Genomic DNA, 57,671 nt, shown 5'->3' with positions numbered 1-57,671 from the left:
CCTACGCGTCCTTTAATACCAATAATGGTATCGCCCACATGAATATCACGCCCAATAGCAAAGGCTGAAGCTAGTTCTTCCAGCTTTTGGATATTTGCTGCAGGTTTATCAAACGTTCCGTTTACCCCTTTTAATTCACCTTTTTCAAAATAAAGGGTAACTTTTTCGGGTTCGGTTTTTTGTATTTGAGAAGGATATGCACTATCTGGTAATGGCTGGCCGGAAGTAAGGGTTTCCTTACCACCTACACTGGTACCCCATATCCCTTTATTTATAGAGTATTGTGCTTTTTCCCAACTATACTCCACACCATTTTTTTGCAGGTATTCTACCTCCTGCTGGCGGGTAAGTTTAAGGTCGCGTATCGGGGTAATAATTTTCATCTCAGGCGCTATGGTCTGGAAAACCAAATCAAAACGTATTTGGTCGTTACCGGCCCCAGTACTGCCGTGGGCTATTGCTTCTGCTCCCACTTTCTTGGCATAACGCACGGTTTCCAATGCCTGGAACACACGCTCTGCACTTACTGATAGCGGGTATGTATTGTTTTTAAGCACATTGCCGTATACAAGATATTTTATGGCTTTTTCATAGTACTTATCTATAATATCCAAATTTAAATGGTTAGCGCTGCCCAACTCGTAAGCGCGCTTTTCTATGGCCTGCAACTCTTCTTCGCCAAAGCCACCGGTGTTAATTAGTATGGTATGCACTTCATACCCCAGTTCGTTCTTCAGGTACTTAAGGCAGTAAGAGGTATCTAATCCCCCACTATATGCCAGAACCACTTTTTTTGTCATTGCTTTCTTTTTTTAGGAAAAGCGCCTGCTTTATGCTTTTTAGGCGTGCCAGCACTTTTTTATTGAATTCGTATTTTTCTTCTTTATTCTTTTTTTGCGCCGGGTCATACAACATACCGGTACACAGGCACATTTTATATTCTTTACGTTGCAAAATATCGTAGTTGTTACAGCCGCTGCACCCTTTCCAAAAAGTAGGGTCGTCAGTAAGCTCACTAAACGGAACCGGTTTATAGCCTAATTCAGAGTTTATTTTCATAACGGCAAGCCCCGTGGTTATACCAAATATTTTTGCCCCGGGATATTTTTGCTGAGAATAGTTAAAAACTTTCTCCTTAATTTTTTTTGCCAGCCCCAGATTGCGGAAATCCGGGTGCACAATAAGGCCGGAATTAGCTACAAACTTACCATGGCTCCAGCTTTCTATATAGCAAAAACCTGCAAATTTACCATCAACAATAGCTATAACAGCATCCCTGTTTTCCATCTTTTTCATAATGTATTCAGGGGTACGTTTGGCTATACCTGTGCCGCGTTGTACGGCAGAGTCATACATGGTATCGCAAATTTCCTGTGCAAATTTGTAATGTTCTTCTCCGGCAATTATAATAGATATATTCATTTCAGCAAACAGAAATAAATTATAAAGTTACAGTAAAATAAAATGGGTAAAAAAATCCGAAAGACGAACCGGGCGGACCGGCCCAAAAATAAATACAGACCTTACGGCCTGAAGCGCCCCGGGCTCAGGAATGAATTAAGGTTACTGATGTAGGCAAGGCCTACTAAAACAGTTGATGTAAAAACAGAGGTTGTTTTCAACGTTATTCAGGTTTTATGGTTGCAAATGTATAGCATTTATAGATACAAAATATGTAAGAAATAAAATAATAGTACAGATTGTTTAATTATCAAAATACCTGCCAAATAAAAATAAACAAGGCACTATTTTTTAAAATAATGCCCTGTTTATAAATAATATATTAATTAACTAAACTTGTTTTTTTTAGCTTAACGGGCACTTTTGTACTGATAATATTCCCTTATTGTCATTATATGCCCACTTACAGTTCTTCTCTTTCGTATTATATATACTACCAGGCTAACAATAAAACCGGATATTAAACCTATAAATAAAGAGGTGATTAAAAAACCGCTGAAACTAATATTATCAAAATTGAAGTTATTCCAAATTAGATAACCTGTAAACATCAAAGCCAGAATCGTCAGAAAAAAATATAGTAATTTCATTTTTATATAATATTTGGGTTAACATCTGTTTACATTTCAAATTTCTATAAATAAATCATTGCGTCATAGAACTTTATGAATATATAACTTTTGATTATATAATATTTTACCAGTTTTTACTTACAACAATTAATTGATTATATTTTTATACTTTTTAACGTTAATATTTTATAAAACTGTTATGAAAATAGCCTTGCAAGACTGAAATTTGTAGAAACACTTAAACAATTTATCATGAATCTCAAAAGAATATTTGGTTCTATACTAACACTTTTAGGAATAGCCGGCCTTATTTATGCCGCCTATATTTTTGCAAGCACCTCAACCGGGGAGTACAGCATTAAAACAACTTCTATTTACGGAATTGTAGGCCTGATATTTTTTATAGCGGGAATAGGGCTTATCAAACGTACCCGTGACGACTCTAATGTATAGTTAGCCCTAAACGTATTATAAACATCATTAAAAAAAATATTATGAGCAAAGACTTAGTAGTAAAACACAGCATTAAAATAAACGCACCGGTAACACGAGTATGGGAAATACTTACCAGGCCAGAGTACATAAGGCAATGGGATAAATTACCTGAAAATTTTGGCGATTATGAAATTAGCCCGGCTACGGTTATAGAATGGCCCGGTGAAAGCCGGCTTAGTGTAGTTGAATTTGAGGCCAATCAAACATTGCGTTATGATCTGTACATACCAACATGGGAAGAAGAAGTAAATGATGTTGGATATACTTACAGTCTTTCGGTAGATGATGACGGTTATACGTGGTTAACTATAGAAATAGGCAATTTTTCGATATTGGTAGAGGGTGATGAATATTATGAAAACAGCAGGGTGTTTGGCCACACAGCATCAGAAAAAATAAAACAACTTGCCGAAACAAACGACGTATTGTTGTAACAACAAACCATGCCAAAAATCAACTTACACCTGTTTGTAAGAAACCACGGTATTGTGTAACTTAGCAACCCGCAATACATGCTATATGAACATAACCATTACCAATAACACACTTACTGCTACTATAAATACCCTTGGTGCAGAACTAAATTCTTTACAGGATACCGCCGGGAATGAATATATTTGGGAAGGCGATCCAAAATACTGGGGTAAACACTCTCCGGTACTTTTCCCTATAGTAGGTACCTTAAAAAATAATTCATACCTGTATAATGGTGATGTTTATGCCCTAACCCGGCATGGATTTGCAAGGGATAAAGAATTTACGGTGAGCAATGAAACCGGTAATAGTGCAACTTTTACTGTAGCGGCTACTGATGATACGCTTAGGGTATATCCTTTTGATTTTGAACTTACAATTATCTATACTCTTACCGAAAACAATCTTGAGATAACTTATACCGTTACCAACAAAGGCGATAATAAAATGCTTTTTTCAATAGGCGCCCATCCGGCTTTTGCCCTGACCGGCAATTTTACCGATTACAGCCTGAAATTTGAAAAACATGAAACACTAACTGCTAACCTGCTGGAAAACGGATTGGTATCTGATAAAACCATGCCTCTTCCGCAGGAAAACGCTATCCTGCCCCTTGCTTATTCTTTATTTGAAAATGATGCCCTTATTTTTAAAAAGCTTGAATCAAATCAAATAACCATACAAAAGCAGGGCAATGATATGGTAAAGGTTTCTTTTGATGATTTTCCGCATTTGGGTATATGGACGGTTAAAGATGCGCCGTTTGTTTGCATTGAACCCTGGCAGGGATATGCAGATAATGCAAAAACCGACAGCATTTTTTCAAAAAAAGAAGGGATCAAAACACTTGATCCGGGAGAAGTTTATAAAGCCGGTTTTAGTATAGAAACATTAATAAAATAAATTTATTCACGCAACCAAAACCACGAGCCTGTATCTGTATAGTGTAATAAATATATAAATATGAAGATTGTAAAACTAAAATTTTTAAGTTTTTTATTAGTATTAGGCCTTTTAGCGGCCTGTAGCTTGGATGCTCCCGAGCAAAGCTGCAACTTTACCGCACAAATGTCTACCACAGGTGTAACTGGGCCAGATACTGCCGTTGTAAATGAGCCTATAACATTACAGGTCTCTTTTGTTATAGCTAACAGCTGTGGCGTTTTTTCAAATTTTCATGAAACTAATGGCTATCCAAAGAGTATTGTAGCCCGTGTAAATTATATAGGCTGTGATTGTGGTACAACATCAACTACCGGTACCCAGCCTTATGTATTTAAATCTGAACAACCGGGTGAATATATTTTAAGGTTTTTAACCGAAGATACCTCTGCCCCTATAGAAAAAACTATAACAGTAACAGCAGATTAATATCTTTCACTCTAAAGCAATAAAAATCTTCCTTTTTGAGGAAGATTTTTTAGTTTACAGGATGATTATATTGTTTTGGCGAAAAACGGCCCATGTATAAATATGCAAACCCTTTCTTAACTATATTGCTGTATTAAATTAATGTTAGTACATTTGCCTTCCTTATGCTGAAAACTGTAAACATATTAAACAAACGCGCGCGTTTTGACTACGAAATAATTGACCGCTACACAGCCGGTATTGTATTGGCCGGTAGCGAGATAAAATCTATACGCCTGGGTAAGGCTTCTATAGCCGAAAGTTTTTGTGAATTTCAGAATAATGAGCTGTTTGCCATTAATACTAATATTGAGCAATATACCTACAGTACCAATTTTAATCACGCACCAAAAAGCGAACGCAAATTACTGCTCAATAAAAAAGAATTAAAAAGCCTGGAGAAAAGTGTTCAGAATAAAGGCCTTACTATAATACCACTGCGCCTTTTTACTAACGAAAAAGGGCTTGCAAAACTTGAAATTGGGCTGTGCCGTGGTAAAAAGAACTACGATAAACGCGAAAGCATTAAAGAGCGCGATACTAAACGCGACCTTGACAGGATTAAAAAAGTATATAAATAAAAAAACCGGGACAACAGCCCCGGTTTTTTATTACTGAGATTGATTATTTAAACCCTACTATCTCTTCTTCTGCCGCTATAACCTGCTCTACATATTTTTTATATGCTGCATAATCGGCTATTTGAATATTATCCCATGGTACATTAACATCACGGGTTACTTTAAGCTTGTTTGGCGCCACAAGTTCATAGTTTAGTTTGTATTGATGGCCTTTATAAGTGTAGCTATGATTTTCAGGCAATTCTATAAATTTTTTCCCTTCAGGTATATCCAATATTATTTCTGAAGCATAATGGTTTATATATTCATACGAGGGGTAATTAATATCGTAATTACGGCTGTCTTTAGCTATAATATCACGTGTATAAATTTTATCAATAAAAGGGATTTCCAAAATACTAAGGCTCCCTACCGATTGCAGTTTCTCCGGGATAGAAAATTTTGTTAAAAACTTAATCTCAGGCCTAAAACGATCATTGCTTATAAGTTGGGCATCTTCAAAAGAAATTACTTTAGATAGCCTGCTATTAAAATTTTCTTCAAGCTCTTTCTTCCTTACATCGGCAGTAACAGCGTCTCCAAACAACTCATTAAAATAAGCTTTGAAACTTCCTTTAATAGTATGCTCATTTTCAATTTTTTTGGTAGTATCTTCTACTTTAATTGATGTTTTGGTATACACATCATTAACAATATTGTTTTTAAATGGTATTTTTATAAGGGTAGATTTTTCATTTTCTGCCTTGTCAAAATAAACAACCAGTGCATTGGCATTATAAAGGCTGGTCGGCAGGGCTTTGTAGGGAAGATAATTATCAGTCATCTCTAAAAATGTATCTTTTCCGTCTATTGTAACCCTTACAATACAATGGTTAAAGCTGATAGAAGGCAGTTTAAGCCAGTCGGTTCCGTTGCCATTAGTTTGTACCAAAACCAGGTTGGCTTTTAATTCGGCCTTTTCGGCCATTGCTACAAATAAGGTAGAAAGGTCTTTACAGTCTCCCAATTTAGAGGATATGGTTTTAGAAGGTTTTTGGGGCACATAGCCACTCTGTCTGAAATCTACCGAACTGTATGTGATATTTTCTTCTATATATTTATAAATTTTAAAAGCAATTTCATCTTCTCGCAACCCATCTGTTCCTTTAGGGAATATCTCATTATATACAGCAGTGGACTCTTTATCCAATATAAGGTTTTTCTTTACAAGGTCGGCATACCAGTTTGATATATCAGACCAGGATTTTATAGAGTTGACTGATATTCTGTTAGCTATATCGCTATACGGTTTTGAAAAATCTTCTTCAAGTGGTATAGAAGGTACATCTTTGCGCTCCCAGCTTATAAAATTACGGCCGTTAACCTTTTTAGTTTTAGAAGCTATTTCTCCGTTAAGTATATGATATTTAAATGTAACATCATTAGGGTATATTATACCAAAGTAAGCCTGCCGGGATGGATACACTCCATTAAAATAATAGGCTACATCAAAATCTTTATAAAATCGCCCATAACTGTTTTGAGTAGTTTCATACTGCACATAAACCACATCGCCTACCTTTAGGTTGGTAAATACTATATTACCATAATTTCTGTCTCCGGGAACCAAACTTCCGTCTGGTTTTACAATCTCTGCTTTTAAAATATTAAGCCCACTACCGCTAATTTCATATTCCTTGAGCTCTTCAATACCATTTTCGGCCGTAACTTCATAAATAAGGGTTGATTTTGTTTTTCTTCCTCCTTCGGGTAAAATATTTACTATATACTCATCTAAAAGCATGTTTATACCATAATCACAATACATTTTATCTTTCAAACTGCGGCGTTGCTGTATTAGTTTATAAATATCGCCTGTAGCTACCTGTTCTATCTCATCAGGCATTTTGGTTATATCATACAGGGTTTGCCTTAGTTTTGAATTACCCGAATTATAAATGAGCGACTCCTTAAAATATTTTTCTGCTTCCGAAACATCTCTGAGCGAATTATATCCCATTCCTTTTTTTTCCATAAGGCTAAAAGAGTACGGAAAGTTTTTAAGGCCGGCATCGGCATATTTTATACTGTTTTCATAGGCATTGTCATTATTAGCCAGTAAAATAACATCATCATACACATAATTAAAATACGGGTACCGTAACATACGCTCATTTACAATTTTCTGTACATCTTCTTTGCGGTTAGCCTCATAATAATATTGTAGCAGGCTGGTTTCGGCATCAGGGTACTCATAATTCTTTACAAGGTCTTCAAGTATGGAAATGGTTTTTTCCTTGTCGTTTTTTACACTTGTATACATTGTAGAAAACTGTAAAATATATAACTCATTATGATGTGATGTCCCCATTAATTCATCAATCTTTTTAAAAACAAGATCAATGTCAGAATTTCTGCTGGCTATTATAAAATCAAGTATTAAGCCATATTGCTGGCAAATAAGGTTTTTAGACCTGTCCCTCAATTTTTCAAGCTCATGTATGTTTGCTGTCTTTAAAAAATTCTGGTCGCTACATTTAGTGGCAATACTATAAAAATAATCTTCATCGTTAAGCTGGAGGTTTTTGGTAATTTCATTAGCCTTTTCATAATTTTCGGTATTGTTGTAATACGTAACAAGTTTGTGGTTAATGAGTGAACTGCCAGGGTATTTTTTTACCAGTTTTTCTATAGCCTCATAGGCTTTTTCATTCTTCTGATTATATGAATATGCATCAAAAAGCAATAGGGCAAATAATGGGTTATCAGGTTGCGATTTTACTTTTTCTTGTAAAAACACTTCAAAATCAGGGGCAACCTCTTCAGGGTTAATATCTGCAAGCGCGCTTTTTTGGTAATCTTTATAAGTATCATAATATACCAGATCAGTAAAACTTTTACTACTGATATCTTTAAGCGCTGCGAAAAAATAATCGCTTTTGCCTTTTAATGATGATTTAATCACCAGCCTGTTCATGCCTTTTTTCAGGTTAAATTTCAGTTGATAAGCATTCAGGTCAGTAGATTTTATTTTTTCGTTAGAATAAATTTCTACATCATTTAAAAATATTTTCAGCGGCCCACCTGCACCAAAATGTAAAACAGCCTGCCTGTCAGAAGGGGCTTCTACAAACGTTTGGGCATATATTATACCATTGCCATACTCACTTTCGTTAACATAAAAATGGTAGCCTTCGTTTTGAGTAGTAAGCGGGTTATACCAATTTACAATACCATTACTGTTGGCATTAAATGTTTTATCATTTTTAGCATAGTTTTCGGGGCCGTAATCTGTATACAGTCCACTGCCGTTTATATTTTCAAAAACCCCGCAATACTGCCATTTTGTAATAGCGCCAAGGCGTGCTATATAATTTTTATAGGAGTCAAAATTTCGGCGGCGCCTGTCAAAAATGGCTTTATTATATATAACAAACATATCATCTTTATACAAGTCATTTGCTGCCACAAAATCCATTTTTGCATAAGAATATTCATTGTAGCCATCAGTGCCCACATTACCTATACCAAAATTTTGGTACCATACCGGGTAAAGCAAATTTTTACTCTCAGGAAATTTTGAAAATTTTTCTAAAAACTGTGTGTCAAAAATCAACCGCCCTAATTCCTCATCTATTAAAGCATCAAGAATTAATAATTCTGGAGTTTGGCCTACCTTATTGCTAAAATTTTTATCAAAAAGTACACGGGCCTCACTACGCTTGTTTTCTAAAAGCAGGTTCCATACTTTATCAGGTGTTTTTTGAGAATATGCTGCGTTAATAAGCAACAGGAAAACAACAATAATTTTCTTCATTTACTAAATTTATTTGGTTGATTAGTTTTTATTTTCAAGCATAGGTACAAACCTAAATTCACCTACTTCATGTTTCTCAAAGCGGGTTTCGTCCTTACGTATTAGTATCGTCATAATCTGTACCTGGTTTTCACCACCAACAGGTATTATAAGCCTGCCGCCTATTTTTAACTGCGCCATAAGTGGTTTGGGTATAATAGGCGCCCCGGCCGTTACAATAATACTGTCAAAAGGGGCAAAATTGGGCAATCCCTTATAGCCGTCTCCAAAAGACAGGTGCTTAGCCCTCACACCAAGTTTGGGCAATAATAATGATGTAGCCTTAAAAAGTTCTAACTGGCGCTCTATGCTATATACCTTGGCCCCCATCGCGTGTAGTATAGCGGTTTGGTAACCGCTGCCGGTACCAATTTCTAATACTTTATCATCTTTTTTAACCTGTAACAGCTGAGACTGGTACGCTACAGTATAAGGCTGCGATATGGTTTGCCCTGCCCCAATAGGAAAAGGTTTATCTTGGTAGGCATAATCTTCAAACCCGGAATTAAGAAATAAATGGCGTGGCACTTTTCTCACAGCCTCAAGCACGTTGGTATCAGTAATGCCTTTTTGTTCCAAAAGGTTAGCTAACTGGTTGCGGAGCCCCTGATGTTTGGAAGTATCTTTCAAAACTTTAATAATGGTTATGGGGTAAAAATAGCAAAGTAAAATGTAAAAATCCAATTTGCATTACCATTTAATAGATGAAAATTTTCAACCTATTTAATATCATCATCTTTGGATATTCGGTGTAAATAATGTTACTTTTGTTAAAAAATATCCTTATGCTCAATATTGGCGTTTTAGGCGCAGGCCACTTAGGCAAAATACACCTGCGTTTGTTAAACCAGTCTGACAAATATAATCTTATAGGTTTTTATGACCCTAACAGTAAAAATGCTGATAAAGTTGCGGCTGAATTTGGTTATAAAAAATTTGACTCTATTACACAACTTATAAATGCTGTAGATGTGGTAGACATTGTAACCCCTACCCTTTCGCATCATGATTGTGCTATAGAGGCCATTAAAGCCGGGAAACACATTTTTATAGAAAAACCTATAGCAAATACATTACAGGAAGCACAGGAAATTATAGACCTTGCAAAACAGTATGGCGTAAAAGGGCAAGTAGGGCATGTAGAACGGTTTAACCCTGCATTTTTGGCTACACGCCATAAAATTGAAAACCCTATGTTTATTGAAACACACCGGCTGGCGGAGTTTAATCCCCGCGGCACTGATGTACCTGTGGTGCTGGATTTAATGATACATGATATTGATGTAATATTAAGCGTAGTAAAATCGCCTGTAAAAAATATTAATGCAAGCGGGGTATCTGTAATTAGCGAAACTCCCGATATTGCCAATGCCCGCATTGAGTTTGAAAACGGCTGTGTGGCTAACCTTACTGCCAGCCGCATATCATTAAAAAATATGCGCAAATCGCGCTTCTTTCAAAAAGATGCTTACATATCAGTAGATTTTCTTGAAAAAACCAGCGAAGTAGTTAAAATGAAAGATGCCCCGGAAGAACCAGGAGATTTTGATATGATACTGCAAAATGCAGAAGGTATTAAAAAACAAATTTATTTTGACAATCCTTCTATAACAGCTAATAATGCCATATTAGATGAGCTGGAAACATTTGCAGAAGCCATTAAAAGCAACACAAACCCAATGGTTACGCTTGATGACGGTACTAATGCCCTAAAAGTGGCACACCGTATTATAGATTGTTTTAATAAATAACCAAACTTATATACATGAAAAACGTAGCAGTAATAGGTGCCGGAACTATGGGTAACGGCATTGCACATACATTTGCACAAAACGGCTTTAATGTAAAACTTATAGATCTTTCTGAAAAAAACCTGGACAGGGCCATGAATACCATTGCCGGTAACCTGGACAGGATGATTACCAAAGGGGCTATAACCGAACAGGATAAACACAAAACTATAGGCAACATAATTACTTATACCGATATTAAAGATGGTGTAGTAAATACTGACCTTGTTGTAGAGGCTGCAACTGAAAATATTAACCTGAAACTCAAAATATTTAAACAGCTTGATGAGTTTTGCGATGAAAAAACAATATTAGCTACCAATACCTCATCTATATCTATAACCCAGATTGCTGCGGCTACCAATAGGCCGCAACAGGTAATAGGCATGCACTTTATGAACCCTGTGCCTATTATGAAACTGATAGAGGTTATACGGGGGTATAATACTACTGATGAAGTAACTAAAACCATTATGGAACTCAGTGAAAAACTGGGCAAGGTTCCGGTTGAAGTGAATGATTATCCGGGCTTTGTAGCCAACCGTATACTCATGCCTATGATCAACGAAGCCATTGAGGCATTATATAATGGCGTAGCGGGCGTATATGAAATAGACACCGTAATGAAGCTGGGCATGGCACACCCTATGGGACCTTTGCAATTAGCCGATTTTATTGGGCTTGATGTATGCCTAAGCATACTTAATGTAATGTATGATGGTTTTAAAAACCCTAAATATGCCCCATGCCCATTATTGGTAAATATGGTGCGTGCTGGCAAAAAAGGTGTAAAATCTGGTGAGGGCTTTTATGATTACTCAGAGTCTAAAAAGGCTGAAAAAATAGCGTATAAGAAGTAGCAGTTAGGTTTTGCCTGAAACTTTCAACCTGAAACTAAAATTATTTGGCAACTATAGTCCCTTTTAAAGCTGTACGCCCCACCCGGGATAAAGCAGCATTGGTAACTTCGCGTTCTTATGACGAATACAGCCCCGCAGAGCTGGCTTCGCAGCTGGACTATAACCCATTTTCGTTTCTGCATGTACTCAATCCTGCTTATGTGAACCAGCAAAAGCTTTCAGGGGCAACAAGGTTTACTTCAGTAAACCTTAAATATCAGGAATTTAAAACCGAAGGTATATTAAAAGAAGAAACAGCTCCGGTATTTTTATTATATGAAATACAAAGCCGTAATAACACATTTACTGGTATAATTGCCGCCACTTCTATAGCAGACTACAAAAATAACATCATAAAAAAACACGAGGACACCTTATCTTATCGGGTAGAGTATTTTAAAGATTACCTGCATCAGACAGGCTTTAATACCGAGCCGGTATTAATTACTTATCCTCAAAACAATACGTTGCAACAATGGATTACTGAGCGAAAGCAAAGGCGGCCATTGCATCTTTTTTCATCTTTAAATAAGGATAAACACACCTTATGGCGTATACGCGATGCAGAAGAAATACAATGGCTACAGAAGCAGTTTGATAATATCCCTGCACTGTATATAGCCGATGGGCACCACCGTTCTGCTTCGGCAGAAATGTTGTACGACCAGGATAAAGAAACAGGTAATGAGAACCTCAATTATTTTATGAGTTTCCTTATTTCTGAACATGACCTTAAAATTTATGAATATAACCGCGTTATACATAGCCTGCACGGTTTAAAAAAAGAAAATCTGCTTGAAGCGCTTGCCGTAGACTTTGAAATAGAGAACAAGCACCTTGAACTTTGGAAACCGGAACAAAAGTTTGAATTTGGCATGTATATGGATGGGGAATTTTATGCCCTGCGGTTAAAAAACAGGGTGTTTACTTCAGTCCGTGAGGCATTAGATGCACAAATATTATATGACAACGTATTACATCCGTTATTAGGAATTACTGATCTCCGTAGCGATGTGCGCATAGAATACCTGCCGGGTAGCAGGCCCATAACAATGCTGAAAGAACTTGTAGATAGTTATGAGGATGCAGTAGGTTTTACATTGTTTCCTGCATCAATAGAAGAGATCAAGGCATTAGCCGACAACAACCTTATCATGCCACCAAAAAGCACGTATATTGAACCTAAATTCCGCAGCGGGCTGGTAGTATATGAGTTATAATTTTCTTTTAAAACTGTCAACCGTAAACTACAAATCAAACCATGAGCATAAAAAATAACCTTCAACATATAAAAGCATCCCTCCCACCCCATGTTACTTTAGTAGCGGTAAGCAAAACTAAACCTATAAGTGATTTAATGGAAGCCTATAATGCGGGGCAGCGTATTTTCGGGGAGAATAAAATCCAGGAAATGACGGATAAATGGGAAGAAATGCCTAAAGATATTGAATGGCACATGATAGGCCATGTACAAACCAATAAAGTAAAATATATGGCACCCTATGTTAGCCTGATACATGGGGTAGACAGCCTGAAACTGCTGAAGGAGATAAACAAACAGGCAAAAAAGCATAACAGGGTTATTAATTGCCTGCTGCAAATGCATATTGCCGAAGAAGAAACCAAATTCGGGTTGAACCAGAATGAGCTGAATGAATTATTAGCTTTAGAAGAATTTAAGTCGCTCAAAAACATAAAAGTTACAGGCCTTATGGGCATGGCTACGTTTACCGAAGATGAAAACCGGATAAAAAAAGAATTTACTTATCTCAAATCAATTTTTGATGAATTGAGTATACAACCTCAAACTTTAAACTTTAAACCTGAAACTTTAAGTATGGGAATGAGTGGCGACTATCAGCTTGCCATAGCCTGCGGCAGTAATATGGTGCGTATTGGCAGCAGTATATTTGGCGCACGCAACTATGCTGAGTAAAGAGTTTTCTGCAACATCCAAATATTAAAACATATTGTTATCTTTGTTGTTTAGCCTCATTAATCAGGGATATTTTAGGGAATGTACGCAATACTTGATATAGAAACCACTGGTGGACAATTTAATGAAGAAGGAATAACAGAGATTGCTATTTATAAGTTTGACGGTCATGAAGTAACCGACCGGTTTATAAGCCTAGTTAACCCCGAAAAACCCATCCAGCCTTTTGTAGTAAAGCTAACCGGTATTAGTAATGCCATGCTACGTAGCGCCCCTAAATTTCATGAGGTAGCAAAACGCATTATAGAAATTACTGATGGCTGTATTCTTGTTGCCCATAATGCACAGTTTGATTACAGGGTGCTGCGCACCGAATTTAAAAACCTTGGATATAATTTTGAAAAGCAAACCCTTTGTACGGTAGAGTTAAGCCAAAAATTATTGCCGGAGCAACCATCGCACAGCCTGGGTAAACTGGTACGCTCACTTGGCATACCCATGAGCGACAGGCACCGAGCCACAGGAGATGCAATGGCTACGGTACAGCTTTTTAAATTACTATTAGAAAAAGATACCGAAAAAGAAATTGTAAAGAGCCTTATAAAAACAGAAAACAGGCAAGGGCTTGCCCCCCGCCTGTTAGACCTTTTAGAAAGTATACCTGCCGTTACAGGCCTGTATTACATTTACAAACAAAATGGCGATCTTATTTATATTGGCATGAGCCGTAATATTAAAAAAAGAGTAAATCAACATTTTACAGGCACATCGCGTAAGTCAAAAAAAATACAAAAACAGGCTTTTACCGTTACTTACGAAGAAACCGGCAGCGAACTTATCGCTATGCTTAAAGAGTGCCACGAAATAAAAAAGAACCGCCCACTGCTTAACCGTACACTTAAAAAAAATACATACCCCTTATCGTTATACCCGGTTAAAGATACTAATGGCTATATAGCCCTTAAACTTGAAAAAACAGATGGACGCAAGAAAGAAATTATTTCATTTACCGGAACTGCCGAGGCAAAAAGCGCACAGTATAAAATAACCGAAAGCTATACGTTGTGCCAGAAAATTAACGATATGGATCCTTCTTCTAAAAAAAGCTGTTTTCCTTATACACTGGGCAATTGCAACGGTGCCTGCCTGCAAAAAGAACCTGTTGAAGCGTATAATAACCGTGTGCAGAATTTTATTAATGCCAACAGCTTTTACAAACAAAGCATGGTACTGGTAGATCGTGGCCGTAATGTAAACGAACGCAGTGCCGTACTTATTGAAAATGGTGTATTTTTAGGTTATGCATTCTTCAGCCTTAATCACCAGGTAACCCACCTGGATATACTTAAAAGTATAATGGTACCTATAGCAAGTAATAAAGACAGTAAAAAGATTATCAGCGATTATATCCGCAAAAATAAAGCGCTTAAAATACTACGTTTTTAAGGATGGCCCTTTCAGAAAAATACCTGATAACCGTAATTGGCCCTACTGCTATTGGTAAAACCGCATTGGCTATAGAAATTGCCAAACACTTTAAATGTGATATAATTTCTGCTGACAGCCGGCAGTTTTTTAAAGAAATGACAATAGGTACTGCCGCTCCCTCTAAAGAAGAATTAAAAGCTGCCCCACATCATTTTATACAAAACATCAGTATTTTTGAAGAATACAGCGTGGGTGATTTTGAACGCGATGCTATCGCCATGCTCGATAGGTTATATAAAAAAGATGATGTTGCAGTAATGGTAGGAGGTTCCGGGCTTTATATAGATGCCGTTTTAAAAGGTTTAGACAACTTTCCGGATATTGAACCCGCCATACGGCAGCAGCTTATTAAAGAATATGAAACCAAAGGTATTGCATACCTTCAGGATGAGTTACAGCGGCTTGACCCACAACATTACAATAAAGTAGCTAAAGAAAACCCGCAGCGCCTTATGCGTGCGCTGGAAGTTTGTATTGGCACAGGTAAACCGTATTCTTCGTTTTTAAACAGTAAAAAAAGCAACCGTAATTTTACCTCTATACTAATAGGCCTTAATGCTGAACGGGAACTGATGTACGGGCGTATTAACCAAAGGGTAAACCTAATGGTACAGTCAGGTCTGGTTGAAGAAGCCAGAAACCTACATAAGTATAAAACGCTTAATGCACTGCAAACCGTAGGCTATAGGGAACTTTTTAGTTATTTTGATGGTGAAATTTCGCTTGATTTTGCCATTGAAGAAATTAAAAAGAATACACGCCGTTTTGCTAAAAGGCAAATAACATGGTTTAAACGTGCTGAAAATGCAACATGGTTTGATTTTGAAGCTCCGCCACAGGAAATTATTAATTATATAGAACAGCAAATCCATGCCAATAGCTAAAGATTTTACATCAGTATACAGCCATGAGTGGGAAATTAATTTTCTGCAATGTATGCCTAACGGGCAGCTTAAATATACAGAGCTGTGTAACCTGTTACAAATTACCGCAGGCTACCATGCTGAAAAAGGGGGGCTAAGCTTTACTGATATGCAGGAGCATGACCAGGCATGGGTACTTAGCCGCATGCGGGTAGAAATAGAAGAATTACCACGTTGGCGTGATACTGTTACTATAAAAACATGGATATATGATTTGCAGGGATCACGCTCTGTACGGGCACTGGAAATGTATTGTGGCGATAAAAAAATGGCGGGTTCTGTAACGTTTTGGGCTGTACTAAATACAAAATTGCGCAGGCCAGAGCCTCTTGCACTACCTCATGAGCATTTTATAAAATATCCTGATAGGCAGGCTACAGTGGAAAACTTTAAGCGGATTGAACTTGACCGGGAGGTAATTACTGCGGGGGAATACCAAGTGGCATTTTCTGACCTTGATATTGTTAACCATGCCAATAATGTAAAATACCTGGAGTGGTGCCTTGATACTATAAACCCCAAAAGGCTTTTAAAATCTGAACTGGAAAGTTTTGATATGAATTTTATAAAAGAGCTTCAATTAGGCGATACGGTTCAGATAGAAACATCCACAGAGGAGAAACAGAGTTTTTTTAGTGTAAACAAACAGGAAAATACTTGTTTTGCGCTGGAACTTAACTGGAAAAATAAGGAATAAAAAATCCTCCTATGCAGTTATGGCTGGCCCGCACGGGTAACCTGTACTGTAAAGGAGGAGATTCTATACTATTAATTACCGTACTATTTCTCTTCGGTAACTTTATTTTTTACTACAAGCCTAAAACCTTCACCGTGAATGTTAAGTATTTCAACATCATCATCCGGTTTCAGGTATTTGCGTAGCTTGGCAATATACACATCCATACTTCTTGAAGTAAAGTAATTGTCGTCCCTCCATATTTTGGTCAGGGCAAGCTCCCTTGGCATAAGGTCATTTTCATGCAGGGCAAGCATTTTTAGCAACTCATTTTCTTTTGGAGACAATTTTATAGGCTCCTCATTATCATAAGTAAGAAAACGCAGTTTTGAGTTAAGGTGAAACTTACCAATCTGAAACTCAAACTTAGTGTTGTCTGTTTTAGTTTCAGAAGCCTTCCTATTTATGATAGCTTTAATTTTCATTAAAAGCACCTCAGAGTCAAAAGGCTTGTTCAGGTAATCATCAGCCCCTACCTTATACCCTTTAAGCACATCTTCTTTCATAGATTTAGCTGTAAGAAATATAATAGGCACTTCCTTATTTTTTTCCCTTATTTCCCTGGCAAGGGTATAACCATCTTTATACGGCATCATTACGTCAAGTATACAAAGGTCAAAGTTATCTTTTTTAAACTTCTCAAAACCTTCCATACCGTTCTTAGCCAGAGTAACGTCAAAATCATTAATTAATAGATAATCTTTTAGTACAGCCCCAAAATTTGGGTCATCTTCAACTAAAAGAATCTTTTTGTTTGCTTCTTCCATATTTTTAATTTATTAGTGGCACTTTAATTATAAATGTACTTCCTTTTCCTTTTTCACTTTCCACATAAATGTGGCAATTATGGTCTTCAATTATTCTTTTCACATAAGCAAGGCCAAGGCCATGTCCTTTTACATTATGTATATCTCCGGTATGCTCCCGGTAAAATTTTTCAAAAATCCTTTTTTGGGTGTTTTTAGACATCCCAAGTCCTTTATCACTTATTTTTACTAATACAAAGTCCTTAACGTTTTCAGTATATATATCAATAACGGGGCCATCTGGCGAATATTTGATGGCATTATCTAAAATATTAACTAATACATTAGTAAAATGTACATCATTTAGCAAAGCCGTAGTGCGTGTTGCCTCAAAATAGCGGGTAAGCGTACCATGCTCTGCCTCTATAATAAGGTGCACATGTTCTATGGCATTATCCAGCATTTCATGCAAATCGGCTGGTTCTTTATTTATTTCAAGTTCTCTTTTATCCAGTTTACTAATTTGCAGTACATTTTCTACCTGTGCGTGCATCCTTTTATTTTCATCCCGTATCATTTGCAGGTAACGCTGCCTTCTTTCTGCATCCTCAGATATTTTAGGGTTTTTTATGGCATCTAACGCAAGGTTAATGGTAGCTATAGGCGTTTTAAACTCATGCGTCATATTATTAATAAAATCTGTCTTAATTTCAGAGATATGCTTTTGCTTTATAAGCTGGTTAATAGCACTTAGATAAGCAATTATTATTATCGTAGTAAAAACAAGTGATAATGATGTAATACCCAAAATCAGTGAAAACAGGTATGTTCTCTTTTCCGGGAAACTTACCAGCAACCTGTAACGCCCACCGTTGCCTTCGGCATCAGTAAAAATAGGGTGGTCATACATTTGCCCACTGATATACTTAAGATTGTCAGATTTTATTTTGGTTGCCAGCCCATTATTAAAAATGGCAAATTCAAAGGGCGTGTCCACACCGTTTTCTTTTAATTCAGACGAAAGCAGCTTATTCACGGTTTCTTTTGTAACCCAGCTTTCAAGGTAATTGTACTGCCTGAAATCTTTTATAAAACCTATAAACTTAAATTTTTCTATTTCATCAATTTCTTCATGGCTTTCAATATCTTCTATTGTTGCAGATGTATCACGTACCTGTTTCTTTTTTTCACCTACCAGGTAGTCAATTTTTTCTTTGTCAAAGAGCACATCATCATATTCCCTGATTATTTTATCTGAAAAAATGATGCTTTTTCGGGTGTTCTTGGTAATATTTCTGTCATAAAGCGGCAAAAGATCTGCACGTGTAGGGGCATTACCTGTACTGTCTTTATAACGGTTATAAATTTCCAAAAACTTATAAGCTTCCTGCTGTTCCAGTTTTTTGGCTGCGCGCTCTAAAATCTGCTGTACATGAAATTTAAACTGTTCGTCCTTACTTCTTAAAGATGAGTTCACCCAATATAATTGTACAAGGATAATCCCCAAAAGGGAAAGGCTCATAAAAAATACCAGTAAACGGAACCTGTTTTTATTCATCACTACAAAATTAACATTTTAACATTTACTAATTGAAGATATTAACCTAAGATTAACAGCATTTTGTAGTTTTTACATAATTATTTTATCATTTATTCTAACCACCTGTTTTTTAGAATCTTCTAATGATATATTAGTAATTATAAAATCCGAGAGGCTTATTTTTTTGTCGTCATGCCATTGGTTTTCCATACGTTGCAGCACCTGTTGGCGCGACACATTGTCGCGCGTTATAACACGTTCAATACGTGTTTCAATAGGAGCCGTTACAGTAATAACAAAATCACAGTTTTTATAACTTCCACTTTCAAAAAGTATGGCGGCTTCTTTAATTACATAGGGGTGTTTGGTTTGTTGCTTTACCCAGTCATCAAAATGCTGTGCTACCCCAGGATGAATAATTTTATTAAGCATCTCCAGTTTTACTTTATCATTAAACACCACTTCAGCTATCTTAGCCCTGTCGGGCAAACCACCCCGAGCTATTATAGCCTCACCAAACAGGTCTACTAACTTTGTAACTGTTTCGGGCAGGTTTAATATTTTTTTTGCTTCTTCGTCAGCATAATATACCGGTACGTCCAATGCCTCAAAAAATTTAGCTATAGTGCTTTTACCACTACCTATACCCCCTGTAAGGCCTACTATTTTAGTCATTTTTTTTAAAGAAAAGGGTTGGAAAAACATTTTGGGGTTGCTTTTTAAGCACTACTATTTTTACAAACGCTTCTATATAACCCCGGCCATAACCATAAAATTGTATGGCTGCGGCGGGAACAGACAGCATGCCTATTTTTAGGCTCTTATTTTTTACAGCTGATATTACAAATACCATTATAAAATACAAAATATAAAGATAGAGCGGAAAATATACATGGATTAGCAAAAATAAAACTGAACAAATAAAACCTATAAAAAAGAGTGCCGGAAACAGGTAGGTAATTTTTCTATATTCAGGATGCCATTGATCCAGTATAGGGCGTACTTTGCCAAATTTATTTACCTGCATATAAAATTTATACCAGTCAATACGGCGCTTATGGTACACATAGGCATTTGTGAATAACTTTGTTTTATATCCCATTTTCCATAGCCTCAGTGCAAGGTCAGGATCCTCGCCGGGATGAATATTGCCAAACCCCCCGGTAGCCTCAAATGCCTGCCTGGATAAGCCCATATTAAAACTGCGTGGCTGAAATTTACTTATTTTCTCGGTTTTACCCCTTACCCCACCTGTAGTAATAAATGAGGTCATAGAGAAATTAATAGCCTTTTGTACGTTGCTAAAACTGTCAAGGGCCGCATCAGGGCCGCCAAAACAATGCACAAATTCCGCTTGAAGATTTTGCGCTACTGCTGTTAAGTAACCGGGCGGAATAATACAATCAGAATCAAGTATTATAAAATAATCTCCTTTTGCTTTTTCCATTCCATAATTCCTGGAATCTCCCGGGCCGGTATTTTGTTTATAATAATAAGACAGGAAAAGCTTGCCGGAAAAAGTTTCTACAATTTCACGGCTTGATATGGCAGAACCGTCTTCTACTATAACCACCTCAAATTTTCCGCCATAATCCTGTTGGGAAAGGCTCTCCAGTAACTCACGCACTTCATGAGGCCTGTTATATACCGGAATCACTAAAGAAAAATACATAGTCTATTTTTTAACAAAGTTATATATAAAAACACATCAGCCACCAAAAATGGCGGCTGATGATTATAGATTATATTTTTATTTAGTAGCAATAATTAAACAATACTCCTTAAAATTTATTTTTTGAGGTATTTAAAAATGGCTTTTTTTAATCAATCTTAATTTTATTTTATATACTTTCTATAGCTACCATTTCATTAGCATCAGCATTATAATCTACTCCTGCAATATCAAAACCAAAAAGGTTATAAAAGTCTTTACGGTAACCTTCTAAATCACCTAATTCCGATAAGTTATCTGTTGTAGCCTTTTCCCATAATGTAGCTACCTCTGCCTGTACATCATCACGCATTTCCCAGTCATCTATCCTAATACGTCCTCTATCATCAACAGGCACAGCATTACCGGTATAAAGCCTTTCCCTATACAGGCGGTCTATTTGCTCAATAGTACCCTCATGAATACCTTTTTCTTTCATTATTTTATATAATAATGATATGTATAGTGGTATAACTGGTATAGCAGAACTTGCCTGGGTAACCAGCGCTTTGTTAACCGAAACGTAAGCCCTGCCATTTATTTCTTTAAGGCTGTCGGCTATTTCAAAAGCTGTAGCTTCAAGGTGGTCTTTAGCGCGGCCTATGGTACCTTTACGGTAAACCGGCTCGGTAAGTGATGGCCCAATATAAGAATATGCCACAGTAGTAACACCCTCTGCCAGCACACCTGCACTGTTAAGAGCTTCCATCCACATGGCCCAGTCTTCGCCCCCCATTACTGCTACTGTATTTTCAATATCGCCTTCGCCTGCGGGCTGTATAGACACTTCAGAAACTTTACCTGTATGAAAGTCTACTGTTTTGTTATGATAGGCATCGCCAATAGGCTTAAGCACACTACGGTGCAACACCCCGGTTTCCGGATGCTGGCGCACCGGCGAAGCAAGGCTGTACACAATAAGGTCTACCTGGCCAAGGTCAGCCTTAATCAAATCTATAGTCTGTTGTTTAATTTCTTTGCTAAAGGCATCACCATTAATACTTTTGGCATAAAGGCCTGCGGCGTGGGCTTCTTTTTCAAAAGCGGCAGAATTATACCAGCCTGGTGATGCTGTTTTACCTTCTGTAGGCGCTTTTTCAAAAAAAACACCTATGGTAGCAGCATTATTTCCAAAAGCGGCAGTAATACGAGATGCCAACCCAAAACCGGTAGAAGCACCTATAACCAGCACTTTTTGAGGGCCATTAGCTATTGCTCCTTTAGATTTTACGTATTCTATCTGGTTTTTAACACTTTGAGCGGCACCATCGGGGTGTGCTGTAAGGCATATAAAGCCGCGCATTCTGGGTTCTATTTTCATAACTGTGTTATCAGTATTTTAAATTTAGTTCTTGGCAAATATAAAAAACAAAAAGGGAGTATAATTATGTTTTCTGTATCTTTAGTTTATATTAATTGCTATTTCTTATTTTACAGACATCATTACAATGGATGACCTTATTCATGAAAAAGAATTTATAGAAGCTCCTTATAACCCCTGGAAAAGGTTTTATATTTATTTTGCCATAGGTTTTTGTACTACCCAACTTCTGTTTTGGATAATTAGGCTAAAAAATAAAATTATAAGTAATGAAGATGAATTATTTGTGATTTTTCTGGTAATATTATTTGTTGTACTCCCCACTTCATTAAACCTAATGATGGTATTTTCTAAAAAAGATGTATTGAAGATTAGCAATAAAACTATTATTTCGGGTATAGGGTTAATGAGTTCAAGCTGTTGCTTATCTATTACTATTTGCTTTGCAATATTAAACTACAGGCGCTTTTTATATGACTCTTATAACGTTATTATACCTTTTGCCATATATGCAACAATATTTCTTATTAACCTTGCTATTATAATTCCTATAATAAACTGGAAAAAGAAAGTAAAAAATGGCAGAATAAAACAGCAATTACCCCAATAATGCGCGGGCATGTGTTAATGCAGATTCGCTAATATCTTTACCGCTAAGCATTTCGGCTATTTCCCTGATGCGTTCCTCTGTAGTTAAAAGCTTTAATTCGCTTATTGTAGTATCTCCCTGGGTAGTTTTATATACTTTATAGTGGCTGTCTCCTTTGGCAGCAATCTGCGGCAAATGTGTTATGGCGAGTACCTGCATCTCCCGGCTCATGGCTTTCATAATATCACCCATTTTATTTGCTATTTCTCCTGAAACTCCCGTGTCTATTTCATCAAAAATTATAGAGGGTAATTTAGAATAGTTAGCAAGTACCGCTTTAACTGCCAGCATAATGCGCGACATTTCCCCACCAGAAGCTACTTTTTTAAGCAACCCGAAACTTGTGCCTTTATTTGCCGAAAACAACAGGTTTATACTATCTTTACCACTACTATGGTAGGTATCAGTTGCGTTCAGTTCAAAATTAAACCGGGCATTTGGCATACCAAGCTGTGCAAGTATGGCTATTATTTTTTCGGTAAGAATAGGAATTGCTTTTTGCCTTGCCTCATGTATTTTTGCTGCTGTAGCATCGGTTTCCTGCTTCAGGCGTGCAGCCATATCTTCTTTCTCGGTGATGGCTTCATCAAGGCCTTCTGACAGTATTACCTGCTCTTCCAGATTTTCTTTTATAGCTATAAGCTCTTCAACAGTAGTTACGTTATGCTTTTTTTGCAAAGCATATATCAATTGCAGTTTTTGGTTAACCAGTTCCAGTGCCTGTGGGTCATCAACCAAAATATCATACGATTGTGAAACACTTTCAGTTACATCGTCAAGTTCAATAAGTATGCTTGATATACGCTCAAAATAATTTTCATATTCGGGCGAAAGCCCACTTATTTTTTGCAAGGCATTTTTAATTTCTAAAAGGTTTTGCACTGCCCCTGCCTGCTCTTCATTCGCTACGGCGAGCACCCGGGCCAGCCCTTCTTTTATAAACTCTACATTACTGAGCTTTTCCTGTTCAGTTTCCAGTTGAGCCTGTTCCTCCGATTTAAGGTTAGCAACTATCAGTTCATTAAGCAGATATGTATTATAATCCTGTTCTTTACCCAGGTTACTTTTTTGTTCAACCAGTTTTTTTAGCTCAGATTGCACAGCTTTATAGCTCGCAAGTTGACTACTATACGTTTTGAGTAAAGCAGTGTTACCGGCTACAGCATCCAGTATTTGTAACTGGTACTGCTCATCACTCAGCTCCCTGGTTTGCTGTTGGGAATGTATGTCTATAAGATAGCTGCCCAACTCCTGTAATTCTGATAGTGTTACCGGGCTGTCGTTTATAAAAGCGCGGCTTTTACCCGATGGCAGTATTTCCCTCCGGATAATGGTTACAGACTCATAGTCCAGGTCATTTTCTTTAAAAAAAGGCTGTAGGTTATACCCTTCAATATCAAAATATGCCTCAACAATACACTTGATGCCTTTATCTTTTAAAGAGCCTAAATCAGCACGGTTACCCAGCACCAGTCCAAGAGCACCAAGCAGTATAGATTTACCGGCACCGGTTTCGCCTGTAAGGGTAGAAAAACTGCCTTTAAAGTCAATATCCAGGTGCTCTATAAGAGCAAAATTTTTAATGTGTAGTGTTTGCAGCATATACAATAGTAGTGGCTAAAAAGCAATACAAATATACTATAATAGGCTTCAATTATCAACTTATCCCTATTACAAAAACAAACCCGCCGTATAGGGCGGGTAGTAAAATTTTATTTATAAATACTACTTAATGTATTTTGCTCCACTTGGTTCCGTTTAAGGGTGAAATGCGGTTTAATGTTTCTACAAGTTTAGAGATAGTAACATTAGGCCCCGAAGAAAACATAGCGGTTATTTCATCTGACTTGGCATCAAAAAATATACGGGTTAAAAAAGCGTTTGGCCGCACCCTGTACAACTGCCCAAGAGTTTCTATAGCTGTTATTGTTTTTTGTTTGGCTTCTTTCTGGTTATCCGCCATAAGGTCTAATGCTTCCCTATGATATTGATATAAAGCCTGCCTGAATGGCTCATATGTTGCTGACAAAACGTCATTAACAAGGAAATACCTGCTTTGGTTACCACTCTGCTGATTCCACCCTGCAAAACCGCCACTTTGCGCCACAGTAGCAATACTAAGCGCTGTTTCATAATAAGGTGTTCCCCCTTTCAACTCAAAGGTATCGGCATCAAAAGCAATAATCATATTAGCATAAAAAGATACCAGCGATATTAGGTTAGAGTCAAAAGTATTGGGGTTATACGTTAGGTTCTGGCCTTCATTGTAACTGAAATTGGCATCTTTATCATTAAAATTAAAGATAGGCGATGCGTAGGTTGAGTTGAATACCGGACGTAATGATTGCACCTGAAGGGCGGTATTAAACCCATTATTACTATAAGCTGTTACCGTAAACACCATAGAACATTCAATACGTTCATTACGGGCAAAATTCCGGTTAGTAAAACGGGTATTATTAACAAAATCATTAAGCGAATTTTCAAGTGTTTTAAACACTTGGGGGTTTGCATCAGTAATCATGCTGTAGTTTACCTGTACCGTACAGTTAAGCTCCTGCGCCTGCGTTGCAAAGCCTAACATAAAGAGTACTATTACCGTAAGTTTATACATTGTAATGCTTTTTAATTTTATTAATAATATCCTTTGCTACAGCTTCTTTTGTTTTCAGTTCCATAGGTTCCTCATTAAACTGGCTGTCAATAAAGGTAACTTTATTTGTTGGCTTGCCAAAGCCTGCACCTTCATCATTAAGCGAGTTAAGCACAATCAAATCTAAGTTTTTTTTCTTTATTTTTTGCCTGGCATGCTCAATTTCATTTTCAGTTTCAAGGGCAAAGCCAATTAAAAACTGATTTTTTTTTCTTTCCCCTAAAGATGCCAGTATATCTTTAGTCTTTTCAAGTTCCAGCATTAATCCAGGCTCATTCTTTTTTATCTTTTGTGTGGCGACAACAGCAGGCCGGTAATCGGCTACAGCAGCTGCAGCAATCACAACATCTGCATTATCAAAATGCGCATGGCAGGCTTCATACATCTGTTGGGACGATACCACGTTAACAGCAGTTATATTGCCCGCAGGCAGTTGCAAATGGGTTGGCCCGCTAATCAAAACCACCTCTGCACCCTGGGCAGCAGCTTCTGCCGCAATATCATACCCCATTTTACCGGTGCTATAGTTACCTATAAAACGCACAGGGTCTATAGGTTCGTATGTTGGGCCTGCGGTAATTAGTACTTTTTTTCCGCGCAAGGGTAATTTCCCTTCAATGTCTTTTTCTATAAATGCAATAATATGTTCTGGTTCTGCCATACGCCCTTCCCCATGAAGCCCACTGGCAAGCTCTCCTGATTCAGCAGGAATTATACTATTGCCAAAAGCCTGTAACTTATCAAAACTGTCTGTTGTGGAAGGATGGCGATACATATCAAGATCCATAGCCGGGGCAAAATACACCGGGCATTTAGCCGAAAGATACGTAGCTATAAGGAGGTTATCGGCATTGCCCGAAACCATTTTAGAAAGTGTATTGGCTGTAGCCGGGGCAATTACAAAAAAATCGGCCCAAAGGCCAAGTTCTACATGGTTATTCCATACAGCATTTTCATCCTCTTCATTATAAAAAGAAGAATACACCGGGTTTTTGGAAAGTGTAGATAATGTGAGGGGGGTAATAAAATCTTTAGAGGCAGGCGTCATGACTACACGTACATGCGCACCTGCCTTTATAAAAAGCCTAACCAAAGATGCTGTTTTATATGCGGCAATGCCCCCGGAAATGCCCAGTAGTATTTTTTTACCGCTTAAAACAGACATGCTGCTGGTTATTTAGATGGTTCCCTGTAATAAATTTTATCTTCTAACCACTCCTGCACAGCAAGTGCATGCGGCTTTGGAAGTTTCTCATAAAACTTAGAAACTTCTATCTGCTCTTTATTTTCAAAAACCTCTTCAAGGCTATCGTTATAAGTAGCAAATTCTTCAAGCTTTTCAATAAGCTCTTTTTTTATCTCTGTATTAATCTGGTTCGCCCTTTTAGCTATAATAGTTATAGCTTCGTACACATTACCTGTCGGTTCTTCAATCTTGTTCTTATTGTAGGTAATGGTATTTACGGGCGCCGAGGCCTTCTTTAAATCTATCATAACGTTTATTTAGAAAAATTTTGTAATGCTTTGTCTATATCTGCCAGTTTCTGGTCAACTTCCTGTCTGTATTTTGTATCTGCATTAAACTTAATCAGCGCAGCATAGTGCGTTTTAGCAGCTAAAAGCCTGTCGTACATTTTAGCATATACACTGTTTATAGCCAGTTCATACGCACTGTCAAATTTATAATATAATGCATCTTCCCTGTATTTTGAACCCGGAAAATCTATTAAAAAATTTTCAAAAGCCTTTATAGGAGCGGTATAATCTCCAAAATATTCTGCAGTAGTATGGTATTGTTTTGCAATTTCAAAAGCCTTTTTCTCCAGTTTTTCATTTAGTGTCTGTACAACTTCATTAGCCTCTGGCATGTACTGGGAATTAGGATATTTATTAATAAATGCCTGTAGCCTGTCTAACGCCCTGTATGTATCTTCCTGGTCTAATGAATACCTGGGAGAAAGCATAGAATAAGACTTAGCGCTTAAAAAAGCAGCTTCCTCAGCCTTTAGGCTTGTGGGATACGTAGCCGCAAAACTCTCAAACTGGTATCCTGCTGTATAATACTGTTTTGTATTATATAAAGACATGCTGTACATGTAAAACAGCTTTTCGGCCTGCGGTTTACCCCTGTAAGAGGGTACTATTTTTTCAAAGAGACGTATTGCCTTCGCATACTTTTCCTTTTCATACATTTTTTCCCCAACCTCATACTGCAGTTTAATATCATCTGATTTAACTGCCTTTTGAAATTCGCTGCATGAAGTAAGTATAAGGGCTAAAAAAAGTATATAAAAAATTCTATACATAAGTGGTGGGGCTATTACGCAGCCAATGTTTACAAAACTGCAAAATTATCAATAATCCGGTTAATAAAAAAATAAATTTTACCCGGCATGATTATCTTATAAAAACATGCCTTAAGGCACTTTACTAAACTGTATTTTACCAAAATTATTATAACTGCCTGTAAAAATAAACCTTTTAACGCACCGTGGCAACGCTAAGCAGTTGCTTTGTAAAAGTTTTAAGCCTTGCTTTCAGGGCATCATCTACAGTTACCAATGGCAGCCTTACCACATCATTACCAAGTCCAAGTTCGTTAAGCAAATACTTAATACCCGCAGGATTACCTTGCTCAAATATCATATCTATAGCATCAGCTAACTGATAATGGAGTTGGTAGGCTTCGTCTGTTTTACGTTGAAGCCCAAGTTTTACCATTTGCGAAAACTCTTTAGGAAATGCTGCCCCAATTACAGATATCACCCCTGCTCCTCCAGCAAGTATTACCGGTAAGGCCAGCATATCATCACCAGAAATCACTAAAAACTCTTTTGGTTTATGCTGAAGAAGTTTCATGGCTTGCACTATATCGCCCGCAGCTTCTTTTATAGCTACAATATTTTTAAAGTCACTTGCCAGGCGTATTACCGTTGCAGGTAACACATTACTTGCAGTACGGCCGGGAACATTATATAGTATTACCGGTAGCGGAGATGCTTGCGCAATAGCTTTAAAGTGCTGGTAAATTCCCTCTTGTGTTGGCTTATTATAATAAGGCGAAACAGATAATACCGCACTAAAAGCTGAAAGATCCCTCGTTTTAAGTTCATTCACCACTTCGGCAGTATTGTTACCGCCAACACCCAAAACCAAAGGTATCCGGTTATCATTTGCTTTTATAACCGTATGTATAACCAGTTCTTTTTCTTCTTTGGTTAGTATAGCAGGCTCTCCTGTTGTGCCCAACACCACAAGGTAATCAATACCTCCCTCAATCTGGTAATTCACTATACGCTCTAACGCATTGGTATCCACCGTAAAGTCTTCTTTAAAAGGAGTTACCAGCGCCACGCCTGTACCTGTTAATAACTGCATATCACAATTTATTTAAAGTATTCAAGTATTTAAATAGTTCTGTTATAAATTCATCATAATTACCCGCTACCGAATCAATAATGAGGCTGTTAATACGTATATCTGCCCCCGAAAGCCCCACTTTAAAGCCTGCCTCCGATTGCACTGAAGCTGCAACAAGGGGTAATTCGCCATTATTGTAATAACTTATCAGCAGGTCAAAAGGCTGTTTTATAAAACTGCTTACTTCCTGCCCTGTAAAATCTCCCCCAGCTGTAATATCTGTGTAAGAAAATATGCCTTTGGCATTTTCCTGTTTATTTTTCCTTTTAATGAAACAAAGTGAAGTTATATCTTCTCCCTTTATACCCCTGCCTGTTAATCTTTGTATAAGTTGCCCGTTATGTACTTCGGGGACTATTATACCTACTTTTTTAATTTTTCCTGTAGCGGCAGCGGCTTGATAATTATATAACCTTTTCTTAATATTCTTTTTTAGGCCAAAATCTTTAATAAACCTTAAAAACATAGTACTTTTATTGCCAAATGCAAAAGTATTGAAATAAAGGTCATACACAATATCTATGCGAAAAAAGTATAACACATACTATTACAGGATTGTTTTATTCCTAACAATTATAATATTAGCCTCTTGCAGTAGCAGTAACTACAAAAATACAGCTATAACCGGCAAACAGATTAATATCAACAAAGATATTTCTCCTGAAAAACAAATTGAAAACTTTATTTCGCCCTACCGTGAGCATATAAACCGTGACCTGGACAGCATACTGGCCTATGCACCGGAAACCTTTGATAAGTCCCAACATATTAAAGGCTGGCAAACCACTATTGGAAACCTTATGTCTGATGTGGCGTTTGATAAAGCGGATAAATTACTCATGCAACGCGAAAATAAACATGTAGATGTTTGCCTGCTTAATTATGGCGGCATACGGGCTATTATACCCAAAGGTAATGTTACTGCGCGCACTGCTTACGAAATTATGCCTTTTGAAAATTCACTATTGGTAATTGCCTTAAAAGGTCAGCAAATTACAGATATTGCTAATTATATGGCCGATGGGCGTAAACCACACCCACTTACAGGTATGGAAATTATACTGGATAAAAACGGCAACGTTAAAAAAGTAACCGTGCAGGGCCAGCCTGTGCAAACAGACAAAATATATTATGTAGCCACTTCTGATTATCTGGCTAATGGCGGCGACAACATGGATTTTTTTAAAAAGGCAGTAACGACTTATGATATGGATTATAAGCTACGCAACTTATACATAGATTATTTTAAAGAAGTAGACACGCTGCCTGTTATTACAACAGAGCGTATAATAACAGAATAAAATGAAACGCAGGGATTTTATACAAAAAACCGCCGCCGGCTCTGCCTTAGTTATAGGCGGGCTTTCATTAAGTAGTTTTGATGCGCCCTTACCCGGCAAAGCAAAAAAAATTACCATACTGCATACTAATGATGTGCACAGCCATATTGACCCTTTTGCGGCAGACGACCCAAAATTTCCAAACCTGGGTGGCGCTGCACGCAGGGCTACACTTATAGAACAGGTGCGCCGTGAAGAGCCCAATGTATTGTTGCTTGATGCAGGTGATATTTTTCAGGGAACTCCGTATTTTAATTACTATGGCGGTGAGTTGGAATTTAAAATTATGAGCATGCTTAAATACGACCTTTCTACCATGGGTAACCATGATTTTGATAACGGCATAGAAGGTTTTTATAAACAATTGCCAAATGCAAGTTTTGATTTTGCTGTGGCAAATTATGACTTCTCAAAAACCGTATTAGATGGTATAGTAAAGCCATATAAAACGTTTATTAAAGACGGAATTAAAATAGGTGTTTTTGGGCTTGGTATTGAACTTGCAGGGTTAGTAGACAAAAAAATGTATAAAGAAACCGTATACCTTAACCCGGTTGAAATTGCACAGGACTCGAGTAAAATCCTTAAAGAAGATGAAAAATGCGACCTTATAATATGCCTTTCGCACCTGGGTTATGAATATCGTGGCGATAAAGTATCAGACAAAGTACTGGCCGCTAACACTAAAGATATTGACCTTATTATTGGCGGACATACCCATACTTTTTTAGATAAGCCTGTTATTGAAAAGAATTCAGCCGGAGAAGATGTACTCATTAACCAGGTAGGCTGCTATGGAATTAACCTTGGGCGTATCGATTTTACTTTTGAGAAGGGCTCTAAAAAACATATAGGTAAAGCAATTAGTGTAGCATAGCGGATTATCTTTGATTGAAATTTTATACATTGCTTACTGCTAAATGTACTTTTAATGAAGCACTACTTTAAATATAATGATGGCTACATAAATATTGATGAAGAGAACCTTTATCTAACCAATACTGGTAACTGGCAGGAAACAAAAGAGCTTTTAGAAAAAACATCACAAACGGCAGCAAAAAACCGCAAAAAGATAAATAACAAGAAAAGTTTTTTTATCATTTTTTATATAGCTGTTCTTGCCTTTATTTCTTATTTTGTTGATATAGAGCGTTTTTTATACACTGCCGCTATTTTAGGGGTTGGTCTCTTTTTTCTATTTACATACTTTCGCAAGGATTTTGGTGTGCAATATAAAATCCCACTTTCAAAAATTGAACGTATTGAAGCCTTACAGGATAATGTACTTAAAATAACTTTTAAAAATGCCTTTGACAACTCTGATATCGAAATTTTAAAAGGTATAGATAAAAAAGGAAGTATATTTTTATTAGGGCTAAATGTATTATAGCCGATTTTAAATAAATCTATAACAATATAACCTCATTAACACCTGTTTTTCCACATTCACCTTTCCCGAAAAATTCCCTACCTTAGCTATTATAAAACCACGAGATGATTTCGGACACTCAATTACAGAAAGAACTTGACCTTATTATAGCCAATGCAATACGCGAGGATGTTGGCCCAGGCGATTACTCATCACTTGCCTGCATACCGCCTGACGCTACAGGCCGTGCTAAGCTTTTAGTAAAAGATAAAGGGCTTATTGCCGGAGTAAATTTTGCACAAATGGTATTCAATTTTGTGGATCCGGCGTTAAAGACCGAAGTTTTTGTACAAGACGGAACGCCTGTAAAATATGGCGATGTGGCCTTTCATGTTTCGGGTAGTTCACAAAGCATATTAAAAGCTGAAAGGCTGGTGCTTAATGCCATGCAACGTATGAGCGCCATTGCTACCAAAACCAAAAAATATGTAGATATACTGGCAGGCACAGGCACCAAAGTGCTGGATACCCGCAAAACCACACCCGGAATACGGGCACTTGAAAAATGGGCCGTAAAAATAGGCGGGGGAGAAAATCACCGCTTTGCCCTGTATGATATGGTAATGCTAAAAGATAACCATATAGATTTTGCCGGCGGCATAACACCTGCCATACAAAAAACGCAACAGTACCTTAGCCAAAATAACTTGCCGTTAAAAATTATAGTAGAGGCTCGGGATCTGGATGAAGTAAAAGAAATAATTGCCAACCCGGGTGTACACCGTATTTTGCTTGATAATTTTGATTATGCCCAAACATGCGAGGCTGTAGCGCTAATTGGTAATTACTGCCAGACAGAATCAAGCGGGGGAATAAATGAAAATACTATGCGCCAGTATGCCGAATGTGGTGTAAACTACATATCAAGCGGAGCACTTACACACTCTGTATACAATATGGATCTCAGCCTAAAAGCCTTTTAAATGTCCATAGAACTGGAACATAAACTTGAAAAGATACCTGTTGTAAAATATCTGGTTCGCTTTGGTAAAAGCATTAAGCTACCTTATTCTGAAGGGCTTACACTATACGGCCTGCTGGAACTTTACATTACAGGAATTGTAAAAGGCGATATATCCTACCGTGCCGGGGCTATTGCTTTTAGTTTTTTTATGTCGCTGTTTCCATTTGCCCTTTTTATACTAAACCTTATCCCTTACATCCCTGTAGAAAATTTCCAAGAGGATTTTATGCAGTTTGTAGCCGATAATGTTCCGCCTAATACTTTTGATGCCATACGTATTATACTGGACGATATTTTGCACAACAGTAACAGCGGCCTGTTAAGTACCGGTATATTGCTTGCCATATTGTTAATGAGCAATGGTATGAATGCTATACTCAGCGGTTTTCAGAGTAGCCTTCACATTACCATTAAGCGCACATACTTCCGTCAATATGCCCTGGCTATTGGGCTTTCTCTCTTTTTTGCTGTGTTGCTTATAATTACGGTGGTAGCTATAGTAATACTACAAATTATTATAGCCTCACTCACTAAAAACGGTTTCCTTACCGATGATGTTTACCTTTTAGAGATTGGCCGTTATGGCTTTTTAATACTAATGATACTTATAGTAACCTCTATGCTGTTTAAGTTTGCCGCAAAGGAAACACGCAAAGCGGCCTTTTTTAGTTACGGTTCGGTTTTTAGCACCATCCTGTTTGGCCTTACCTCATTTGGGTTCAGCATTTATGTTACGCGTTTCTCTAAGTATAATGAACTGTATGGTTCTATTGGCACGCTACTTGTATTAATGTTATATATATGGATAAACTGCTTTATACTTTTATTGGGATTTGAACTAAACGCCCTTATTCATAAATTAAAGCGTAAAAATTTGTATATTTAACAAAACATAACAACTTATATTATGAATCGTATAATCCTTACTTTTTTATGCGTAGCCGTAGCAGGTATATTTTCGGCTAAGGCACAAAGTGTTACAGGCAAATGGAAAACCTGGGATGACGAAACGGGTGAAGCCAAATCTATTGTAGAAATTTATGAACAGAATGGCAAAATTTATGGTAAAGTGGTAGAGATACTTAACCCCGCCAAGAAAAACGCCAAATGCCAGGACTGTAAAGGCGCTGATAAAGACAAACCCATCCTGGGGCTTGTAATTATTAAAGGCCTTACCAAAGATGGCAATGAATACACCGATGGTGACATTCTTGACCCTAATAAAGGGAAACTCTACAGCTGTACCATTAAATTAGACGGAAAAGACAAACTTGACGTCAGGGGTTACGTGGGCTTTTCATTTATCGGCCGCAGCCAGACCTGGACAAGGGTTAACTAAAACATTTAATATTATATTACATAAAGCATTCCTTTTATCAGGGAGTGCTTTTTTATTTCAACACTCAAAACAGCGCCTGCTTTGCCCCCACATTCTTTTAAATTATATTTGTAGTAAATTAAGTATATGCCCTATTTTATAGAAGCCATACTCCCTTTGGCGTTGCCCAATACATTTACTTATGCCGTAACCGAAGCCGAATACGGTTTTTTACAGCAGGGTATGCGTGTGGCGGTACCTTTCGGTAAAAATAAGATATATACAGGTTTAGTAGCATCATTACACCAAACACCACCAAGGCTTTATGAAGCTAAAGAAATTCACCATATACTGGATGAAAAACCTATAGTTACCCCTATACAGCTACAACACTGGAAATGGGTGGCAGATTATTATATGTGTACCATTGGCGAAGTGTACAAATCTGCCCTGCCATCCGGGCTGCTGTTAGAAAGTGAAACCATTATTACACCCAAAAAAGATTTTGTAGCAGAAGGTGCTGATTTAAATGACGAAGAGTACCTTGTATATGAAGCCTTGCAGGTACAGTCGGCTTTAAAAATTCAGGAAGTAAGCAATATACTTAATAAAAAAACGGTGTTACCCGTTATCAACCGGCTCATTTCAAAAAATGCAATATCCCTCCAGGAAGAAATTTCAGAAAAGTACAAGCCAAAGGCCATACGCTATATACGCCTTCAGGAACAGTTTTTACAGCAGGAACAATTAAGCCAGCTTTTAGAAGTATTATCAAGGGCAAAAAAGCAGCGCGAAGCTGTAATGCATTATTTTCAGCTGCAGGCATCAGATAAAAAACCTGTTGCGGTAAAAAAACTTACTGATGCAGGGATTACAGCAACGGTCATTAAATCACTTATAGATAAAGAAATTTTTGAGGAATATTATATTGAAGAAGACCGTATACAGTTTGAAGGTTCAAACAACGCTGGATTTAGTCTTAGCGAAAAACAGCAGCTTGCATTTAACAGCATTACCACAAGTTTTGAGCAGCACAATGTCACTCTCCTGCATGGCATTACATCCAGCGGAAAAACAGAAATTTATATAAAACTGATTGAAGGGTATATACAAAGCGGTAAACAGGTGCTTTACCTATTGCCAGAAATTGCCCTTACAGCACAATTAGTTATACGCCTTAGCGCTTACTTTGGCAACAAGGTTGCGGTATACCACAGCAAATACAGTAATAATGAACGTGTAGAATCATGGCTACAGGTATTAGAAGGTTCAGAAAAAGCACAGGTAATAATCGGTGCACGTTCGGCATTGTTTTTACCTTTTAATAATTTAGGACTTATTGTTATAGATGAGGAGCATGAACAAAGTTTTAAACAACAGGATCCTGCGCCGCGTTACCATGCCCGGGATGCTGCCATAGTACTTGCAAACTATCATAATGCCAAAGTACTGTTAGGCTCCGCAACGCCAAGCCTGGAAAGTTATTTTAATGTACAAAGCGGCAAATATGGTTACGCAGAATTAAAAGAACGGTATGGCAATGTTATACCTCCGGAAATAATTCTTATAGACCTTAAAGATAAATATAAGCGTAAACAAATGACAGGGCATTTTAGCGATACCATGACAGATGCTGTTGCCGAAACCCTGGCATTAGGAAAACAGGTAATACTTTTCCAGAATCGCAGGGGTTTTTCCCCGTACATTGAATGTATGACCTGCGGGCATGTACCCCAATGCCCACAATGCGATGTGAGTCTTACGTATTATAAATACAAAAATGCCCTGCGCTGCCATTATTGCGGGTATCATATAGCCAGCCCAACCCAATGCCATAAGTGTCACAGCACCGATATTTCTACCAAAGGCTTTGGTACCGAACAAATTGAACAGGAATTGAAAGTGCTTTTTCCTGAGAAAAATTCCTGGCGTATGGACCAGGACACTACCCGGGGCAGGCATGGCTATGAAAAAATAATAGACTCTTTTAAAAACAGGGAAATTGATATTTTGGTAGGCACACAAATGCTCGCCAAAGGCCTGCATTTTGACAATGTAGGCATGGTAGGTATACTAAATGCTGATAATATGCTGTACCAGCCTGATTTTAGGGCCTTTGAACGGGCTTACCAAATGATGGTACAGGTAGCAGGCCGGGCCGGGAGAAAAAATGACCGTGGCAGGGTATTGGTACAAACCTATAACCCGCTGCATAATGTAATAAGGCAGGTTACCGAAAATGATTATGAAGGCATGTTTGCCGAGCAGGTGTATGAAAGGCATAATTATAAATACCCGCCGTATTACCGGCTGATACGCATAACCCTGCGCCATAAAGACTATGAAAAAGTAAAAAATGCCGCACTTTGGCTATACAATGTACTCTGTAGCCAGTTACAGGTACCTGTACTGGGTCCTGAAGAACCAGCTATAAGCCGTATACGTAATGAATATATAAGGTCCTTAATGGTAAAAATACCACCAGGTACAGGGCTGCAACCTACCAAAAAAGCCATACTGAAAGTATTGCAAAGCCTGGATGCCGTAGCCCAGTACAAAGCCGTAAAAATAACTATAAATGCCGATCCGTATTAAGGCTTGTTAAGCGCATTGGCCAGGTCTTCTTTCTTATTTCGGCTCAAAGGTATTTGTGTATTGCCAATTTCGGCAAACCTGCTGTTAAATTTCTGTACCTTATCTATATTAATAATATATGATTTGTGCACTCTTAAAAACTTATCCATAGGCAACTCACTTTCAAAAGATTTCATTGTAGAAAGTACAAGGTGCGTTTCGTCTTCAGTATTAATTTTTATATAGTCACCAAAGGCTTCAACCCATTTAATTTTATTAATATATACTTTAAAGTTTTTAAGGTTGCTTTTTACAAAAATAAACTCGCCCTCTTCTTCAACACCTTCTTTTTTAAGCTGAAATATATCCATTGCCTTTTGTACCGCTTTATTAAAGCGTTCTTTCGTTATAGGCTTGTGCAGATAATCTACAGCAGCATAATCAAACGCTTTTAAAGCATAATCTGATTTGGAGGATACAAATATAATTTGCGGACGGGATTTTAACCCGTCAAGAAGATCGAAGCCGGTTTGCACAGGCATCTCAATATCCAAAAACAGCAAATCTACATTTTTATTAATAATGCAGCTCCGCGTTTCAGAAGCATTGGAAAAATCACCTACCAGAGCTAAGTCCGGGTGCTCATTTACAAGCTTGGCAATAGTTATCCTATGTATGGTGCTATCATCTACCACTACACAGTTAAGTCTCATTTGTTATTGTTTATTTTAGTAATGTTATTATTTAGTTGGAGTGAGACAAATATAAATAAAAAACATTTTTTTTAACAATAAAAAAACCATTTTTAGCACTTGCAGATTAAATATAATTAACTACATTTGCACCCAATTTATAACAAAATTAAATAAACTGATTATGAACAATTATGAAACTGTTTTCATCTTGAATCCCGTTTTATCTGAAACACAGGTAAAGGAAACAGTAAGTAAGTTTGAGGAGTATCTTACTTCAAAGGGTGCCGAATTTGTAGCAAAAGAAGATTGGGGCCTTAAAAAATTGGCCTACGAGATTCAACACAAAAAAAGCGGATTTTATCACCTGTTTGAATTTAAAGCTCCTGCTGAAGTGCTTATTGGCTTTGAAACCGAGTTCCGCCGTGATGAAAGAGTAATGCGATTTTTAACCGTAACCCTTGATAAGCACGCTATTGCATGGGCAGAAAGAAGAAGAGAAAAACTAAAAGCTAAAGCAAACTAATTATGTCAAGTATAGAACAGTCAGCTAAAGGAAAAAAAGACGGAGATATCAGGTATCTTACGCCTTTGAATATTGAGACAAACAAGACTAAAAAGTATTGCCGTTTCAAAAAATCAGGCATTAAATATGTAGATTATAAAGATCCTGATTTCTTATTGAAATTTGTTAACGAGCAAGGTAAAATACTTCCACGCCGCCTAACAGGTACTTCACTTAAATACCAACGCAAAGTTGCTGTAGCCGTTAAAAGGGCTCGCCATTTAGCATTAATGCCATACGTGGCTGATTTATTAAAATAAAAAGAAGGCAATACCATGGAACTTATACTTAAACAAGACGTACAAAACTTAGGTTTTAAAGACGATGTAGTTACAGTAAAGCCAGGATACGGCCGTAACTATCTTATACCACAAGGGTTTGCTGTTGTAGCTACCCCAACTGCAAGAAAAATATTAGCAGAAAACCTTAAGCAACGTGCTTTTAAAGAGCAAAAGCTTATTGATGATGCTAAACAAACTGCAGAAGTACTTAAAACTTTTGAAATTAAAATTGCTGCCAAAACAGGTGGAGGTGATAAACTTTTTGGTTCTATAACCAATGCTGATATTGCTGAATCACTTGAGAAAAATGGCCAGAGCATTGATAAAAAATATATCAACAGCGGTATTGTTAAGCGTACTGGTAAATATACTGCCAATGTAAGGCTACACCGTGATGTTATTGTTGAGCTTCCATACGAAATTGTAGCGGAGCAAAACTAATTCAGGTTTATAATTAAAAGCCTTCCCTCACCGGAAGGCTTTTTTTATTACTGCTGTTCTGGTTTAAGCAAATTTTAAATTAACAAATTTATTATTAATGAAATATACCCGCCTTACCAAAGAACAATTTGAAGAACTGCACGAAGAGTTTATCCGTTTTCTGGCATCGCAACAAATTGATAAAAATGAATGGCATGCTATAAAAGCAGAAAAACCTGAAGTGGCCGAGCAGGAACTGGATGTGTTTAGCGACCTGATATGGGATGCCGTGCTGGAAAAAGCCCAATGGCTGGAGCACTATAGCAAAAACCATATTTTTTTATTTAAACTCGGAAATGAAAGTATGGAAAGCATCATTATACATGCGCATACACCTGTTGCCGACTTTTTAACCGATGCCGGACTGCAATGGCTTAATGAAAATCTGTTTGGTAAAGAAGTACAATTTTCACGCGGAAAAAAAGATTTTGGTGAAGACCGCAACGCAGAAATTTTTAGCCTGCTGCAACAGGGTGCCGAATTGAGCGACGGTACCTTATACAAACAGTTTGAAGATATGTTTTAATGATATTTCCATTTCAAAGTACTTATAAATAAAGGGCAGCTAAATAGCCGCCCTTTATTTATCTTATCTATATTTTTAAATGATTACCTTGAATAGTTAGGCGCCTCTTTGGTTATGGTAACATCATGCGGATGGCTTTCTGCAATACCACTACCCGTCAGGCGGATAAATTTAGAGGTTTCCTGCAGGGTTTTAATATCTTTAGCGCCACAGTAGCCCATACCAGCACGAAGTCCGCCCACAAACTGCAGCATACTTTCAAACAACTCACCTTTGTAAGGCACACGACCCACAATACCTTCAGGAACCAGTTTTTTAATATCATCTTCCACATCCTGAAAGTAACGGTCTTTACTGCCTTCCTGCATGGCCTCAACAGAACCCATACCGCGGTATGACTTAAATTTACGCCCTTCAAAAATAATGGTTTCACCCGGCGATTCTTTAGTACCTGCTAATAATGAACCCAGCATTACACTATCAGCCCCGGCAGCAAGCGCTTTGGGTATATCACCTGTATAACGTATGCCACCATCAGCAATTACCGGTACATCGGTGCCTTTTAAAGCTTCTGCAACCTCAAGCACAGCGCTAAACTGCGGGAAACCGACACCGGCTACCACGCGGGTAGTACATATAGAGCCAGGCCCTATACCTACTTTAACAGCATCTGCACCATTTTCTGCCAGGTAAAGCGCTGCTTCGGGTGTGGCAATATTACCTACTACCACATCAAGGTCAGGAAATTTAGCTTTTACCTCTTTAAGCACCTTTACAACACCTTGGGTATGCCCGTGTGCCGTATCAATAATAACCGCATCAACACCGGCATTTACAAGCGCTTCGGCACGTTTAATGGCATCAGCAGTAACTCCAAGGGCCGCTGCTACGCGCAGCCTGCCATATTTATCTTTATTAGCCTGTGGCTTCTGGGTTACTTTGGTAATATCTCTAAAGGTAATAAGGCCAACCAGTTTATAGTCCTTATCAACAACCGGTAATTTCTCAATTTTATTATGTTGCAGTATATCTTCTGCCACATTAAGGGTAGTACCTTCTCCTGCTGTTACCAGGTTTTCAGATGTCATCACCTCGGTTATAGCACGCGACATATTTTTTTCAAAACGAAGGTCACGGTTGGTGACAATACCTTTCAAAATGCCATTTTCATCTACCACCGGTATGCCTCCAATGCCATACTCCCGCATGGCGCTTTTAGCATCAGACACAGTAGCTGTAAGCGGTAACGTAACGGGGTCTATAATCATACCGCTCTCTGCCCTTTTTACTTTGCGTACCTGGGCTGCCTGCTGCTCAATAGTCATATTTTTGTGCAGTACACCAATACCGCCCTCGCGCGCCATGGCTATAGCCATTGCACTCTCGGTAACAGTATCCATAGCGGCAGAGACTACAGGAACGTTTAGCGTAATGTTTTTAGAAAATCTTGATTTTATGCTTACTTCACGGGGTAAAACCTCTGAGTAATTTGGTACAAGCAATACATCATCGTAAGTTAAACCCTCGCCAATGATTTTTGTTGTGTGTGCTTTCATGTGCAATTTGTAGTTAAATTGCGTGCAAATATAACGCTTTTTAGGCAATTAAAAAACAAACCTTTTAACCTAATTTTGTGAGAACGTACTAAATCTTTAGAATAACAATTTAAATATTACTAATTATAATTAATGAAACTCTCCAAACACTTTGGTAGCTTCATTATAAGCGCTTTCAAAACTAAGGGAATTAAGGCCACTATCAGCTTTAGCTACCGTAAAGTAAGACAGCATTTTTTCGGTAGGCATATTACCTGTAAGTTTATCTTTTGCCATTGGGCAACCGCCAAAACCCTGTATGGCGCCATCATAACGGCGACATCCGGCTTTATAAGCAGCATCTATCTTTTCATGCCATTTATCAGGTGTAGTATGTAAATGGGCTCCAAACTCAACATCTTGAAATGCAGGGATAAGGTTAGCAAACAAATAGTCAATAACTTCCGGGGTACTGCTCCCTACTGTGTCAGAAAGGGACAAAATCTTCACACCCATAGCTGCGAGTTTGCGCGTCCACTCCCCTACTATATCCACATTCCAGGGGTCACCGTATGGATTTCCAAAACCCATACTAAGGTAAGCTACTACCTGTTTATCAGACTTGTGGGCTATCTCCAGTATTTCCTGTAATGTAATTACCGATTCTGCAATGGTTTTACGCGTATTACGCATCTGGAAATTTTCAGATATAGAGAATGGGTACCCCAGATATTTAATTTCCTTGTGCCCGGCAGCCATTTGTGCACCACGGGTATTGGCTATAATAGCTAACAGTTTACTTTTAGTGGAAGAAAGGTCAAGCCCGGCAAGTACCGCTGCGGTATCCTGCATTTGGGGGATGGCTTTAGGCGATACAAAACTTCCAAAATCAATAGTGTCAAAACCTACCCGTAATAACGACTGTAAGTAGGCTATTTTTCGTTGCGTTGGTATAAAAGGCCTGATACCCTGCATAGCATCGCGCGGACACTCTATGATTTTCACTTTGCTCATATACCTTTCTCCAGGAGACTTTTATTAATATCTTTAATAAGTTTTGGCCCTTCATAAATAAAGCCGGTATACAACTGTATCAGGCTGGCTCCGGCCTGCAATTTTTCAAGGGCGTCTTCGGCACTGTGTATACCCCCAACCCCTATAATAGGGAATGATTTATTACTCTTTTCTGCTAAAAATTTAATCACCTCTGTGGAACGTTTTGAGAGCGGTTTACCACTAAGCCCACCCGCCTCATTTTTATTATCAGAAAGCAGTCCATCGCGGCTAATAGTAGTATTGGTAGCAATAACACCATCGGTTTTGGTTACTTTTATAATATCAATAATATCTAAAAGCTGGTCATCAGTAAGATCCGGTGCTATTTTCAACAATACGGGCTTGCGTTTTGGCATAGCGGCATTTTTATCCTGCAATGCCTGCAAAAGTTTGGTGAGCGGCTCTTTATCCTGTAACTCCCTAAGGTTTGGTGTGTTAGGAGAGCTAACATTCACCACAAAATAATCTACATAATCATAAAGCGACTCAAAACAGAGCAGGTAGTCATTTACTGCTTCATTATTAGGGGTTACTTTATTTTTACCTATGTTGCCCCCTATTAATACATGGTTTTTACCTTTTGGATTTTTCTTTAAGCGCTCAACTGCCCTGGCTACACCACCATTATTAAACCCCATACGGTTAATAAGTGCACTGTCTTCCCGTAGCCTGAAAAGCCTTTTGGCAGGGTTGCCTGGTTGTGGTTTTGGCGTTAATGTACCTATTTCAATAAACCCAAAGCCCATACCAGACAGCTCTCTATATAGCTTTGCATCTTTATCAAGCCCGGCGGCAAGCCCAACCGGATTTTTAAATGTAAGCCCGAAAACTTCCCGTTCTAAACGCGGGTCATTAATATTATAAATCGATTTTAAAACCGTAGAAAAACCGGGTATAGCATTTAAAAACCGGATGCTTCCAAAAGTAAAATGGTGAATTTTCTCGGGGTCAAATTTAAAAAGGAGTGGCCTTATAAGCGATTTATACATTGTTTGCTTGTGTTGTTACTGCAAAAATATGAAAATTAGTATAACTAAAATGTTGTAGTTAACAATAGAAAACCATTAAAACCCAGAAAAAATATAAATTTCCGCAAAAAACCTTTTATAAAGTTATATTTATATTTGATATCCTTAATAAAAGATACTTCAAACACTATGAAATCAACCATGCTTAAAAATGATTTTATTACAGCTTGCTCAAAATACAGTTCTGATACTAATAGTTTTACTTTATGGGAAGATATTACTGTCAAGTATCATGGCAAAAAGCGCTACTACCATACCCTGAATCACCTTGAACATATGTATAGTGAGCTCTGCGCATGTAAGGGTGCTATACAAGATTGGCCCGCTGTTATTTTTGCACTGGTATACCATGATATAATTTATAAAGCTACAGCAAAAGATAATGAGGAACAAAGTGCAGAATATGCCAGAAAAGTATTGAGTAAAATTGGCTACCCAAATGATAAAATTAATCTCTGCGAAGAAATTATTTTAGCAACCAAATCTCATACAATTAGCCGTAATAACAGCATTAATATTTTTACAGATGCAGACTTAGCCATATTGGGCAGTTCATGGGAAAAATACGAAAGCTATTTTAAAAATGTACGTAAAGAATATGCTGTGTATCCGGATATACTTTATAAGCCGGGCAGAAAGAAAGTTTTGCAGCACTTTCTGGATATGGAAAATATTTTTAAAACAGCATTTTTCAGGGATAAGTATGAAACCCCTGCGCGCAATAATATTAAGGCGGAGTTAAACCTCCTTTAGCCTGAAACATAAAATAATTGTAACTTTGTGATTCTTAAAAATCAAACTAAATGCAGCACATAATAGACCGCTTTATCAGCTATGTTACAGTTGATACCGAATCTGACCCAAATTCTGACACAACACCAAGTACACAAAAACAGTGGGACCTTGCCAATAAACTGGCCGTAGAACTGAAAACCATCGGGCTTGAAGATGTCTCCATTGATGAGAATGCGTATATCATGGCTACCCTGCCTTCTAATGTTGAGCATGAGGTACCTGTAATAGGTTTTGTATCGCACTTTGACACCTCACCCGATTTTAGCGGAGCCAATGTGAAGCCGCAAATTATTGAAAATTATGATGGTGGCGATATAGTCCTGAATAAAGAACAAAACATTGTACTTTCTCCCGGATACTTTAAAGATTTATTGCAGTATAAAGGGCAAACCCTTATTACAACTGATGGTACTACCCTTTTAGGCGCTGATGACAAGGCGGGCGTAACTGAAATTGTTACCGCTATGGAATACCTTATTAACCACCCGGAAATTAAACACGGTAAAATTCGCATAGGCTTTACACCTGACGAAGAAATTGGCCGTGGTGCCCATAAGTTTGATGTAGCCAAATTTGGCGCAGAGTGGGCTTATACTATGGACGGCAGCCAGATTGGAGAACTGGAATATGAGAATTTTAATGCCGCCGGCGCAAAAATAACCTTTCAGGGTAAAAGTGTGCACCCCGGCTATGCCAAAGGCAAGATGATAAACTCTATGCTTATTGCTAACGATTTTATTTCTCAGTTACCTAAAAATGAAGTACCGGAGCAAACCACAGGTTATGAAGGTTTCTTTCATGTAACGGGTATAAAAGGCAGCATTGAAGAAACCGTAGTGCAACTTATAATTCGCGACCATGACCGCGAAAAGTTTGAAGCACGCAAAAAGAAAGTACAGGAAATTACCGACAGCATCAACCGGAAATTTGAGCAACAATTTGGTGGGCCTATTGCAACAGCAGATATAAAAGACCAATACTTTAACATGCGCGAAAAAGTAGAGCCTGTTTTCCATATTGTAGAAATTGCCGAACAGGCCATGAAAGACCTTGGTATTACACCGCTTATAAAAGCCATTCGCGGCGGTACCGATGGCAGCCAGCTTTCATACATGGGGTTACCCTGCCCTAATATTTTTGCGGGTGGGCACAATTTTCATGGCAAATATGAGTATGTGCCTGTAGAAAGTATGCAAAAAGCGGTTGATGTAATTGTACGCATTGCCGAGTTGACTGCCGCAAAGTAGGCCGCAGTAACTATTTCAGGAAAAACAGTACAGCTTACTGAAAAACAAATTGTTACAGCAATGTAATTTTATAAAAGTTTTGTTTGCCTGTAAAAAATATTTTCTATATTTGCACCCTGTTTCTAACCAACCTCTGGCGATACCCGTGAATGTTGCTTGGAATTAACACAAAATAAATTAAGAAATCATGTCTGATTTAGTAAAATTTGTTCAGGACGAATTTGTAACAAAAAAAGATTTCCCTGAGTTCAATTCAGGAGACACTATTACAGTGTATTACGAAATTAAAGAGGGTGAAAAAACAAGAACACAGTTCTTTAAAGGTGTAGTTATCCAGAAAAGGGGTGCTGGCATCACACAAACTTTCACAATCCGTAAAATGTCAGGCTCAGTTGGTGTAGAGCGTATCTTCCCATTAAACATGCCTGCATTACAAAAAATTGAACTTAACCAGAGAGGTAAAGTAAGAAGGGCACGTATATTCTACTTCCGTGATCTTACCGGTAAAAAAGCAAAGATCAAAGAAAGAAGAAGATAATCTTTCCCAAAAAAAGTATACAAAAATACCTGCGCAGTGCGCAGGTATTTTTTTTATACCCAATACGTATTTTTAATGTTACGCCAACCTCCTTTTGTTAATGTTTTGCTATATTTGCGAGCCTTTTGCTTTTACTTAAGGACAAATGGTGGATCATTTTAATGTCCTGACAAAAAGCATCAAAAAGACAAATAAACATATTAACCATTTTCTTTATTTCTTTAGAAATCAGGAAAATTAAAATTTCACAAACAAATGTCAGATACATCAAAGATCTATTACACGATAACTGATGAGGCCCCGATGCTGGCCACACATTCGTTCCTGCCTATAGTACAGGCTTTTGCCGCTACAGCAGGGATAGATGTAGAAACCCGCGATATCTCGCTTGCCGGGAGAATTCTTGCTAACTTTCCCGAACATCTTGCCGAAGGGCAAAAAATTGGTGATGCACTGGGCGAATTAGGCCAGCTTGCCACCACACCGGAAGCTAATATTATCAAACTTCCTAATATATCTGCTTCTGTCCCACAGCTTAAAGCAGCCATTAAAGAGTTAAAATCTCAAGGCTATAACATACCGGAATACCCTCAGGAACCTAAAAATGAGGAAGAAAAAGAAATTAAGTCACGTTATGCAAAAGTACTTGGTTCTGCTGTGAACCCGGTATTACGCGAAGGTAACTCAGACCGCCGCGCTCCTAAAGCCGTAAAAAATTATGCTAAGGCACACCCCCACTCCATGGGTGCGTGGAGTGCTGACAGTAAAACCCACGTAGCCAGCATGGCTAAAGGTGATTTTTACGGAAGTGAAAAATCGGTTGTTATGGATAAGGCTACCGATGTGAGGATTGAATTTGTAAGTAAAAACGGTACTGTTACCGTGCTAAAACAAAGCACGCCGCTTAAAGACGGAGAGATTATAGACAGTTCTGCACTTAATATGCAGGCTCTTAAGCAATTCATATCAAAACAGGTAGAAGATGCCAAAGCTAAAGGCGTACTTTTTTCAGTACACCTTAAAGCTACTATGATGAAGGTATCAGATCCTATTATTTTTGGTGCTTTTGTAGAAGTGTATTTTAAAGATGTTTTTGAAAAATATGCCCAATTGTTTGAAGATCTTGGTGTAGATACACGTAACGGCCTTGGTGATGTTTATGCAAAAATAAGCGGCACTCCGCAGGAAGCCGAAGTTAAAGCTGCTATTGACGAAGCATACAAAAACGGTCCTGCCATTGCTATGGTAAATTCTGATCAGGGTATTACTAACCTGCATGTACCAAGCGATGTTATTGTAGATGCTTCTATGCCTGCCATGATACGTACCAGTGGCCAGATGTGGAATGCTGAAGGCAAACAACAGGATACTAAAGCTATTATACCAGACAGGTGCTATAGCGGCGTTTACGAAGCTACTATAGAGTTCTGCAAAAAGAATGGCGCTTTTAACCCTGCCACTATGGGTAGCGTGCCCAATGTAGGCCTTATGGCGCAAAAAGCCGAAGAATATGGCTCTCACGATAAAACATTCCAGTTAAACGAAGAAGGTACTGTAAAAGTTATAGATAATAATAACGGTACTGTATATATGGAACAAAGCGTTGGGGCAGGTGACATTTTCAGGATGTGCCAGACCAAAGACGCACCTATACAGGACTGGGTTAAGCTTGCCGTAACCCGTGCAAGGCTTAGCGATACCCCTGCTGTTTTCTGGCTTGATGAAAACCGTGCGCACGATGCCCAGATTATAAAGAAAGTAAATACATATCTGAAAGACCACGACCTTTCAGGACTTGACATAAGGATTATGAATCCGGTAGATGCTACCAACTTTTCTCTTGAAAGGATAAAAGATGGTAAAGATACCATATCGGTTACCGGTAACGTACTGCGCGATTACCTTACTGACCTGTTCCCAATACTTGAACTGGGTACATCGGCAAAAATGCTTTCTATTGTACCACTTATGAATGGTGGCGGTTTATTTGAAACCGGCGCTGGAGGTTCTGCTCCAAAACACGTTCAGCAATTTGTAGAAGAAGGCTACCTGCGTTGGGACTCGCTTGGCGAGTTTCTTGCCCTTGCCGTTTCATTTGAGCACATGGGCCAGACACAGAAAAATGCCAAGGCCACTGTGTTGAGTGAAACACTTGATGAGGCTAACGAAAAGTTCCTTCAGAATGATAAGTCGCCTGCACGTAAAGTAGGCCAGATTGATAACCGTGGCTCTCACTTTTATCTTGCCTTATACTGGGCAGAAGCACTGGCTAATCAAACCAGTGATGCTGAACTGAAAGCAAAATTTGAGGCTATTGCCGGTGAACTTAAAGCTAATGAAGAAAAAATTAATGCTGAGCTGATTGGCGCACAGGGTAAACCACAGGAAATTGGTGGATATTACCATCCTGATTTTGATAAAACCGATGCAGCAATGAGGCCAAGCGAAACACTTAATAAAATTTTGGCTAAGCTAAATTAGTATACCATAATTTAAACTTTATAAGGCATGGATTTATTTGTAATCCATGCCTTTTTTTATTAATATAATATTAGTCAAGTTTTTATACTATTTTTCTGTAACATCAGGCAATTAAAAACGTCTTAGTTACGTTACTAAACAGTCATCAATCAAAAACCAACATGAAACTAAACACGAGATACAATCTCACGCTTTTCATTTTATTCTTCTGTAGTTTTTTTATCAGCCATTCACAGCAAAAATACAGCCTCAGCGGCACCATAAATGATGCCGGAAGCAATGAAACCCTTATAGGGGCAAACATTTATATCAAAGAAATTGGTACGGGCACTGCTACTAACGAATATGGATATTATTCTATGCTACTGCCTGCAGGTACCTATACCGTAGAAATAAGCTATGTTAGCTTTGGTACGATTACCGAAACAATTACGCTTACCGGTAATGTAAGGAAGAATTTTAACCTTAGTCCGGAGAGTGAACAGTTAGAAGAAGTAGTTATAAATAATGACAGGCGGCGCACCGATATACGCACACCGCAAATGAGTGTGGCCAGCCTTACCCAACAGGAAATTAAAAAAATGCCTGTTGTGTTGGGCGAGGTAGATGTACTTAAGTCTATACTGCAACTGCCGGGTGTTACCAATTCAGGCGAAGGCGCTTCGGGGTTTAATGTAAGGGGTGGCGCTGCCGACCAAAACCTTATACTGCTTGATGAAGCTACTATTTTTAACTCATCGCACCTGTTCGGCTTTTTCTCAGTATTCAATTCTGATGCTATAAAGGATATGAAACTCTATAAAGGGGGCATCCCGGCACGTTTTGGCGGCAGGTTATCTTCGGTTCTGGATATATACCAGAAAGAAGGGAATAAAAAAGAATATCATGCTACCGGGGGTATTGGGTTAATATCAAGCCGTTTACTGGCCGAAGGCCCTATAGTAAAAGAACGCGGTTCTTTTTTAGTTGGAGGCCGCGCCAGTTATGCCCACCTGTTTCTTAAACTGGCCGATAATGATAACTCTGCTTACTTTTATGACCTAAACACCAAACTGAGCTATAAGCTTAATGATAATAATAACGTTTACCTTTCAGGCTATTTTGGCAGGGATGCTTTTGATATAAGTGACAGCTTTAATAACCTTTATGGCAATACATTATTAAACCTGCGTTGGAACCATTTATTTAATGAGCAGCTGTTTAGTAATATGAGTTTAATTTATAGCGACTACTATTATGGACTCAAGCTTAATTTTGTAGGCCTAAATTGGGATAGCGGTATAAAAAACTATAATTTTAAATATGATTTTAAACATTATCTCACTAATAAACTAAAGCTGGATTACGGTGTAAATGCCATTTATTATGATTTTAACCCCGGAGAGATTACCCCTACCGGTGATGATTCGGCAGTAAACCCTGATAAACTCGACCGAAAATATGCATTTGAACCTGCCATATATATTGATGCCGAACAGGAAATTACTGATAAGCTTACTGTAAGTTATGGCATTCGCTATAGTATGTTTTACCGCCTGGGCGCACAAACCCTTAACACCTATGCCAACAACCAACCGGTAGTTTTTAATAATGAACTAAAAATATACGAAAAGGCAGCGCCTACCGGCACTCAATATTATGAAAGTGGGAAATCTATAGCCTATTTTAATAACCTTGAGCCACGGTTAGCTGTTTCTTACCAGTTAGGAGAAGACCAATCGGTAAAAGCAAGTTACAATCGCATGGCACAATACCTGCACCTGATAAGCAATACCTCATCACCCACCCCGCTTGATGTTTGGGCACCAAGCGATAACTGGCTTAAACCACAGTTATTAGACCAGGTGGCAGTTGGCTATTTCCGTAACTTTAAAAATGATGCTTATTCGCTTGAAACCGAAGTGTTTTATAAAAAAATAAAGAACCGCCTGGATTATATTGATGGGGCTAACCTTATAGCAAATGAGGCTATAGAACAAGTAGTGCTTAGCGGAAAGGCAAGAGCTTACGGCCTTGAAATATTATTCAGGAAAAATGAAGGCAGGCTTACCGGATGGGTTGCTTATACACTTTCGCGTACTGAACAACAAACCCCGGGCCGTACCTCACAGGAAACCGGAATTAATAATGGCAACTGGTATAAAGCCGGGTATGACAAGCTGCATGACATTTCCGTAACCGGTTCTTATGAGCTCAATAAAAAATGGTCTTTTGGCGGTATATTCACGCTACAGTCCGGCCGGCCGGTTACTTATCCTAACGGGCAGTACCATTACGGGGATTTAACTGTGCCCAGTTATGGTTTACGAAACCAAAACCGCCTGCCCGCCTACCACCACTTAGATGTATCAGCCACCTATGTACCCAAGCCGGAAAAGAAAAAGGGATGGCAGGGAGAATGGGTATTTAGCATCTATAACCTATATAACAGGCAAAATGCTGCATCAATAACCTTTCGTCAAAACGTGGATAATGGTAATAATGAGGCTGTACGCCTCTCAATCTTCGGTGTAATTCCCAGTGTAACTTATAATTTTAAATTTTAAGGCATTTATGAAAAAGATATATATATTATTTGCTGTACTTACTGCTCTTATACTTACTTCTTGTGAAGAAGTAATAGATGTAGACCTTGATACTGCCAAGCCCCGCCTGGTTGTAGATGCCTCTATAAACTGGTATAAAAATACAGACGGCAGCCAACAGGTAATAAAACTAACTACCACAAACGGCTTTTATGAAAGCGAAGTACCAAAGGTAAACGGGGCAACTGTTTTTGTGACCAATAGCCAGGGTACGTTATTTACATTTACAGAAAATCCAGGAACGGGTGAATATACCTGCAACTATTTTGCACCTGTTATTAATGAAACCTATACCCTTACAGTAGAGTATAATGACCAGATGTATACTGCTACTGAAACCCTGTATGCTGTGCCGGAGATAGGAAATGTTGTGCAGGACAACGAGGGAGGATTTTTAGGAGACGAAATAGAAGTACGCTTTTATTTTCAGGATAACGGTCAGGAAGATAATTTTTATATGGCACGCTTTGATTCAGAAGTGCTGTCTTACCCTGATTACGATATATCAGATGATGAGTTTTTTCAGGGTAATGAAATGTTTAATTTCATATCTAATGAAGACTTTAAACCCGGACAGCATGTGGGCATAAGCCTTTATGGTGTTTCAGAAAGGTTTCACAATTATATGGATATCCTCATTGCCATGGCAGATGGTGATGCGGGAAATGGTCCGTTCCAAACGCCCCCTGTTTCCGTTCGGGGCAATATAATAAACCAGAGTAATGAAGATAACTATGCACTGGGATACTTCCGACTTTCAGAAGTTGATACAGTGGATTATATTATACAGTAGGCATTTAAAAAAAATCCCTGCCGGTTAAAGCAGGAATTTCTGTATCAATTGACCTTAGTTAACAGGTATTCGCCAAAGGGTACTGTATACTGGCTAACTGTTGGCGGCGGACCATCCAAGGGGCCAACACCTTCATGGGTTTTAATAAAATTTAAATGTATCTTTTGTACACCATTTTCATCTGCCCGCTTAAATACCATATGGCATTCTAACCCTATAATATCAATGTTTGGGTCTGAAAAAAATGTCATTACTGTTCTAGGAGGTGTTTGGCCTATCAATATATTTCCAGTTATATTATGCTCAAATGCACTATCATAAATTGTAGAGGCATTGCTTAAAGTATTAACTTTTTCAACCCCGTTTTCCACGTAACGGTATTCCCCAACCAATATATCTTCATAAAAATCATCCACATCATCCTGAAAATGCTTCATTATTCTTTTTTCAAGAATAATGGTTAATGTAGTGGTACCATCACATATTCCCAAGTGCCGACATAATAATTAAGGTCATTATCCAAATCTTTATAATAAGCACCTTCGGTATTTTTCCTATCTTCATATAAAGAAAGTACCGGGCTTTGTGCATATCCTGCCAATGAAGATATAAATAGGGTGTATAATAATATTTTTTTCATTTAGCTGGCATTAATTATAGCCATCAATTTACAAAAAAATCCCTGCCGTTAAAGCAGGGATTTCTGTATCAATTGACCTTAGTTAACAGGTATTTGCCAAAAGGCACTGTATACTGGCTAACTGTTGGTGTCGGACCATCCAAAGGGCCAACACCTTCATGCGTTTTAATAAAATTTGAATGTAGTTTTTCTACGCCGTTTTCATCTGCACGCTTAAATGCCATATGGCATTCTAACCCTATAATATCAATGTTTGGGTCACCAAAAGATGTTAATACTGTTCTTGGAGAGAATTGTCCTACTAAAGCATTCCCACAAATGTAATGCTCATAAGCATTATCATATATTGTTGAAATATTAGCTAACGTATTAACTTTTTCAACCCCGTTTTCTACGTAACGGTATTCACCAACCAATATATCTTCATAATAATCATTATAATTATCCTGAAAATGCTTCATTATTCTTTTTTCAAGGATAATAGTTAATGTGGTGGTACCACTTACATACTCCCAGGTACCTACATAATAATCAAGGTCATTATCCAAATCTTTATAATAGATGCCATCAGTAGTTTTCTTGTGACCATACAAAGAAACTACTGATGTCTGTGCATATCCTGCCATTGAAGACAGTAAGAGGAAATATAATACTATTTTTTTCATAATTATTTACATGGTATTTCAGTTACTTCGTTATTATGATTTAACCTTATTTTACTCCAACCGGAAAAATTTTCATCATCAGCTTTATATAAATCTAACCCGGCTATATTCTTATCACTCATAAATCCTAATAAATCTTTTGCATATGAACTCCACCCACCGCCTGCATCTCTTGTTTCAGTATAAATATCCGCTAAGTTTTTTGCTAAAGTTTCTCTATCACTTCTACTCATTTGGTTAAAACTGAACGCCCATTGATAAAATTGTGTTGAATTAGAAATTTTTATAGCAAAAGTTTCTGTTGAATTACCACTCTTTACGGTAAGTGTAAAAACAAACTTACTTACTGGAATTGTTGTTCCCTGATACCTGTTTTTAATCACTGCAAGTTGGTATATGTCACTAATAGAAAACATCGGGATATACCCTTCATCTGGATTACTATCGTAAGGATGGGTATGGTTACCTCCATAAATTGAACCTCCTGAGGGTAGTTCTAATGTATTATTAGAATAATCTCCCAACTCTAACTCCTCAGGTGGATTATCATTACTAAAGGCATAACCCCACTCCCTTCTATTTGCTGGAGCAGCAGACACTTTATTTTTTAAGGTAGTAAATGTATTTCTGATAGTATGATCTTCCATCATTTTTTTAAGTTCTTCACAATTTTTCACATGAGGATCAGGCGGTATCACTCCCACTTCATCTTCATCACACTCAGCATCATCGGAGAGATTATATGACAATCTAAAATATCTAGGAGAACGGCTTACTTCTATCCATTCAGGAGGAGCATTGTCTAATGCAAAACCCCGCTCGGCAAGTTGTGCTTGTACCATTTCCCAAGATGGATGTGGGTTATAGTTCTCATATACACCTTCATAGGGATTGGCCATATATATGCCACCACCGCCATGGGATATGTGATTACAAGGATCATCTTCATCTTCTGCAACAATTTCTAAAGTAATTTGCCCTGTAAAATTAGTCAAATCATCTGTAACAGCATATTCTTTAGCATAATCAGGATCCATATCATACGTTATCATAGAAGTACGCCTATAACCATTATAGTCTCTCATGACTAAATTATAAAATGTTGTTTTACTCGTATCGGGAATAGCCAACATAAAAGAGTAATTCTTTTTTCTTGCTATTGTATCAATAAGTAAAACAACCCGAGTAGAATCTATATAACGCTCTATATCACTCAAGCTTGTACGCTGGGAACTGTTGTTAATATTTCTTTTTCCTAGTGCACTTGTAATTCTTGATATTCCAATTTGATTGTTATTATTTAATTCACTTAATAATTCCCTTTTCATTTTTAAGGCATCACTCCCGGTAAGTAAAGTAGCTGTAGTGGTAGAATTTTTACTTCGTAAAGTTAACGTGTCATACTCACTTTGGCAGGCATAAAAAATTAACACAAGCAAAGCAAGCCATCTAAGTTTCTTAGTGGTGTTTCTCATTTAGTTGATTGGTTTTAAAATTAATAATCTTCTTCAGAAGAACATATCATTTTTATAAATGTTGTAACCAACATCTGTTTTAACAAAATTTTAACTTTATAAAAATTTAAAATCTAATGTTATATTTGCTTCTAAAACCACAATAATGTCATCTCACCATATAGTACGCGACGATCAGGAACCCGCACTTATTATAGCCAACGGTGCCGAATGCAGTAAAGAGCTTTTAGGGCAGTTGCTGGAATGGTCGCCTTTTGTAATAGTTTTAGACAGCGCCATGAAACGGGTAATGAAACTGGGAATAAAAGTAGATGTGTTGCTGGGTGATTTTGACCGGAATTTTGACCCGGAGCACTACCTCAATTTTCAATATCTGCTGGAAATTATTCATACACCTGATCAGGACAAAACGGATCTTGAAAAAGCGCTTGATTTTTTAATTGAACGTGGTTTTACTGCAGTTAATATAATATGGGCTACAGGTAAACGTGCCGACCACACTATTACCAACATTACCAATATAGTGCGTTATCGTAATAAGCTAAAAATTGTGATACTAGACGACCATAGTAAAATATTTCTGCTCCCTGAAAAGTTTGAAAAATGGTATACGGCAGGCACCCCCATTTCGCTTATACCTATCGGTAAGGTATCCGGCATTACCACTAAAAACCTCAAATATCCGTTAGATAATGGTGAGCTTACTATTGGCTACCGCAGCGGCAGCAGCAATGAAGCTGAAAATGACGGCATAGTATTTATTGAACATAAAGAAGGTGATTTATTGTTGATGGAGTGTTTTGATTAATTTGAAGATATAGTGTTTGTTGTTGCTTATAATGCTATTTTCCCCTCAATTACATCTTTTATATTTTTATTAGCAGGTACAGGCTCCAAGTTCATTACCATCGCAGTATATTTTTTTATTTCGGTATGCCCCACAGCCAGTAACGTGCCCTTACTAACAGCCTGGCATGCTATAAAGCTGACTTTTTCCCCAACGGGTAGTTTATAGGTTGCCTTAAACCCATCACCATCTGTATAAATGGGCAAGCAAAGTTTACGTTCATTAAATATCATATAAACTAAAGCATTACTTGTCTGCTGCCCCTTAAGCTCAATATTTACTATAATTTCTCTGGCATTAGGCTCTTCATAAAACCTGTCGCAGTTTATCCAGCCCAGTTCGTTTATAGGAAATACATAGTCATTCACATACTTTCGGGCTTCAGTTTCTGCATTTAAGCGCCGTTCATACTCAAGGTACGCTTTGCGCTGCCTTTCATATTTCTTATAAGCCTCGTTATAAGCCGCAAGCGCCTTATTATAATCTTTGCCTTCAAAAACGGGTATTACATTATAACTTTTTCTGTCCCTGTTCTTTTCAATAAATGTAAGGGTATATTCACCCTCCTGCTTCCCCCTGTCAAGTATTACCTTTACCCATTCTTTATCGGTATCCCCTTCAGTATAGGCTGATTCATCCGTAAGCTTCCATTTTACATTTTTATACAGGTTAAATTCAGGGTAAAACTCCGGGTTTGGTACGTTTACTTTCAAAAAAGTCCCCCCTTTATATTCAGTAGGCTTCAAAGGTTTTACAGGTAAGGCAATACGGTCAAAACTTCCGGCCAGAGTATCCATAGTGGCAGGGGCAATAATACTGTTTCTGGGGTTAACCCAATTTACTTGTAAGTTTTCCTCATGCTGTATCCCTTTAAATATCTTCATATCCAGGTACTTCTTTTCAGAAGGGATGGCAACTTTTATAATGCTGCCTTCAGCAATGTATACCTGTTCCTTTCCCGATGTTGCATTTATATATACCATCCCCCCGCTTTCTAAGGGCTTTCCGTCAGACAGTGTAACTAACCCGCCGGTTACAATATCAGTTATAGATAGTGCCTCTTTTAATCCAAGTGCTATTACCCCCGTAACCGCTTTGCCATTGGCGTGTGCAAACGTATCAGCCAGTATGGTGAGGGTTACACCATTTTTTCCTGTTATTACAGTATCTTTTGCCGTATTAATGTAGAAATTTTGTAACGGCAGCCTTTCTGTATTAAATACAGGTAATGTAACCTCTGGCGGCAGTGGAATGATGTTTTTGTTAGCTGAAACATTTTTAGTATGTTTTAGTAATGCAGGCGTAGCTGTATCAATAGCGCTAACAGGTGCTGTTTCAGTTTCTTCGCTTGTTTTTGCAACCGTATCTATTGATTTGTTGGTGTTTAAAGGCTTACTTATATCCTGTTGTTTTTTCTCTTTACCACAGCAAAAAAGTAAACAGGCACATAAAAACAGTAATGGTTTATAATTCATGGCTTTAGGTTTACTACTAATAACGCAGAAGTCAGCCAATAAATTATGAAATACCCCCAATAAAAAGGGGCGTTATATACCAACGCCCCGAAAACAAAATAAAAAAAGTGTTTATAGCCCATACTATAAACATTTTTATTTAATGCCCTTCAAACAGGTATTCTTTAAACGTTTCTGTTTTAGGGTCTTCAAATATTACCTCGGGTCGGCCTTTTTCTACAATTTCACCCAAATACATAAAGGCTACATAATCGGCCAGCCTTTTTGCCTGCCGTAGCGTATGCGTAACCAGCACTATAGAAAACTCACGGCTTAACTCCTTAAACTGTTCTTCAATCTTGCGGCTGGAAATAGGGTCAAGCGCCGACGTAGGCTCATCGGCCAATATTACCCTAGGCTGTATGGCAAGCCCTCGCGCCAGGCAAAGCCGCTGTTGCTGCCCGATAGAAAGGCCGCTTGCCGGTTTTTTAAGCCGGTCTTTCACTTCGGCCCAAAGGGCAACCTTATCAAGATAGTATTCAATACGCCCGTCCTGTTCACTTTTATCTTTAACGCCTTTCAGCTTTAGGGCATACCGAATATTATCGGCAATGGTTCCCGGCAGCGGGTGCGGCCTTTGCGAAAGCAGCCCCATCTTTTGGCGAAGGTCATATACATCTATGCTCTTATCCAGTATGTTTTGTCCTTCAAACAAAATAGCCCCTTCCGTTTTTATATCAGGATAAAGGTCTGTAAGCCTGTTAAAAGTTTTTAGCAGGGTGGTTTTTCCGCAACCCGAAGGTCCAAGTAATACCGTTATGCCTTTATCGCGTATGTTAAGCTCAACGTTTTTAAGGGTTTGCTGTTTACCATGCCACAGGCTCAGGTTATCAACATATAATAAATTATGCAGGGCTTTGGATTCATCTTTTTGTATTATTTCCCAATCTATGGGCAGGGCTTTATTATCTGTCATTTTATTCTGTTTTTAGAAAGTTGGTTACTAATAACACGGGAGCCGACACTTATTACTAATATGATCATAATAAGTACAGCTGCGGCTGTATAAGCCCTTGCTTTAACTTCAGGGATTGGTGAACTGAGCTGAAAGAAAATCGCAAGTGGCAGGGTAGCCGCCGGTTCTCCAAGGCTTTCGGGTATATAATCGGTATAGCCCGCCGTAAAAAGCACTGAGGCAGTATCGCCAATACCTTTTCCCAATGCTAACAAAAAAGCCGTGGTTACACCCGGTAGCGATTGTTTCAGCAAAAATCGGAATCCTGTTTCGCCCTTAAAATACCCCAGTGACAAAGCTGATTCGTACAACCCCGTTGAAACGTATTGTATAGATTCGTCCATAGAGCGCATCATTACCGGGCTTATAAGCAGCGCTACTGTAACAATAGCCGCCAGTAACGAACTCTGCCAGCCAAAAAGTAACATGAGGTTAAAACCAAAAGCACCATAAACAATAGCCGGCACACCCAACAGCACATCAAGCCACAACCGCACGCTTTTTTGCCATTTGGGATAAGAAAAAAGATAGGTATGGATAAAAAGTGTTGAAGGGATGCTGATAATCAAAGCCAATACAGATGCCCCTATAGCAAGGTAAACAGAGCCTACAATGGCATTGAGTATGCCGCCTTCTTTACCAAAGTAATATCCGCCATGCGGTACGTCTGTTAACATTTGCCAGCTTAATGCCGGGAGCCCTTTGGCA

58 protein-coding genes (1 of these 58 running past the window's edge) are annotated in these 57,671 nt (G+C 38.0%); 31 read left to right on the top strand and 27 right to left on the bottom strand.

What is annotated here, in order from left to right; translation table 11 throughout:
* Together ABS766_RS05815 and ABS766_RS05810 are read right to left on the bottom strand one after the other, a co-directional pair.
* Nucleotides 1-800, bottom strand: partial view of an argininosuccinate synthase gene (locus ABS766_RS05815; protein WP_408084185.1) — the 5' portion only. It extends 397 nt beyond the left edge of the window; the window shows 800 of its 1,197 coding nt (coding positions 1-800); the start codon lies at nucleotides 798-800; the stop codon falls past the left edge of the window.
* On the bottom strand, nucleotides 772-1,422 hold the full coding sequence (locus ABS766_RS05810; RefSeq protein ID WP_408084184.1) for a GNAT family N-acetyltransferase: 651 nt from the start codon (nucleotides 1,420-1,422) through the stop codon (nucleotides 772-774). The genes ABS766_RS05815 and ABS766_RS05810 overlap by 29 nt, the downstream gene beginning before the upstream one ends.
* Before the next feature lie 863 nt (nucleotides 1,423-2,285).
* On the opposite strand from ABS766_RS05810, the gene ABS766_RS05805 reads away from it, so the two are divergent.
* The 5 genes from ABS766_RS05805 to smpB all read left to right on the top strand — a co-directional run bounded on the left by ABS766_RS05805 (nucleotide 2,286) and on the right by smpB (nucleotide 4,993).
* Nucleotides 2,286-2,486 (top strand): hypothetical protein, encoded by a 201-nt coding sequence (locus ABS766_RS05805; protein ID WP_408084183.1) that lies wholly within the window; start codon nucleotides 2,286-2,288, stop codon nucleotides 2,484-2,486.
* Nucleotides 2,487-2,527: 41 nt separating this feature from the next.
* Nucleotides 2,528-2,962, top strand: coding sequence for an SRPBCC family protein (locus ABS766_RS05800; protein ID WP_408084182.1), 435 nt, complete (start codon nucleotides 2,528-2,530; stop codon nucleotides 2,960-2,962).
* 85 nt (nucleotides 2,963-3,047) lie between these two features.
* Nucleotides 3,048-3,905, top strand: a complete 858-nt coding sequence (locus tag ABS766_RS05795) for an aldose 1-epimerase family protein (RefSeq protein ID WP_408084181.1) — start codon at nucleotides 3,048-3,050, stop codon at nucleotides 3,903-3,905.
* 60 nt (nucleotides 3,906-3,965) lie between these two features.
* Nucleotides 3,966-4,373 carry a hypothetical protein gene (locus ABS766_RS05790; RefSeq protein WP_408084180.1) on the top strand — a complete coding sequence of 136 codons (408 nt, stop codon included), beginning with the start codon at nucleotides 3,966-3,968 and terminating at the stop codon, nucleotides 4,371-4,373.
* A gap of 164 nt (nucleotides 4,374-4,537) precedes the next feature.
* Nucleotides 4,538-4,993, top strand: coding sequence for an SsrA-binding protein SmpB (gene smpB / locus ABS766_RS05785; RefSeq protein ID WP_408084179.1), 456 nt, complete (start codon nucleotides 4,538-4,540; stop codon nucleotides 4,991-4,993).
* Between the two features lie 43 nt (nucleotides 4,994-5,036).
* Here the strand turns inward: smpB and ABS766_RS05780 are convergent, their stop codons facing one another.
* Nucleotides 5,037-8,789 carry a DUF3857 domain-containing protein gene (locus ABS766_RS05780; protein ID WP_408084178.1) on the bottom strand — a complete coding sequence of 1,251 codons (3,753 nt, stop codon included), beginning with the start codon at nucleotides 8,787-8,789 and terminating at the stop codon, nucleotides 5,037-5,039.
* 21 nt (nucleotides 8,790-8,810) lie between these two features.
* Nucleotides 8,811-9,458, bottom strand: a complete 648-nt coding sequence (locus ABS766_RS05775; RefSeq protein ID WP_408084177.1) for a protein-L-isoaspartate(D-aspartate) O-methyltransferase — start codon at nucleotides 9,456-9,458, stop codon at nucleotides 8,811-8,813.
* A 155-nt stretch (nucleotides 9,459-9,613) separates the two neighbouring features.
* Between ABS766_RS05775 and ABS766_RS05770 the strand changes: the two genes are divergently transcribed.
* The 7 genes from ABS766_RS05770 to ABS766_RS05740 all read left to right on the top strand — a co-directional run bounded on the left by ABS766_RS05770 (nucleotide 9,614) and on the right by ABS766_RS05740 (nucleotide 16,561).
* Nucleotides 9,614-10,579 (top strand): Gfo/Idh/MocA family protein, encoded by a 966-nt coding sequence (locus ABS766_RS05770; RefSeq protein WP_408084176.1) that lies wholly within the window; start codon nucleotides 9,614-9,616, stop codon nucleotides 10,577-10,579.
* Between the two features lie 14 nt (nucleotides 10,580-10,593).
* Nucleotides 10,594-11,478, top strand: a complete 885-nt coding sequence (locus ABS766_RS05765; protein WP_408084175.1) for a 3-hydroxyacyl-CoA dehydrogenase family protein — start codon at nucleotides 10,594-10,596, stop codon at nucleotides 11,476-11,478.
* 44 nt (nucleotides 11,479-11,522) lie between these two features.
* Entirely contained in the window at nucleotides 11,523-12,737 is a 1,215-nt protein-coding gene (locus ABS766_RS05760) for a DUF1015 domain-containing protein (RefSeq protein WP_408084174.1), read from the top strand.
* 41 nt (nucleotides 12,738-12,778) lie between these two features.
* A complete protein-coding gene (locus ABS766_RS05755; RefSeq protein ID WP_408084173.1) occupies nucleotides 12,779-13,453 on the top strand; it encodes a YggS family pyridoxal phosphate-dependent enzyme in 675 nt (224 codons plus the stop codon).
* Between the two features lie 81 nt (nucleotides 13,454-13,534).
* The gene (locus ABS766_RS05750; RefSeq protein ID WP_408084172.1) at nucleotides 13,535-14,899 is read left to right on the top strand and encodes an exonuclease domain-containing protein; all 1,365 of its coding nucleotides are present in this window, start codon (nucleotides 13,535-13,537) and stop codon (nucleotides 14,897-14,899) included.
* Nucleotides 14,900-14,901: 2 nt separating this feature from the next.
* A complete protein-coding gene (miaA, locus tag ABS766_RS05745) occupies nucleotides 14,902-15,825 on the top strand; it encodes a tRNA (adenosine(37)-N6)-dimethylallyltransferase MiaA (protein ID WP_408084171.1) in 924 nt (307 codons plus the stop codon).
* Entirely contained in the window at nucleotides 15,812-16,561 is a 750-nt protein-coding gene (locus tag ABS766_RS05740) for an acyl-[acyl-carrier-protein] thioesterase (RefSeq protein WP_408084170.1), read from the top strand. The genes miaA and ABS766_RS05740 overlap by 14 nt, the downstream gene beginning before the upstream one ends.
* Before the next feature lie 83 nt (nucleotides 16,562-16,644).
* Here ABS766_RS05740 and ABS766_RS05735 read toward each other — a convergent pair whose 3' ends face one another.
* The 5 genes from ABS766_RS05735 to fabV form a co-directional block, all read right to left on the bottom strand.
* Entirely contained in the window at nucleotides 16,645-17,367 is a 723-nt protein-coding gene (locus tag ABS766_RS05735) for a response regulator transcription factor (protein ID WP_408084169.1), read from the bottom strand.
* A 4-nt stretch (nucleotides 17,368-17,371) separates the two neighbouring features.
* On the bottom strand, nucleotides 17,372-18,904 hold the full coding sequence (locus ABS766_RS05730) for a sensor histidine kinase (RefSeq protein ID WP_408084168.1): 1,533 nt from the start codon (nucleotides 18,902-18,904) through the stop codon (nucleotides 17,372-17,374).
* A 72-nt stretch (nucleotides 18,905-18,976) separates the two neighbouring features.
* The gene (gene coaE / locus ABS766_RS05725; RefSeq protein WP_408084167.1) at nucleotides 18,977-19,561 is read right to left on the bottom strand and encodes a dephospho-CoA kinase; all 585 of its coding nucleotides are present in this window, start codon (nucleotides 19,559-19,561) and stop codon (nucleotides 18,977-18,979) included.
* Nucleotides 19,554-20,558: a glycosyltransferase gene (locus ABS766_RS05720; protein WP_408084166.1), complete on the bottom strand. Its 1,005-nt coding sequence runs from the start codon at nucleotides 20,556-20,558 to the stop codon at nucleotides 19,554-19,556. Before ABS766_RS05720 ends, coaE begins: the two co-directional genes overlap by 8 nt.
* A gap of 169 nt (nucleotides 20,559-20,727) precedes the next feature.
* Nucleotides 20,728-21,918: an enoyl-ACP reductase FabV gene (gene fabV, locus ABS766_RS05715; RefSeq protein ID WP_408084165.1), complete on the bottom strand. Its 1,191-nt coding sequence runs from the start codon at nucleotides 21,916-21,918 to the stop codon at nucleotides 20,728-20,730.
* Nucleotides 21,919-22,045: 127 nt separating this feature from the next.
* Between fabV and ABS766_RS05710 the strand changes: the two genes are divergently transcribed.
* Nucleotides 22,046-22,528 (top strand): hypothetical protein, encoded by a 483-nt coding sequence (locus ABS766_RS05710; RefSeq protein ID WP_408084164.1) that lies wholly within the window; start codon nucleotides 22,046-22,048, stop codon nucleotides 22,526-22,528.
* Here ABS766_RS05710 and recN read toward each other — a convergent pair.
* The 7 genes from recN to ABS766_RS05675 all read right to left on the bottom strand — a co-directional run bounded on the left by recN (nucleotide 22,517) and on the right by ABS766_RS05675 (nucleotide 29,106).
* Nucleotides 22,517-24,169, bottom strand: a complete 1,653-nt coding sequence (recN, locus tag ABS766_RS05705) for a DNA repair protein RecN (protein WP_408084163.1) — start codon at nucleotides 24,167-24,169, stop codon at nucleotides 22,517-22,519. The genes ABS766_RS05710 and recN overlap by 12 nt on opposite strands.
* Nucleotides 24,170-24,296: 127 nt before the next feature.
* Nucleotides 24,297-25,181 (bottom strand): type IX secretion system protein PorD, encoded by an 885-nt coding sequence (porD, locus tag ABS766_RS05700; protein WP_408084162.1) that lies wholly within the window; start codon nucleotides 25,179-25,181, stop codon nucleotides 24,297-24,299.
* Nucleotides 25,174-26,385, bottom strand: coding sequence for a bifunctional phosphopantothenoylcysteine decarboxylase/phosphopantothenate--cysteine ligase CoaBC (gene coaBC / locus ABS766_RS05695; protein ID WP_408084161.1), 1,212 nt, complete (start codon nucleotides 26,383-26,385; stop codon nucleotides 25,174-25,176). The genes porD and coaBC overlap by 8 nt, the downstream gene beginning before the upstream one ends.
* An 8-nt stretch (nucleotides 26,386-26,393) precedes the next feature.
* The gene (locus tag ABS766_RS05690; RefSeq protein WP_408084327.1) at nucleotides 26,394-26,711 is read right to left on the bottom strand and encodes a DNA-directed RNA polymerase subunit omega; all 318 of its coding nucleotides are present in this window, start codon (nucleotides 26,709-26,711) and stop codon (nucleotides 26,394-26,396) included.
* Between the two features lie 8 nt (nucleotides 26,712-26,719).
* Nucleotides 26,720-27,526, bottom strand: a complete 807-nt coding sequence (locus tag ABS766_RS05685) for an outer membrane protein assembly factor BamD (RefSeq protein WP_408084160.1) — start codon at nucleotides 27,524-27,526, stop codon at nucleotides 26,720-26,722.
* Nucleotides 27,527-27,701: 175 nt separating this feature from the next.
* Nucleotides 27,702-28,598 carry a 4-hydroxy-tetrahydrodipicolinate synthase gene (gene dapA / locus ABS766_RS05680; protein ID WP_408084159.1) on the bottom strand — a complete coding sequence of 299 codons (897 nt, stop codon included), beginning with the start codon at nucleotides 28,596-28,598 and terminating at the stop codon, nucleotides 27,702-27,704.
* Nucleotide 28,599: 1 nt separating this feature from the next.
* A complete protein-coding gene (locus ABS766_RS05675) occupies nucleotides 28,600-29,106 on the bottom strand; it encodes a DUF6913 domain-containing protein (RefSeq protein WP_408084158.1) in 507 nt (168 codons plus the stop codon).
* A 55-nt stretch (nucleotides 29,107-29,161) separates the two neighbouring features.
* Between ABS766_RS05675 and ABS766_RS05670 the strand changes: the two genes are divergently transcribed.
* The 7 genes from ABS766_RS05670 to priA all read left to right on the top strand — a co-directional run bounded on the left by ABS766_RS05670 (nucleotide 29,162) and on the right by priA (nucleotide 36,286).
* Entirely contained in the window at nucleotides 29,162-29,941 is a 780-nt protein-coding gene (locus ABS766_RS05670; RefSeq protein ID WP_408084157.1) for a 5'-nucleotidase C-terminal domain-containing protein, read from the top strand.
* A gap of 1 nt (nucleotide 29,942) precedes the next feature.
* Nucleotides 29,943-30,857: a bifunctional metallophosphatase/5'-nucleotidase gene (locus tag ABS766_RS05665; RefSeq protein WP_408084156.1), complete on the top strand. Its 915-nt coding sequence runs from the start codon at nucleotides 29,943-29,945 to the stop codon at nucleotides 30,855-30,857.
* A gap of 54 nt (nucleotides 30,858-30,911) precedes the next feature.
* A complete protein-coding gene (locus tag ABS766_RS05660) occupies nucleotides 30,912-31,370 on the top strand; it encodes a hypothetical protein (RefSeq protein WP_408084155.1) in 459 nt (152 codons plus the stop codon).
* A 104-nt stretch (nucleotides 31,371-31,474) separates the two neighbouring features.
* Complete coding sequence (gene nadC / locus ABS766_RS05655; protein ID WP_408084154.1) at nucleotides 31,475-32,332, top strand: carboxylating nicotinate-nucleotide diphosphorylase; 858 nt, start codon at nucleotides 31,475-31,477, stop codon at nucleotides 32,330-32,332.
* Complete coding sequence (locus ABS766_RS05650) at nucleotides 32,333-33,259, top strand: YihY/virulence factor BrkB family protein (protein ID WP_408084153.1); 927 nt, start codon at nucleotides 32,333-32,335, stop codon at nucleotides 33,257-33,259.
* 21 nt (nucleotides 33,260-33,280) lie between these two features.
* Complete coding sequence (locus ABS766_RS05645) at nucleotides 33,281-33,712, top strand: DUF2147 domain-containing protein (protein ID WP_408084152.1); 432 nt, start codon at nucleotides 33,281-33,283, stop codon at nucleotides 33,710-33,712.
* A gap of 126 nt (nucleotides 33,713-33,838) precedes the next feature.
* Nucleotides 33,839-36,286: a replication restart helicase PriA gene (gene priA, locus ABS766_RS05640; RefSeq protein ID WP_408084151.1), complete on the top strand. Its 2,448-nt coding sequence runs from the start codon at nucleotides 33,839-33,841 to the stop codon at nucleotides 36,284-36,286.
* Here priA and ABS766_RS05635 read toward each other — a convergent pair.
* Nucleotides 36,283-36,978 (bottom strand): LytR/AlgR family response regulator transcription factor, encoded by a 696-nt coding sequence (locus ABS766_RS05635; RefSeq protein ID WP_408084150.1) that lies wholly within the window; start codon nucleotides 36,976-36,978, stop codon nucleotides 36,283-36,285. The genes priA and ABS766_RS05635 overlap by 4 nt on opposite strands.
* 163 nt (nucleotides 36,979-37,141) lie before the next feature.
* On the opposite strand from ABS766_RS05635, the gene rpsF reads away from it, so the two are divergent.
* From rpsF to ABS766_RS05615, 4 genes are all read left to right on the top strand, one after another.
* A complete protein-coding gene (gene rpsF / locus ABS766_RS05630) occupies nucleotides 37,142-37,483 on the top strand; it encodes a 30S ribosomal protein S6 (protein WP_408084149.1) in 342 nt (113 codons plus the stop codon).
* A gap of 2 nt (nucleotides 37,484-37,485) precedes the next feature.
* Nucleotides 37,486-37,782, top strand: coding sequence for a 30S ribosomal protein S18 (gene rpsR / locus ABS766_RS05625; protein ID WP_408084148.1), 297 nt, complete (start codon nucleotides 37,486-37,488; stop codon nucleotides 37,780-37,782).
* 15 nt (nucleotides 37,783-37,797) lie between these two features.
* Nucleotides 37,798-38,244 (top strand): 50S ribosomal protein L9, encoded by a 447-nt coding sequence (gene rplI / locus ABS766_RS05620; RefSeq protein WP_408084147.1) that lies wholly within the window; start codon nucleotides 37,798-37,800, stop codon nucleotides 38,242-38,244.
* A gap of 97 nt (nucleotides 38,245-38,341) precedes the next feature.
* Nucleotides 38,342-38,809: a DUF6495 family protein gene (locus tag ABS766_RS05615; RefSeq protein WP_408084146.1), complete on the top strand. Its 468-nt coding sequence runs from the start codon at nucleotides 38,342-38,344 to the stop codon at nucleotides 38,807-38,809.
* Between the two features lie 83 nt (nucleotides 38,810-38,892).
* Here the strand turns inward: ABS766_RS05615 and guaB are convergent, their stop codons facing one another.
* The 3 genes from guaB to ABS766_RS05600 all read right to left on the bottom strand — a co-directional run bounded on the left by guaB (nucleotide 38,893) and on the right by ABS766_RS05600 (nucleotide 42,389).
* Nucleotides 38,893-40,365 (bottom strand): IMP dehydrogenase, encoded by a 1,473-nt coding sequence (gene guaB, locus ABS766_RS05610; protein ID WP_408084145.1) that lies wholly within the window; start codon nucleotides 40,363-40,365, stop codon nucleotides 38,893-38,895.
* Nucleotides 40,366-40,494: 129 nt separating this feature from the next.
* Nucleotides 40,495-41,358, bottom strand: coding sequence for a hydroxymethylglutaryl-CoA lyase (locus tag ABS766_RS05605; RefSeq protein WP_408084144.1), 864 nt, complete (start codon nucleotides 41,356-41,358; stop codon nucleotides 40,495-40,497).
* Complete coding sequence (locus ABS766_RS05600; protein WP_408084143.1) at nucleotides 41,355-42,389, bottom strand: quinone-dependent dihydroorotate dehydrogenase; 1,035 nt, start codon at nucleotides 42,387-42,389, stop codon at nucleotides 41,355-41,357. Before ABS766_RS05600 ends, ABS766_RS05605 begins: the two co-directional genes overlap by 4 nt.
* A 168-nt stretch (nucleotides 42,390-42,557) precedes the next feature.
* Between ABS766_RS05600 and ABS766_RS05595 the strand changes: the two genes are divergently transcribed.
* From ABS766_RS05595 to ABS766_RS05570, 6 genes are all read left to right on the top strand, one after another.
* On the top strand, nucleotides 42,558-43,181 hold the full coding sequence (locus ABS766_RS05595) for an HD domain-containing protein (protein WP_408084142.1): 624 nt from the start codon (nucleotides 42,558-42,560) through the stop codon (nucleotides 43,179-43,181).
* A gap of 50 nt (nucleotides 43,182-43,231) precedes the next feature.
* Entirely contained in the window at nucleotides 43,232-44,470 is a 1,239-nt protein-coding gene (pepT, locus tag ABS766_RS05590) for a peptidase T (protein ID WP_408084141.1), read from the top strand.
* A 187-nt stretch (nucleotides 44,471-44,657) separates the two neighbouring features.
* Nucleotides 44,658-45,008 carry a 50S ribosomal protein L19 gene (gene rplS / locus ABS766_RS05585; RefSeq protein WP_408084140.1) on the top strand — a complete coding sequence of 117 codons (351 nt, stop codon included), beginning with the start codon at nucleotides 44,658-44,660 and terminating at the stop codon, nucleotides 45,006-45,008.
* A 255-nt stretch (nucleotides 45,009-45,263) separates the two neighbouring features.
* Nucleotides 45,264-47,489 carry an NADP-dependent isocitrate dehydrogenase gene (locus ABS766_RS05580; protein WP_408084139.1) on the top strand — a complete coding sequence of 742 codons (2,226 nt, stop codon included), beginning with the start codon at nucleotides 45,264-45,266 and terminating at the stop codon, nucleotides 47,487-47,489.
* A 161-nt stretch (nucleotides 47,490-47,650) separates the two neighbouring features.
* Entirely contained in the window at nucleotides 47,651-50,035 is a 2,385-nt protein-coding gene (locus ABS766_RS05575) for a TonB-dependent receptor (RefSeq protein WP_408084138.1), read from the top strand.
* Between the two features lie 7 nt (nucleotides 50,036-50,042).
* Nucleotides 50,043-50,867, top strand: coding sequence for a DUF4249 domain-containing protein (locus ABS766_RS05570; protein ID WP_408084137.1), 825 nt, complete (start codon nucleotides 50,043-50,045; stop codon nucleotides 50,865-50,867).
* A gap of 44 nt (nucleotides 50,868-50,911) precedes the next feature.
* Here the strand turns inward: ABS766_RS05570 and ABS766_RS05565 are convergent, their stop codons facing one another.
* The 4 genes from ABS766_RS05565 to ABS766_RS05550 all read right to left on the bottom strand — a co-directional run bounded on the left by ABS766_RS05565 (nucleotide 50,912) and on the right by ABS766_RS05550 (nucleotide 53,647).
* Entirely contained in the window at nucleotides 50,912-51,304 is a 393-nt protein-coding gene (locus tag ABS766_RS05565; RefSeq protein ID WP_408084136.1) for a DUF6705 family protein, read from the bottom strand.
* Between the two features lie 23 nt (nucleotides 51,305-51,327).
* A complete protein-coding gene (locus ABS766_RS05560; protein WP_408084135.1) occupies nucleotides 51,328-51,507 on the bottom strand; it encodes a DUF6705 family protein in 180 nt (59 codons plus the stop codon).
* Nucleotides 51,508-51,575: 68 nt separating this feature from the next.
* Nucleotides 51,576-52,172 (bottom strand): DUF6705 family protein, encoded by a 597-nt coding sequence (locus ABS766_RS05555; protein WP_408084134.1) that lies wholly within the window; start codon nucleotides 52,170-52,172, stop codon nucleotides 51,576-51,578.
* Between the two features lie 2 nt (nucleotides 52,173-52,174).
* Nucleotides 52,175-53,647, bottom strand: coding sequence for a hypothetical protein (locus ABS766_RS05550; protein WP_408084133.1), 1,473 nt, complete (start codon nucleotides 53,645-53,647; stop codon nucleotides 52,175-52,177).
* 145 nt (nucleotides 53,648-53,792) lie between these two features.
* Here ABS766_RS05550 and ABS766_RS05545 point away from each other — a divergent pair, with 145 nt between their 5' ends.
* Nucleotides 53,793-54,455 carry a thiamine diphosphokinase gene (locus ABS766_RS05545; protein WP_408084132.1) on the top strand — a complete coding sequence of 221 codons (663 nt, stop codon included), beginning with the start codon at nucleotides 53,793-53,795 and terminating at the stop codon, nucleotides 54,453-54,455.
* Nucleotides 54,456-54,481: 26 nt separating this feature from the next.
* Here ABS766_RS05545 and ABS766_RS05540 read toward each other — a convergent pair whose 3' ends face one another.
* From ABS766_RS05540 to ABS766_RS05530, 3 genes are all read right to left on the bottom strand, one after another.
* Nucleotides 54,482-55,969, bottom strand: a complete 1,488-nt coding sequence (locus tag ABS766_RS05540) for a hypothetical protein (RefSeq protein WP_408084131.1) — start codon at nucleotides 55,967-55,969, stop codon at nucleotides 54,482-54,484.
* A gap of 139 nt (nucleotides 55,970-56,108) precedes the next feature.
* Entirely contained in the window at nucleotides 56,109-56,924 is an 816-nt protein-coding gene (locus ABS766_RS05535) for a phosphate ABC transporter ATP-binding protein (protein WP_408084130.1), read from the bottom strand.
* A partial coding sequence (locus tag ABS766_RS05530; protein WP_408084129.1) for a PstA family ABC transporter permease occupies nucleotides 56,921-57,671 on the bottom strand: 751 nt, incomplete at its 5' end. The genes ABS766_RS05535 and ABS766_RS05530, both read right to left, overlap by 4 nt.

Source organism: Flavobacterium rhizosphaerae, from assembly GCF_046000445.1.
Classification (GTDB): Bacteria; Bacteroidota; Bacteroidia; order Flavobacteriales; family Flavobacteriaceae; genus Flavobacterium; species Flavobacterium rhizosphaerae.
This window is presented reverse-complemented; position numbering and strand designations above follow the sequence as displayed.

What these genes read in the sequence shown, in the direction of transcription:
- ABS766_RS05810 (WP_408084184.1), bottom strand. Translation starts at nt 1,422, where the DNA reads ATGAATATATCTATTATAATTGCCGGAGAAGAACATTACAAATTTGCA.
- ABS766_RS05805 (WP_408084183.1), top strand. Translation starts at nt 2,286, where the DNA reads ATGAATCTCAAAAGAATATTTGGTTCTATACTAACACTTTTAGGAATA.
- ABS766_RS05800 (WP_408084182.1), top strand. Translation starts at nt 2,528, where the DNA reads ATGAGCAAAGACTTAGTAGTAAAACACAGCATTAAAATAAACGCACCG.
- ABS766_RS05795 (WP_408084181.1), top strand. Translation starts at nt 3,048, where the DNA reads ATGAACATAACCATTACCAATAACACACTTACTGCTACTATAAATACC.
- ABS766_RS05790 (WP_408084180.1), top strand. Translation starts at nt 3,966, where the DNA reads ATGAAGATTGTAAAACTAAAATTTTTAAGTTTTTTATTAGTATTAGGC.
- smpB (WP_408084179.1), top strand. Translation starts at nt 4,538, where the DNA reads ATGCTGAAAACTGTAAACATATTAAACAAACGCGCGCGTTTTGACTAC.
- ABS766_RS05780 (WP_408084178.1), bottom strand. Translation starts at nt 8,789, where the DNA reads ATGAAGAAAATTATTGTTGTTTTCCTGTTGCTTATTAACGCAGCATAT.
- ABS766_RS05770 (WP_408084176.1), top strand. Translation starts at nt 9,614, where the DNA reads ATGCTCAATATTGGCGTTTTAGGCGCAGGCCACTTAGGCAAAATACAC.
- ABS766_RS05765 (WP_408084175.1), top strand. Translation starts at nt 10,594, where the DNA reads ATGAAAAACGTAGCAGTAATAGGTGCCGGAACTATGGGTAACGGCATT.
- ABS766_RS05755 (WP_408084173.1), top strand. Translation starts at nt 12,779, where the DNA reads ATGAGCATAAAAAATAACCTTCAACATATAAAAGCATCCCTCCCACCC.
- ABS766_RS05750 (WP_408084172.1), top strand. Translation starts at nt 13,535, where the DNA reads ATGTACGCAATACTTGATATAGAAACCACTGGTGGACAATTTAATGAA.
- miaA (WP_408084171.1), top strand. Translation starts at nt 14,902, where the DNA reads ATGGCCCTTTCAGAAAAATACCTGATAACCGTAATTGGCCCTACTGCT.
- ABS766_RS05740 (WP_408084170.1), top strand. Translation starts at nt 15,812, where the DNA reads ATGCCAATAGCTAAAGATTTTACATCAGTATACAGCCATGAGTGGGAA.
- ABS766_RS05735 (WP_408084169.1), bottom strand. Translation starts at nt 17,367, where the DNA reads ATGGAAGAAGCAAACAAAAAGATTCTTTTAGTTGAAGATGACCCAAAT.
- ABS766_RS05730 (WP_408084168.1), bottom strand. Translation starts at nt 18,904, where the DNA reads ATGAATAAAAACAGGTTCCGTTTACTGGTATTTTTTATGAGCCTTTCC.
- coaE (WP_408084167.1), bottom strand. Translation starts at nt 19,561, where the DNA reads ATGACTAAAATAGTAGGCCTTACAGGGGGTATAGGTAGTGGTAAAAGC.
- ABS766_RS05720 (WP_408084166.1), bottom strand. Translation starts at nt 20,558, where the DNA reads ATGTATTTTTCTTTAGTGATTCCGGTATATAACAGGCCTCATGAAGTG.
- fabV (WP_408084165.1), bottom strand. Translation starts at nt 21,918, where the DNA reads ATGAAAATAGAACCCAGAATGCGCGGCTTTATATGCCTTACAGCACAC.
- ABS766_RS05710 (WP_408084164.1), top strand. Translation starts at nt 22,046, where the DNA reads ATGGATGACCTTATTCATGAAAAAGAATTTATAGAAGCTCCTTATAAC.
- recN (WP_408084163.1), bottom strand. Translation starts at nt 24,169, where the DNA reads ATGCTGCAAACACTACACATTAAAAATTTTGCTCTTATAGAGCACCTG.
- porD (WP_408084162.1), bottom strand. Translation starts at nt 25,181, where the DNA reads ATGTATAAACTTACGGTAATAGTACTCTTTATGTTAGGCTTTGCAACG.
- coaBC (WP_408084161.1), bottom strand. Translation starts at nt 26,385, where the DNA reads ATGTCTGTTTTAAGCGGTAAAAAAATACTACTGGGCATTTCCGGGGGC.
- ABS766_RS05685 (WP_408084160.1), bottom strand. Translation starts at nt 27,526, where the DNA reads ATGTATAGAATTTTTTATATACTTTTTTTAGCCCTTATACTTACTTCA.
- dapA (WP_408084159.1), bottom strand. Translation starts at nt 28,598, where the DNA reads ATGCAGTTATTAACAGGTACAGGCGTGGCGCTGGTAACTCCTTTTAAA.
- ABS766_RS05675 (WP_408084158.1), bottom strand. Translation starts at nt 29,106, where the DNA reads ATGTTTTTAAGGTTTATTAAAGATTTTGGCCTAAAAAAGAATATTAAG.
- ABS766_RS05670 (WP_408084157.1), top strand. Translation starts at nt 29,162, where the DNA reads ATGCGAAAAAAGTATAACACATACTATTACAGGATTGTTTTATTCCTA.
- ABS766_RS05665 (WP_408084156.1), top strand. Translation starts at nt 29,943, where the DNA reads ATGAAACGCAGGGATTTTATACAAAAAACCGCCGCCGGCTCTGCCTTA.
- ABS766_RS05660 (WP_408084155.1), top strand. Translation starts at nt 30,912, where the DNA reads ATGAAGCACTACTTTAAATATAATGATGGCTACATAAATATTGATGAA.
- nadC (WP_408084154.1), top strand. Translation starts at nt 31,475, where the DNA reads ATGATTTCGGACACTCAATTACAGAAAGAACTTGACCTTATTATAGCC.
- ABS766_RS05650 (WP_408084153.1), top strand. Translation starts at nt 32,333, where the DNA reads ATGTCCATAGAACTGGAACATAAACTTGAAAAGATACCTGTTGTAAAA.
- ABS766_RS05645 (WP_408084152.1), top strand. Translation starts at nt 33,281, where the DNA reads ATGAATCGTATAATCCTTACTTTTTTATGCGTAGCCGTAGCAGGTATA.
- priA (WP_408084151.1), top strand. Translation starts at nt 33,839, where the DNA reads ATGCCCTATTTTATAGAAGCCATACTCCCTTTGGCGTTGCCCAATACA.
- ABS766_RS05635 (WP_408084150.1), bottom strand. Translation starts at nt 36,978, where the DNA reads ATGAGACTTAACTGTGTAGTGGTAGATGATAGCACCATACATAGGATA.
- rpsF (WP_408084149.1), top strand. Translation starts at nt 37,142, where the DNA reads ATGAACAATTATGAAACTGTTTTCATCTTGAATCCCGTTTTATCTGAA.
- rpsR (WP_408084148.1), top strand. Translation starts at nt 37,486, where the DNA reads ATGTCAAGTATAGAACAGTCAGCTAAAGGAAAAAAAGACGGAGATATC.
- rplI (WP_408084147.1), top strand. Translation starts at nt 37,798, where the DNA reads ATGGAACTTATACTTAAACAAGACGTACAAAACTTAGGTTTTAAAGAC.
- ABS766_RS05615 (WP_408084146.1), top strand. Translation starts at nt 38,342, where the DNA reads ATGAAATATACCCGCCTTACCAAAGAACAATTTGAAGAACTGCACGAA.
- guaB (WP_408084145.1), bottom strand. Translation starts at nt 40,365, where the DNA reads ATGAAAGCACACACAACAAAAATCATTGGCGAGGGTTTAACTTACGAT.
- ABS766_RS05605 (WP_408084144.1), bottom strand. Translation starts at nt 41,358, where the DNA reads ATGAGCAAAGTGAAAATCATAGAGTGTCCGCGCGATGCTATGCAGGGT.
- ABS766_RS05600 (WP_408084143.1), bottom strand. Translation starts at nt 42,389, where the DNA reads ATGTATAAATCGCTTATAAGGCCACTCCTTTTTAAATTTGACCCCGAG.
- ABS766_RS05595 (WP_408084142.1), top strand. Translation starts at nt 42,558, where the DNA reads ATGAAATCAACCATGCTTAAAAATGATTTTATTACAGCTTGCTCAAAA.
- pepT (WP_408084141.1), top strand. Translation starts at nt 43,232, where the DNA reads ATGCAGCACATAATAGACCGCTTTATCAGCTATGTTACAGTTGATACC.
- rplS (WP_408084140.1), top strand. Translation starts at nt 44,658, where the DNA reads ATGTCTGATTTAGTAAAATTTGTTCAGGACGAATTTGTAACAAAAAAA.
- ABS766_RS05580 (WP_408084139.1), top strand. Translation starts at nt 45,264, where the DNA reads ATGTCAGATACATCAAAGATCTATTACACGATAACTGATGAGGCCCCG.
- ABS766_RS05575 (WP_408084138.1), top strand. Translation starts at nt 47,651, where the DNA reads ATGAAACTAAACACGAGATACAATCTCACGCTTTTCATTTTATTCTTC.
- ABS766_RS05570 (WP_408084137.1), top strand. Translation starts at nt 50,043, where the DNA reads ATGAAAAAGATATATATATTATTTGCTGTACTTACTGCTCTTATACTT.
- ABS766_RS05565 (WP_408084136.1), bottom strand. Translation starts at nt 51,304, where the DNA reads ATGAAGCATTTTCAGGATGATGTGGATGATTTTTATGAAGATATATTG.
- ABS766_RS05560 (WP_408084135.1), bottom strand. Translation starts at nt 51,507, where the DNA reads ATGAAAAAAATATTATTATACACCCTATTTATATCTTCATTGGCAGGA.
- ABS766_RS05555 (WP_408084134.1), bottom strand. Translation starts at nt 52,172, where the DNA reads ATGAAAAAAATAGTATTATATTTCCTCTTACTGTCTTCAATGGCAGGA.
- ABS766_RS05550 (WP_408084133.1), bottom strand. Translation starts at nt 53,647, where the DNA reads ATGAGAAACACCACTAAGAAACTTAGATGGCTTGCTTTGCTTGTGTTA.
- ABS766_RS05545 (WP_408084132.1), top strand. Translation starts at nt 53,793, where the DNA reads ATGTCATCTCACCATATAGTACGCGACGATCAGGAACCCGCACTTATT.
- ABS766_RS05540 (WP_408084131.1), bottom strand. Translation starts at nt 55,969, where the DNA reads ATGAATTATAAACCATTACTGTTTTTATGTGCCTGTTTACTTTTTTGC.
- ABS766_RS05535 (WP_408084130.1), bottom strand. Translation starts at nt 56,924, where the DNA reads ATGACAGATAATAAAGCCCTGCCCATAGATTGGGAAATAATACAAAAA.